The organism is Psychromonas sp. (genome assembly GCF_047632955.1).
Taxonomy (GTDB): Bacteria; Pseudomonadota; Gammaproteobacteria; order Enterobacterales; family Psychromonadaceae; genus Psychromonas.
On record NZ_JBLIED010000001.1, the window covers coordinates 346,028 to 403,698 of the forward strand.

Here is a 57,671-nt window from a genome sequence, read left to right on the forward strand (position 1 = left end):
GCATTTTCGAAATCAGACGATAAGCGGTAATTTCACGATGATTTTCGTTGCTAATATCAAGAGAGTCGTGGTAGAAAGCGGATAATGCACCAACCACACCACACATGATGGCCATTGGGTGAGAATCACGACGGAAACCTTGATACAGTTTTGCTAACTGTTCGTGAATCATTGTATGGTGCAGTACAACATGATGGAATTTTTCTGACTGTTCCTGATCAGGGAATTGACCATTTAACAGTAAATAACAAACTTCGAGATAGTCAGATTTTTCAGCTAATTCATCAATTGCATATCCGCGATGTAATAGGATTCCTTTGTCACCGTCTATGAAGGTTATTGCTGATTCACAAGAAGCAGTTGCCAGAAACCCCGGGTCATAGGTAAAATAACCCGCTTTGCCTAGGCTTCGAATATCAATGACATCATTACCCGCGGTCCCTTTAATTATCGGCAGTTCTATTGGTTTTTGTCCAGGTAATTGAAGTATTGCTTTTTGTTCAGACATCTATTATATCTCCATTTCTTTTAAGAATTACAAGAATCACAAGAATTTAACTCGCATATTTTTACAGGCTAAATTTATCCTTGTCAATTTTAACATTTCAACTTTGCGAGCTGTTCAGCTCAAAATGAACCGAATACTTTAATTTTAAATAATACTGGCCATTATCGATCTGAAAATGTATACAAAAAGTCACTGCAAAGCTGATGGCAGTGTGTTTTTAACTGTAATATTAGCAAAAATCTGTGAGCAAGGTTATAACCGCCTCTGCTTTAGGTGTCACCACTAGCCGGCTTTATTTGCTGGGTAAAAAGTCGAAGTACATGAAAATAATACAATAAAATACGTTCAAGGGGCAGAGTTATTTATCTGCTCTGTGCCTATTTTTGGGTGATTATACGCCGGATTAATCACCAGGTGTATTACAAATGACGATTAAAGTCAGATAAAAAAAAGCTGAAGGACTAATTCAGAATGATAGGGATTGTCAATATATTTACGGGCGATTGAGTTGATTGTAGCCAAAATAGTCTCAATAAACATGGATATTGAAGAATTAAGCCGGTATCGACTTCATGCAATTTGTGCGCATTTAACGTCTGTTAACAATGTAAATTGGAAAATCATTTATCCCGTTAAGCTTGAGCTAAATAAACAGAGTAAAAATTTTAAGCAAATATTTCTCAACATAACCTGCTGCAGATATCTAAGACTTAACAACAAGCCGTTATCAAATTAGTTTTTAGTTGTTATAACAAGTGGTTGCAATTCATACAATTGCTAGATTGAAATTGTGCTTGTATCACAAAAATTCATCATGTGACTGACAAATCGTTAACAATATGCTAACAATACACTTGTCAAAGACAACTTCTTTTCAGCTACTAAAAAAGAGACCAAATTGTGCGCAGAGAGAGACCTAAAAATTTAGACTTAACCACGGTTGAATTTCCGATAACTGCAACAGCATCAATATTGCACCGAATATCTGGGATCATCGTATTTATTGCATTAGCAATATTTCTAACGCTTTTAAATCAGTCTTTAACCTCAGAAACTGATTTTAATAAGGTAATGGGATATATAGATAATTTCTTTATTGGATTTATTATCTGGGCTGCGCTAACGGGTCTTGCTTATCATATTGTGTTCGGGGTGCGCCATATGATTCAAGATATGGGATATTGGGAAGAATTAGAAAGTGCAGCTTTTAGTGCGAAAGTTGGATTTATAATTACGGCAATCTTATCTGTATTAACGGGAGTATTAGTATGGTAAATGTTGCGGGAACCTTCGGTAGAACCGGAGTTCATGATTATATTTTAATACGTGCAAGTGCCATCGTTATTCTGGCATATGTTCTTTATCTTGTTGGTTTTGTGACTTTTGCAGATATTACTTATTTTGCGTGGGTTGATTTTTTCTCATTAACTCTGACCAAAATATTTACTTTGTTTGCGTTAATTGCAATGCTCGTGCATGCGTGGATTGGTCTTTGGCAGGTGCTTAGTGATTATGTTAAACATACTTTGTTACGCGCTGTATTACAGTTTGTATTAACGTCAACTGCATTTGTCTATGTTATTTCTGGTTTCGTAATTTTGTGGGGTATTTAAGGTGAGTTTACCGATTCGTGAATTTGATGCGATTGTGATTGGCGCAGGTGGCGCAGGTATGCGTGCAGCACTTTCTATTTCGCAAGAAGGCAAAAGTTGTGCCTTAATAAGTAAAGTTTTTCCAACACGTTCTCATACTGTTTCAGCTCAAGGTGGTATTACCGTCGCCTTGGGTAATGCCCATGAAGATGATTGGCAGTATCACATGTATGATACCGTTAAGGGCTCTGATTATATCGGTGACCAGGACGCGATCGAGTATATGTGTAAAATCGGTCCGGAAGTTGTCCGCGAGCTTGAGCATATGGGCTTGCCTTTTTCTCGTTTTGAAGACGGTACTATTTACCAGCGTCCCTTCGGCGGGCAGTCTAAAGCATATGGTCAAGGTCAAGCATCTCGAACTGCGGCTGCGGCTGACCGTACCGGTCATGCTTTATTACATACGCTTTATCAGCAGAATATTAAAAATAAAACCACCATTTTTTCCGAGTGGTATGCACTTGATTTAGTGAAAAATGATGATGGAGATATTGTCGGTTGTACCGCTATTGATATTGAGTCCGGTGAAGTGGTGATGTTTAAATCACAAGCTACCGTGCTTGCAACTGGCGGAGCAGGTCGTATTTATGCCTCTACGACCAATGCACATATTAACACCGGCGATGGTGTTGGTATGGCACTGCGAGCAGGTGTCCCGGTGCAGGATATGGAAATGTGGCAGTTCCATCCAACGGGTATTGCAGGTGCGGGTACACTAGTGACAGAAGGTTGTCGCGGTGAAGGTGGTTATCTGCTTAATAAAGATGGCGAACGTTTTATGGAACGTTATGCACCAAACGCCAAAGATTTAGCCGGACGTGATGTTGTTGCCCGTGCAATGATGATTGAAATCCGTGAAGGCCGGGGGTGCGAGGGTCCATGGGGTATACACCTTAAATTAAAACTGGATCACCTGGGCAAAGATGTTCTGGAATCGCGTCTACCTGGTGTTATGGAATTATCACGTACTTTTGCACACGTTGATCCCGTTAAAGAGCCCATTCCAGTTATTCCAACCTGTCATTATCAAATGGGTGGCGTACCCACCACAGTTAATGGCCAGGTGCTTAAACTGGATGAAAACGGCAAAGATGTAGAGGTTAAAGGTCTCTTTGCTGTCGGTGAAATAGCCAGCGTCTCAGTACATGGCGCTAACCGTTTAGGTGGTAATTCACTGTTAGACTTAGTGGTATTTGGCCGCGCGGCAGGAAAACATTTGGGTGTGGTGCTTGCACAAGAGAATACGGCTAAGGAACCAACGCCGGAAAATATAGAGGCTGCATTACAACGCTTTAACCGTTGGGAAAAAGGTAACGGCACTGAATGTCCAAATCAAATCAGAAAAGATCTGCAGCAATGCATGCAAAACAATTTCTCTGTGTTTAGAGATGGTGATGCCATGGCCGAAGGTTTAGCTGAATTGAAAGCACTGCGTGAACGTTTGAAAAATGCAAAATTAGACGACAAAAGTACAGAATTTAACACTAACCGCATTGAATGTTTAGAGCTTGATAACTTGATGGAAACTGCATTTTCAACGGCAATGGCAGCTAACTTTAGAACCGAGAGTCGAGGCGCGCACAGCCGCTTTGATTACCCGGAACGGGACGATAAAAATTGGCTTTACCACAGTATTTTCAATCCTGAAACAGAAAGTATGTGTAAACGTAATGTTAATATGAAACCTCTATTGCGTGAAGCTTTCCCTCCTAAAGCACGTGTTTATTAAAAGGCTATTGTTATGAAAGTGATATTTTCTATTTATCGTTATAACCCTGATGTTGATAACGCGCCCTATATGCAAGATATGTCTTTAGATATCCCAGTGGGCTCTGATATGATGGTCCTTGATGCTTTGATTACTCTAAAAGAGCAGGATCCCAGCTTGTCTTTTCGCCGCTCATGTCGAGAGGGTGTCTGTGGTTCCGATGGTTTAAATATTAATGGCAAGAATGGATTGGCCTGCATCACTCCATTGTCAGATTTGTTGTCGAAAGGTAAAGTAATATTACGTCCATTACCGGGATTACCCGTAGTGCGAGATTTAGTCATAGACATGACCCAATTTTATACCCAGTATGAAAAAATCAAACCCTACCTTATTCCAAATGATCGTCAACCACCTGTTGGAGAATACAAACAAACTCCGGAAGAGAGAGAAAAACTCGATGGTTTATATGAATGTATTTTGTGTGCTTGTTGTTCAACGTCTTGTCCCTCTTTCTGGTGGAATCCGGATAAATTTATTGGTCCCGCTGGTTTATTAGCAGCTTACCGGTTCCTTATTGACAGTCGTGATAATGCAACCGAAGAGCGACTGGCAGACTTGGATGATGCTTTTAGTGTCTTCCGTTGTCATGGCATTATGAATTGTGTCAGTGTTTGTCCAAAAGGATTAAACCCGACCAAAGCAATTGGTAAAATCAAATCCATGTTATTACAACGCGCAATTTAATCTTTATGTAATTATAACTAATAAGTAAAAGAAGGAAGGAATCTCAATGCCAACTAATGTTATGCAGACATGGTTAGCTTCATCCCATTTTTCCGGGGGCAATGCAACTTATATTGAAGATATCTATGAGTCATATTTAGAAGATTCTTTATCTGTTGACGCCAACTGGCGAAAAATATTTGATGATTTACCACAAGTCAGTGATCAACCAGAGCAAGCGCATTCCCGTATTCGTGCGCAGATGAAACTGGCCGCCAAAGCCCCCAAGTGTATTATTTCGTCCGACGGTGTAGAGCATAATGATGCTAAACAGGTTCAAGTTTTGCAGCTAATAGGTGCCTACCGTAATCGTGGCCACGAAGTGGCTTCATTGGATCCGTTAGGACTTACTAAACTTGAAACAATCAAGGAACTCGATCCTTTCTATCATGAGCTGGAAGGTTCTGATCTGGATGCCAGTTTTAATGTAGGATCCTATTTCGCCTCGAATGAAACCATGATATTGCGTGATCTTATCGCATCACTTAAACGCACATATTGTGGTTCAGTGGGTGCGGAATATATGCATATCACTAATACCGAGGAAAAACGCTGGTTACAAAACCGCATCGAATCCTGTGAAAGTAAACCGTCGTTCAGCCAGGAGGCAAAAAATCGTTTTCTTGAAGAGCTTTCTGCAACCGAAGGTCTTGAACGTTATATCGGCTCTAAATTTCCCGGTGCAAAGCGTTTCTCCTTAGAAGGAGGAGACTCTTTTATTCCGATGTTAAAAGAGTTGATTCGACGTGCCGGTGAGCAGGGTGCACAGGAAGTCGTTTTAGGGATGGCTCACCGCGGGCGCCTTAATGTATTAGTGAATGTGTTTGGTAAAAAACCCGTAGATCTGTTTGATGAATTTGCGGGAAAACATAATACTGTTGATGGTTCAAGTGATGTTAAATATCATCAGGGTTTTAGCAGTGATTTCAAAACTCCCAAGGGTAATGTGCATTTAGCGCTGAGTTTTAACCCTTCGCATTTAGAGATTGTTAATCCGGTTGTATTAGGCTCTGTTCGCGCCCGCCAGGAACGTTTAAAAGCGCTCAGCGAAACAGTACTGCCTATTACAGTACATGGTGATGCTGCGATCGCTGGCCAAGGTGTTGTGCAAGAAACCTTTAATATGTCACAAGCACGTGCATTTAAAGTGGGCGGTACGGTGCGCATCGTTATCAATAATCAAATCGGCTTTACCACCTCTAACCGTGAAGATAGTCGTTCTACCCGTTTCTGTACCGATATTGCAAAAATGGTTCACGCCCCTATTTTTCATGTTAATGCGGATGATCCTGAAGCGGTTATTTTTGTCACACAAATAGCGCTTGATTTCCGTAATACCTTTAAACGCGATGTTGTTATCGACCTGGTTTGTTATCGCCGTCATGGCCATAATGAGGCCGATGAACCCAGTGCAACGCAGCCTTTGATGTATAAAAAAATCAAGCAACATTCAACACCACGTGAAATTTATGCAAAACAGCTGGTCACTGAAGGTGTTATTAAAGAGGAATATGCGAAACAATTGGTCACAGATTACCGTGATGCTTTAGACAGCGGCGAATGTGTTGTTAAAGAGTGGCAGGTTATGCAGCGCCCTACAGTCGATTGGTCTCCCTACCTGAAACATAATTGGGATTCTCCCTATCAAGCACAGTTTCCTAAACAACGTTTAATGGAATTGGGAGAATCGATTAGTCACTATCCTGATTCTCATAAACAACACTCACGCGTGACAAAAATCTATAATGATCGCCAATTAATGGCACGTGGTGAAAAATTATGTGATTGGGGATTTGCTGAAAATTTAGCCTATGCAACACTGCTTGACAGTCAGTTTAATATTCGTCTGGTCGGTCAAGATTCCGGCCGTGGTACCTTCTTTCATCGTCATGCTGTATTACATGAGCAAACTGAAGGAAAGCGTTACATTCCATTGCAAAATCTCACTGAACAACAGGGACATTTTGATGTTTATGATTCAGTACTGTCAGAAGAAGCCGTGTTAGCATTTGAATATGGTTACTCAACCGGCGCTCCCAAGGGATTGTGTATATGGGAAGCGCAGTTTGGCGATTTTGCCAACGGTGCACAGGTGGTATTTGATCAGTTTTTATCTTCCGGAGAGCAGAAGTGGGGGCGTATGTGCGGACTAACCGTTTTACTACCACACGGTTACGAAGGACAGGGACCTGAGCATTCATCTGCCAGACTGGAGCGTTATCTGCAACTTTGTGCAGAACATAATATGCAAGTCTGTGTGCCCTCTACCCCCGCGCAGGTTTATCATATGTTACGCCGCCAGGTGGTACGGTCAATGCGTCGCCCATTAATTGTAATGTCACCTAAGTCTCTGTTACGCCATCCGGAAGCTGTTTCCAGTTTAGATGAATTAGCAAATGGTACATTCCAAAATGCGATTGCTGAGATTGATCAGCATGATCCTGAAAAAGTAAATATTGTTATTATGTGTAGCGGTAAAGTGTATTACGATCTTTTAGGCAAACGCCGTGAAGCCGGATTGATTAACGTCGCAATTATACGTATTGAACAGCTATATCCTTTCCCCTCTAATGAGGTTAATGATATTTTAAGCGCTTATGCACACGTCACAGATTTTGTTTGGTGTCAGGAAGAACCACAGAATCAAGGCGCTTGGTATTGTAGCCAGCATCATTTCCGGAGTATCTTGCCAGCTGCCGCGCGATTACGTTATGCGGGCCGCGAGGCATCAGCTTCAACGGCTGTTGGTTATATGTCTTTACATCTCAAGCAGCAAAAAGCATTAGTTAATGACGCACTGGCTGTTGTTGAATAATATTCAAACAACCCCGCATTTTTTAGTTTAGAGATTTTACCGTAGGAAAAGTCAATTATGATTGAAATATTGGTTCCCGAGCTTCCAGAATCCGTTGCTGATGCAAGTGTTGCTGTCTGGCACAAACAACCTGGTGATTTTGTTGAGCGTGATGAAGTACTAGTTGAAATAGAAACTGACAAAGTAGTCTTAGAAGTACCAGCACCGGCATCCGGTGTATTGGAAAGTATCACCGAAAAAGAAGGTGCAACAGTTCTTTCAAAACAGTTGTTAGGTCAATTAAAAGAAGGTGCAGCAGCGCCGGTAAAAGAGCAAAAGACTGAAACTGCCACTGAAACCGAAGCGCCTGCTTCAGATACTACTGCAGATGCAAGCCCATCGGTACGCCGTTTGATTCTTGAAAAAGGATTAAACGCTGCAGAAATCAAGGCAACCGGTAAAAGTGGCGCTATTACCCGTGAAGATGTGGAAAAACATCGGGTTACAAAAAATCAGGAACAAACTGCACCAAGCGTTGATATTGTTGCAGCGGTTGCTGCCCGCACCGATAAGCGTGTGCCAATGACGCGTTTACGTAAGCGTGTTGCGGAGCGTTTATTAGAAGCTAAAAATTCTACGGCGATGTTAACCACTTTTAATGAAGTTAACATGAAACCGATTATGGATCTTCGTCGCCAGTATCAAGAGGTTTTTGAGAAGAAACACGGTGTGCGTTTAGGCTTTATGTCGTTTTATATCAAAGCAGTAACAGAAGCACTGAAGCGCTTCCCGGAAGTGAATGCAGCGATTGATGGTGATGAGATTGTTTATCATAATTTCTTTGATATCAGTATCGCCGTTTCAACTCCTCGCGGTTTGGTTACACCGGTTTTACGTGATGTAGATGCTCTAAATTTTGCTGAAATCGAAAAAGGTATAAAAGTACTTGCGATTAAAGGCCGTGATGGCAAATTAACCGTTGATGAAATGATTGGTGGTAACTTCACTATTACTAACGGTGGAGTATTTGGTTCTTTATTATCAACACCTATTATCAATCCTCCGCAAGCGGCCATCTTAGGCATGCATAAAATTCAAGATCGTCCCGTGGCAATTGACGGTAAAGTGGAAATTTTACCGATGATGTACCTGGCACTTTCTTATGATCACCGTTTAATTGACGGCAAAGAATCAGTTAGCTTCTTAGTCTCAATCAAAGAATTGCTTGAAGATCCAACACGCTTGTTATTGGATGTTTAAGGGGTAGTCCAACGCTGTTTATATTTTCGCAACTGCGTCAATATAAACAGTGCTGACGTAAGTACTATTGCTTCGAGTCATGACCTGGATAATCTGGTCATTAAGTTAAACCAAATAAATGGATAAGAATCATGAATTTGCATGAATATCAGGCAAAACAGTTGTTCACAGAATATGGATTACCTGTACCACATGGTGTCGCATGTGATACCGCTGAGGAAGCAGTCGCTGCCGCATCTCAAATTGGTGGAGACAAATGGGTTATTAAGTGTCAGGTACATGCAGGTGGCCGCGGTAAAGCAGGTGGTGTTGAGCTAGTTAACACTAAAGATGGTTTACGCGATTTTGCACATAAATGGTTAGGTAAGAACTTAGTCACTTACCAAACCGATGCAAAGGGTCAACCGGTTAATAAATTATTAGTAGAGAGCTGCAGTGATATCGCTAACGAGCTTTACTTAGGCGCGGTCATTGACCGTGCTTCACAACGTGTTACTTTCATGGCATCGACTGAAGGTGGTGTGGAAATTGAAAAAGTAGCAGAAGAGACACCTGAGCTTATTCATACGGCAATGATTGACCCGTTAGTTGGCGCACAAGCGTACCAAGGTCGTGAACTTGCCTTTAAATTGGGTCTTTCCGGTAAACAGGTTGGTCAATTTACAAAAATCTTCCTGGGTCTTGCGACTATTTTTGAAGAGAAAGATTTAGCGTTATTAGAAATTAATCCTTTGGTTGTTACGGCGCAAGATGATCTTATCTGTTTAGACGGTAAAATTTCTATCGATTCTAATGCCATGTACCGTCAAAAAGAGTTGTATGCAGTCAATGATACAACCCAGGATGACAAACGTGAAATGCATGCGGCACAATGGGAACTTAACTACGTTGCGCTTGATGGTAATATCGGCTGTATGGTAAACGGTGCCGGCCTTGCAATGGGCACCATGGATATCGTGCATTTACACGGCGGTAATCCGGCTAACTTCCTGGATGTTGGCGGCGGTGCAACCAAAGAGCGTGTTACTGAAGCTTTTAAAATCATCCTTTCCGACGACAAAGTTGAAGCTGTTTTAGTGAACATCTTCGGTGGTATCGTACGTTGTGATTTAATTGCTGAAGGTGTTATTGGCGCAGTTGCTGAAGTTGGTGTAACGGTACCCGTTATCGTTCGTTTAGAAGGCAACAATGCTGAGTTAGGCCGTAAGATTCTTGCGGAATCCGGTCTTAATATTATCGCAGCAACATCATTAACAGATGCTGCTGAGCAAGCGGTTAAAGCGGTAGGTGGCAAATAATGAGCATTTTAATTAATAAAGACACTAAAGTAATTTGTCAGGGTTTCACTGGTGGACAGGGTACTTTCCACTCTGAGCAAGCAATTGAATACGGCACACAAATGGTCGGTGGCGTTTCGCCGGGTAAAGGCGGTCAAACGCATTTAGGTCTTCCTGTGTTTAATACGGTACGTGAAGCAGTTGAAAAAACCGGAGCCACAGCATCGGTTATCTATGTACCAGCTCCATTTTGTAAAGATGCCATATTAGAAGCGATTGATGCGGGCATTAAGCTGATTGTTACCATCACTGAAGGTATTCCAACACTGGATTTAGTGAGCGTTAAAGTCAAACTAGATCAAGCAGGGGTGGTTATGATCGGGCCTAACTGTCCGGGTATTATCACCCCTGATGAATGTAAGATTGGCATCATGCCCGGTCACATTCATAAAAAAGGTAAAGTAGGCATTGTTTCTCGCTCCGGTACATTAACTTACGAAGCGGTTAAGCAGACAACCGATGAAGGTTTTGGTCAGTCTACTTGTGTGGGTATCGGCGGCGATCCAATTCCGGGTTCAAGCTTTATTGATATTCTGGCACTTTTCCAGGCAGATCCTGAAACCGAAGCCATCGTTATGATTGGTGAAATTGGCGGCACAGCGGAAGAAGAAGCTGCTGCTTTTATCAAAGCAAATGTGACTAAACCTGTCGTATCTTATATTGCCGGTGTTACTGCACCTGCAGGTAAGCGTATGGGTCATGCCGGTGCAATCATTGCCGGCGGTAAAGGGACTGCCGAAGATAAGTTTAAAGCACTTGAAGATGCCGGTGTAAAAACCACTAAATCACTTGCTGATATTGGTAAAGCATTACGTGAAGTCACGGGTTGGTAATAACCCGCTGATCTGATTAAACATTAAAAAGACCTCGTTATTAACGGGGTCTTTTTGTTTGCAAAACAGGTTCTTTAAATCACCATTTGGTGAATTTTCATGGCAATTACTTTAGCTGTTCAAGGGGAAATAATGATGAAATTAGTGATTGGAAATAAAAATTATTCAACTTGGTCCCTACGTCCCTGGCTGCTGCTTGATGCTTTTCAAATTGTATTTGATGAAATTGCAGTTTCCCTATTACAGGATCAAATCAAAGAACGTTTAGGGAAATATTCAGCTACCAATAAAGTGCCGGTATTAATCGATGATGACCTTGTTGTTTGGGATTCTTTAGCTATTTGTGAATATATCTCTGAGCAATATCTGCACGGTAAAGGTTGGCCTGATGGCATAAAAGAGCGGGCGAATGCCAGATCCCTTTGTGCTGAAATGCATTCTGGATTTATGGCCCTGCGTGCCGAGATGCCGATGAACTGCCGGGCACATCGAAGCATTATTTTATCTTCTGAAAGCAAGCTGGATATTCAACGCATAGATGATATCTGGTCATGCCATGCAAAATTAGACGCTGACGGGCAACTGAGACTGTTTGGGAAATTTTCGATAGCTGACTGTTTTTTTGCTCCCGTGGTATTAAGGTTTGCCACTTATGGAGTATCTTTATCCGCTCAGGCGCAGGCCTATAGTGACAGTATTTTATCTGACCGTTCATTGCAGCGTTGGATTGCTATGGCGGGAAAAGAAACTGAGATAGTACCGGAAGATGAAGCTGGTCTGTCAATGTAATTTGATCTTTTAAAGCATTACATTAATGATTTAAGAGGTAATTTCATCCAAATAAAAAAATATAATTTGCAACATATTATTAGACATTTAGACTGTTATAAGTAACTTAAATTATTTTTAAATACGTCAACAAATGAGAGGTTAACATGGACACACAAAATCATTCTTTATCAACTTTGTTTGATCAATTAGGCTTGGATAGTTCTGAGACCGGCATTAATGCTTTTATAAAAAAATATGCCCCTTTGAAAGGGGAGTTGCATGAAGCTGATTGTTGGAATAGCGCACAGTCCGCTTTTTTAAAGCAAGCTAAAGATGAAGACGCAGATTGGACTGAAATAGTCGATCAGCTGGATGTTATGTTACGTTCATAAAATGAAAATAACATAGTCGGTAATGTAGCCCAGTTCTTTTTATATAATGTTAACGTTCAATTTAGTCTGTTCCAATTGACCTTGAATGTTTTTATATTTCAATAATAACTTGAACGGATAAGACCGTCAGCTGAACAACATGAAATATGCGCTGAGAGTTTGATACTTTTGTCTAAATAAAATCCAAACCATTGTTAATGATTAGTATTAACGGCTAAGGACTGTACTATACACTGCAGTTCTTAGCAGAAAAGTCACCGGATTAAATATTCATATGAAAATTGCAGCAACTTCAAACCAAGCACAACAAGCAATGCACATGCTCTCAAAGTTACAAAGTGACTTTATGACAAGACTGCAGTCGATAAGTGAGCAGTTTGACAGCTGCGCACAATTTAAGAGCATTGAGTGGCTTAGAGACGCCGGCCTGCATGGTGGCGGAGTGAGGTTTGAAGCCGTAGAAGGCAGTATTTTTAATAGAGCATCAATTAATATTTCGCAAGTACAATATGATGATCTGCCCGATAAGTCCTTTTCGTCGGCGACCGCACTATCGACTATCATTCACCCGCTCCATCCGTTAGCGCCCTCTATCCATATCCATATCAGTTGGACTGAATTGAAAAATGGTCAAGGCTATTGGCGATTAATGGCGGACTTAAATCCTTCTATCCCGGATCACAAAGACAAAGCGCAATTTGATCTCTGTTTAAAAGAGGTAACCGGCAAATATCATCAGCAGGGAGAGCGTGCCGGTGATACGTATTTTTATATCCCCGCTTTGCAAACTTCTCGCGGAGTTAGCCATTTTTATCTTGAAGGGTTTAATCCTGATAGCATGACTAGCGGTGATTTTGCAAAAGACTTTGGGGAATCTGTTATCCAATGTTATTGCTCGATATTAGCTCAAAAATTACGTAACGCAGAGCCGCCAACAGCCGCTCAAAAAGCCGCTCAGATAAATTACCATACTCTCTATTTTTATCAGGTTTTAACCTTGGACAAGGGCACTACTGCTGGTTTGTTAATCCATAATCAAAATGATACCGGGACTCTGGGATCTTTACCTGCGCGAATCAATCGGGTGTTATTGGCCAGTTGGGTTGATATTACACCTGCGCCTCAGGATGAATTAATTAAACGTTTTTTAAAGCTGCTTCCCGAGCAAGATATTTGCCTGATTACTACGCCGCTGAAAACACAAATAGCAGAGCAGATTCGAGCACACTATAAAGTCTTTCCTATTAATAACCGCAATCAGGTGAAGTAATACCAAGCAGCGGCTTTGCTATTATATGTTTTTAAACATAACTTCTAAACGCAGAGTAAATGAGACATCTTTGCTTTTTTCCTGAAGGCTGTTTTTTGGCCAGTTGATTTCCGGGGATAGCTCGTAAAAGAACCAGCTGCGGATAATATTTTGTCGGTAGGTTAGGCCTAAATGTGTATTATCAATATAATGGTAGGGTTTATTTTTGGCGCTGATACTGGCTCTATAATTTAGTGCCTGCGTGGGTGATATATAGTGGTACAGGGTAAAACCCGTTCCCATTTGAAGACCTTCAACATCGGTATCTAATTTGGCGAAGTTTGACCAGCGCAACAGAAATTTTTGGTTAAATGAATGGTCAATATCAAAACCAGTGATTTCACCTGTGACCATTTTTTGCTGATAAATTTTTTGTGTAAATCGCCACAGGGTTTGCTGCGTAAAAGGGTAGATATAACGGTAGCTGACTTCTAAACCGGGGCGAAAGGTTGCTTTTATATTAATAGTGCTGCGCGTCTTTACTGATACATCATAGCTAAGCCCCAATGCGTTCTTGGGTTGCTCGGACTCGTCGTCCGGAAACAGTTCTTTGATTGTATCTGTGGTATCAGACTCGAAAACAATTTTAAATTTTTTACTGGTTTTTGGCAGGTAGAGTCGTGCACTGATGTTGGGCACATATGAAAAACCTTCACCTTCAAGCCACACAAAATCATTATACCAACGCACCATAGTACCGGCACGCGCATCTTTTGTGATTCTTTGATCGGCAAAAAAACTATCAAACCACAGGGCCGGCTGACAAAATTTTGTATTAAGGTAGTGGTAGCTATCATCGACTAAGCTATGTTGCTCGCTTTTACTAAAGCAGAGATCCTCGGCTTTCTCTTCTGCAGCGAGGAAATGCGAGTAAAATGATAAAATAAAGGTGTAAATAATGAGTTTATACAAGGGAGTTATCACCTATTAATAAATATTATTAAAGCGCGCCTGCTTAATGCAAATGAATTTATAATTTAGAAGGTAGGCAGCAGGTTGTACTTTAGTATAACCTGCTGTGTAGCATTCGACCGTTAGATGATGAAGTTTATTATATTGTGAATTACGCTTCTTCGTCTTCTTGTTGATCCTGTGCTTCCATGGCTGCAATACGTTTAGCTTCATATGCTGCGGCAGCTGCAATTTTGTCAGCTTCTGCTTTGGCGGCTAATTCATTACGCACAATACGTCTATCTGCTTTACGTATAGTCGCTGCCTGTAAATTTTGTACAAACTGCACGAGTTCTTCTTTTGCCCATGCTTCTGCTAAGGCTTCGTTTTCAAAACCATTTTGACGTTTTGATACACTTGTTCTGCGGGCTGAAACGCGACGCGTGATTTCCGCATTCCATTTTTCGCCTTCTTGAGTAATACGGTAATCGAACTTATTTTGTTGTGCCATTGGTATTTTTTTCCTAGTGCTTAATTGATTGTTTCTGTTGTTTATCTGGAGAATTAATTTAATAAAAATAAACAGTACGGTGAGACTTTAACATGAAAGCGCTATTATCATCAGCATTAATTATCTGTCTATTTATCTTTCAAAGACGGCCAGGCGAAGGAGTCAGATTTTTCGGGAAGTTGTGCTGATGCCTCCCGCTGACGGGTAATATTTTTTCTGATCAATAAGGTGGTGGCGGGGTGTTTACTAAAAAAAGTTTTTAAATAAAGAACCTCTATTTTAGCTCGAGCCCATGGTGTCTTTCTCATGAATCTTAAACTGGATTTGAGGCTCGGTTTATCAAGAAAACAGCGAATATTAAGTAATTCCCCCATTTTTCGCCAGCCTAATTTAGCTTGAAGTTCACTCAATATCTGTTCGAGTTTAACGCCCTCTAGAGGATCATTCTGATTCATTTTTATATCCGAAATACAAAACCATTGTAAAATAAGACTAAATATACTTTCTTGTTCGATTAAGTTAATTCGTATATGAAAGTATCTAGTTACTCAAGCATGAGGTTTAAGGTGAAATTTGGATCCTTAACCATTATGCTCATATCAGTTTAACATTTTTCCGCTTATCCTGAACCCTTTAAAGATCAAAAAATAAATTTTCCCCGGGAGTGTATTATTCCTGCCTTATTTTAGGTCGCAAAGTTTCTTTATTTTAGAAGTACGTCGACAGTGTCTGTGCCATTTATGCTTAATCTTCTGTTAAACCTAAACTTGTTAAGGCTGGAATATGGCTATTTCGATTATTTTACAAGCAGTTAAACGTTTTTATTAATTAAACCGGGTTAAAAACTTGTGCTCGATAAAAAGTCCTATAGAATACGCCACACTTACTTAGAAGCATTTAAGTAATCGCCCGGATGGTGGAATCGGTAGACACAAGGGATTTAAAATCCCTCGCCTTATGGGTGTGCGAGTTCAAGTCTCGCTCCGGGCACCAAATTATTAAAAAAAGCAGCTTTTAGCTGCTTTTTTTATGCCTGAAAGAAAATTTAAAGCGCCGACAAGACTCACCGTACGGCCCATTTTAAAACGATCATTAGTGCTTAATCTCCGTAAACACCCTGTTTTGATTGATTTGTAAGCAGTTGAGCGGTTTTGTTAAGTTAAACGTGCTTAACCACTTGTACTCGACAAAAAGTGCTATAGAATACGCCGCACTTACTTAGAAGCATTAAGTAACTGCCCGGATGGTGGAATCGGTAGACACAAGGGATTTAAAATCCCTCGCCTTATGGGTGTGCGAGTTCAAGTCTCGCTCCGGGCACCAAATTATTAAAAAAAGCAGCTTTATCGCTGCTTTTTTTATGCCTGAAATAAAGACATCGGTAGTCAAATTTCTATCGACAGTCTATCTGGTAAAATAATAATCAATATTTTCCCAATAATGTTTGCTAATCTTTTATACTGTCCCCTATTATTTTTTTCCTGGAAAAATCATGAGTACCTACCTGATACTTTTTGCCGTTATTGCAGTTATCTACTTTGTTCTAGTCCGCAATAGGCCCGCTCCAAAAACCGATTGGGAGAATCTGCCGACCTTAAATGAATATAAAAAACTTGAAAAATCCGTCAATGCAGATGACCAACTTTGCTGTCGTTTTTGTGGTAGTAGCGACATCAATAAACGATTATTACAGTCCAAGAAAGAAAATCCCGATGATACAAAATACTATCATGCTTGCGCCGCATGCCGAAGAGTGCTGTGGCGAAGTGTTGTTATGCTGACTGACAAAAAAGAGGATCAGTAATCGGGTTATAATTGATCATTTTAGAGCTGTTACATTTGCCCAATAACGTCATTTTTACTTTGTTTATGGTTGAATGTTAACAGCAAATCATCGATAGCCATTACCTTAACGCGGTGCTTGAGAACAAGGCGCTTGAGGTAATGGCTATCGATTAATACAGGATAATATTGTGGATAAAAATAGCGAAATACGGCTTAATAAATTTATCAGTGATTCAGGCTTTTGTTCACGCCGTGAAGCAGATAAGTTGATTGAGAAAAATCGTGTGAAAATAAATGGAGTAATACCCGAGTTAGGTACAAAAGTGCAACCCGGTGACCTGGTACTTGTCGACGGAAACCGAATTAATGCTAGTGCTAAGGATAAATTGGATCGTATCTATATCGCCTATAATAAACCGATTGGCATTACCTGCACCACGGAGCGCCATATTCATGGCAATATCATTGATGCCATTGGCCATAAAAAACGTATTTTTCCAATAGGACGATTAGATAAACCCTCTGAAGGTTTAATCTTTTTAACCAGTGATGGTGATATAGTCAATAAAATATTACGCGCTGAAAATGCCCATGATAAAGAATATCTGGTCACCGTTGATAAACCCTTAAGTGAACGGTTTGTTGAACGTATGCAGCGCGGTGTCCCTATCCTTGATACCATTACCAAACCCTGCATAGTAAAAGTAGACAGTCGCTTTGTGTTTCGCATTATCCTGACGCAGGGCTTAAATCGCCAGATTCGGCGGATGTGTGAATACTTAGGTTATGAAGTGCTTAAATTAAAACGCACGCGTATTATGAAAGTAGGCTTAGATCATTTAAAACCCGGTCAATGGCGTAATTTAACCTCAACAGAACTGGCTGAAATAAACCAGGCGGTTTCTCATTCGTCAAAGACAGCAGTTGGCACTGAACCTGCAAAAGCAGAGCGCAAACCCGCGCAATCGGAGGTCAGAAAAAAATCAACTTTTGCCAAGAACAGTCATCAACCGGCAAAAAAAATATTTATCAATAAAAACAGTAAAAATACCACTACACCAACTGCCAATGTAAAAACCACTTTGAAGTTAAAACGTAAATGAATCTCAGTGAATTTGATTTGATAGAAAGCTATTTCAAACGCGACACAACTGTTCAAAATAGTGGTGTTGCTCTAGGGATAGGTGATGATTGTGCTCTTTTAGACATTCCGGAGGGTTACCAGCTGGCTGTCAGCACCGACAGTTTAGTCTGTGGTGTGCATTTTTTTGAAGATGTTGAGCCGTACAGATTAGGTTATAAGGCCTTAGCCGTGAACCTCAGCGACTTGGCGGCCATGGGCGCTTTGCCTAAATGGGTTTCTCTGGCGATTACTTTACCTAATGGCGCGATGGTGAATAACAACCAAAACTGGTTAGCTGAATTTACCCGTGGCTTTTTTGCATTAGCCGATAAATTCGGCGTATTGCTGGTCGGTGGAGATACCACCAAAGGTCCTTTATCGATCACTCTTTCTGTGAAAGGCATTGTACCGCGAGGGTTAGCGCTGCAGCGTAATAAAGCAAACGAGGGTGATATGATTTGTGTTTCAAATCATATAGGTAATGGCGCTTTAGGCCTGGCTGTTAAATCAAAAGCAGTAACGGTAACTCATCCTCAGTATTTTGTAGATGCCTTAGAGCTTACCGAACCGCGTGTTGATTTGGGTATTTTACTGCGCGGTTTGGCATCAAGCTGTATCGATATCTCCGATGGTTTAACTCAGGATCTTACCCATATTTTAAAAGCGTCCAATTGTTGCGCAAAAATTACCATAGAATCTCTACCCTTCTCAGAAATGATGCAGGACGAAATTAAGTCAGCAAAGCTCGACAATGATGCAGCAGTGCAATACGCGTTAACCGGCGGGGATGATTATGAATTATTATTCACGGTCAGTGAAAGTAACTTAATAGTATTAGAGCAGATATTGGCACAACAAACAGAGCTCATGCCAAGTATTTCTGTGATCGGGTCTATTACCTCAGCACAACCTGAATTAATCTCGTTTTTTAAAGATAAGCAAGCCGTTACTTATGCGACGGGTGGATGGGATCATTTTAAACAGGAATAAAGTAGTAAAATTAGCATGCTCAAAGTGAAGATCTTCGAGTTAAAGCGCGCCGCTGGAATGACGCGCCTTAACCTGCAATAATAATCACTTTGTTATTTATTTGAGATGACTGTAATAACCCACAATCTGCTTTTCTATGCCGGCACTGTCAAGCTCAAGCAATGCATATATTTCCTGCTGCGTGCCCTGTTCAATAAAGCGGTCGGGTATGCCAAGATTTAAAACGCTGGTGTTGATTTTCTGAGTCATAAAATATTCATTGACTGCTGAGCCTGCGCCACCGGCAATACTGTTTTCTTCAATGGTGACAAAGTATTTGTGGGTGCTGGCGAGCTCATCAAGCAGCTGCTTATCAAGTGGTTTAACAAAACGCATATCAACCAGAGTGGCATTGAATTTTTGTGCGACGGAACGGGCTTCATTTAAAAAGGTACCAAAACATAAAATGGCAAGATCTTTCCCTTCTTTTACGACCTTAGCTTTACCCACAGTTAATCTGTTCATCTGTTTGTTTATTTCGACACCGGTGCCTGTACCGCGCGGATATCTAACCGCCGCAGGCTGATTGAGCAGGTGGCCGGTATAAAGCATATCCCGACACTCCTGTTCGTCGGAGGGGGTCATCACAATCATATTAGGAATGCAGCGTAAAAAACTTAAATCAAATGAGCCTTGATGCGTTGGACCGTCTGCACCGACAATGCCAGCTCGGTCTATGGCAAATAACACCCCTAGATTTTGGATGGCAATATCATGGATAAGTTGGTCGTAGGCACGTTGTAAAAAAGTTGAGTAGATAGCAACAACCGGATTTAATCCGGCAATCGCCATGCCGGCCGACAGTGTGACAGCATGCTGCTCGGCGATAGCCACATCGTAATACTTGTCAGGATGGCGTTTTGAAAAGCTCACCATACCCGAGCCTTCACGCATCGCTGGAGTAATGGCGGTCAGTTTATCATCCTGATCAGCCATATCATTTAACCACTCTCCAAAGACCTGTGAAAAAGTGGCTGAGCTGGGGGGGGATTTGGGAAGATCCTGATCCGGTGTGAATTTGGGTACCGCATGATATTTAATAGGATCAAGTTCGGCCTGTTTATAGCCTTTGCCTTTTTTAGTCATTACATGTAAAAACTGCGGCCCGCTATGGGCGCGCATATTACGCAGGGTATCTACCAAATCAATGACATTATGGCCGTCCACCGGGCCTATATAATTAAAGCCAAACTCTTCGAATATGGTGGCAGGTGAGATCATTCCTTTAAGGTGCTCTTCCGTCCTTTTAGCCAGTTCTTTAACCGGAGGGATGTTAGAAAGTATTTTTTTACTGCCTTCTCGAAGCTGAGTATAAATATCGCCGGAGAGTATTTTTGCTAAATGGTTATTTAAAGCGCCGACATTTTCAGAAATAGACATTTCGTTATCATTTAACACCACCAACATATCATTGTGCAATGAACCGGCGTGATTTAAGGCTTCAAATGCCATCCCTGCGGTAATCGCACCGTCACCAATAACAGCGACGACTTTACGCCCTTGCTGCTCTTTTTCAGCTGCAATTGACATGCCTAATGCAGCACCTATTGACGTCGAGGAGTGACCAACGCTTAACACATCATATTCACTTTCTTCACGCCATGGAAAGGGGTGTAAGCCTTTTAAGGTACGAATGCTGCCCATTTTATCGCGTCGACCCGTTAAAATTTTATGCGGGTACGCCTGATGACCAACATCAAAAATAAGGTTATCAAAAGGAGTGCGATAAACATAATGCAGGGCAACGGTTAATTCAACAACTCCCAAACCGGACGCTAAATGACCGCTGGTTTGACTGACGGTATTGAGAAGAAATAAACGTAATTCATCGCAAAAAGCCGGTAATTGCTGTTTTTTTAATAACCGCAAATCCTCTGGATAATTAATGTTCGTCAGCAACGGGTAGTTTTTTAAATCCAATGGCATAAGCTTCAGTCGTGTCTAGAGAAAATAATAAGAAATTACTGAATGTTTTTCTCAGTAATTTGATGAATTCAGAAGTTGCTCATCTATCGCGTGCGATGATGTATTTTGCAAATTCGGATAACAATTCTGTATTGTAAGGTAATTGAGATAAAGCCAATTGTGCCTCGTGGTAAAGTGCCTGTGCTTTATTTTGTGCTTCTTCTAAACCTAATAATGCAGGGTAGGTTGATTTATGCAGTGCAAGGTCAGAGCCCTGCGGTTTCCCCAGGGTTTGTGTATTACCTATGATGTCTAAAATATCATCCTGAACCTGAAATGCCAAACCGATGGCGTCCGCAAAAGTATTTAATAACTGAAAATGATCTGCGCGTAAATCGCTTTTGGTGATCGCTGCCAATTGGATCGCAACTTTTATCAAAGACCCGGTTTTTGCCTGGTGTATTTTTTCTAGGTTTGCTAAATTAACAGATTGATTTTCAGCAACTAAGTCTAACGCTTGTCCGGCACACATACCATGATCACCTGCTGCTTTTGCTAACAAATTCACCATTTTTAATTGTGCTTGTGCTGTTATTGCTTGATTTGGCATTGATATAATATCAAAGGCTAAGGTTTGTAATGCATCACCAGCAAGAATAGCCGTTGCTTCATCAAATTTTTTATGGCAAGTCATCTGCCCGCGGCGAAGGTCATCATCATCCATGGCCGGAAGATCGTCATGAATCAATGAATAAGCATGGATACATTCAACCGCAGCCGCCATTGGATCTAAGGATTGCAATGAGTTACCAAGCATTTCACCGACGGCGTAAACCAGGAATGGCCGGACGCGTTTGCCGCCTAATAAAGCCCCGTATGCCATGGCTTCATTCAATAAAGGAGAGATAGGGTGGCTGATATTTATATATTTATTTAATTGTTTATCAACACGTTGTTGATATTGATTCAAAGTCTCTGCAAGTTGTCTCATAGGGTTTTATAGTTGTGTAAATTGAGCGTTAATGGGATAAAAACAGAGCAAAGTGCGTTATTACAAAATAATGCACTTTTAATCAACATGATTTACTCATCGTTAAATTCTTGAAGTGGTGCCTGAGCATCCTGTTGCATTAGTATGCTCACTTGTTGCTGTGCTTTTTGAAGTTTTTGGTTGTTGCTGCGCGTTAATGCAATACCCCGTTCAAATTGTTTTAAAGCATCTTCTAAAGGTAAATCACCCGCTTCTAAATGGTTGACAATATTTTCCAGCTCATCGATAGCTTCTTCATAATGCATGTTTTCGGGTTTTTTTAAGGCCATTTAACTCTCAATAGTGACGTTTTTTTTCAAGGTTACCGTGACGCGGCGAGAAGTCAAATACAAGTGTTAATTAATTTTAAAACAGTGAAGGTATCGGGGATTTAAACTGCAGGGTATTGTTATCAATGTTACACTTATCCGATAATAAACAGAGCTTAATCAAAAAATCTGCTACTGGCGAAATGCTTGTATCAGATTTTTTAGTTAATATGCAAGAGAACAAGTATAATCACCGATAATTTATCGCGTTTGTGTTGAACTGTTACCTGACTGTAAATATCTTAACAAGCGCTTAAAAATAAAAATTTAATATGATTAACCTCGAAGAGTTTTAAGTTTTGTCTGCAAAAGAAGGCTTAGATCGACAAATAATAAAAGAAGCAGGCATTAAAGCAGAATCCTGTGATAAAACTGCTCGTCAGAGTAAGAGGGGGAAACGGGTAGACTGTGCAAATCCGGTCGAATGATAAAAAATAAACATAAGCAAGCAGCGAAATGTCAAAAGGCTAAAAAATATTATTAATAGTCTGTCAATAATAACCATGACAATTCGTGTAATAGAGAGGTCTGCGCTTTGAACTGGACGTTAGTTTTCAATACGCCACAAACAGGCACGGTAAAAGCCTGACCTTCAACAATCGAACAGCAATCAAGCTAAATGCTATAATACTGCAAATCAATTCTTAACAAGAAGAGAATGTAAAAAAAAATATGAAAACACCTAAAAGAATACAACCTCTTGTTGACGATGGTTTAGTTGATAAGGTATTACGCCAATTAATGAGTGGTAAAGAAGCAACTGTTTTTGTAGTGCAATGTGGAGAGCATGTACGTTGTGCAAAAGTTTACAAGGAAGCCAGTAAACGTAGTTTTAAACAAGCCGTTTTATACAACGAAGGACGTAAAGTCCGTAACGGGCGCCGCGCCCGTGCGATGGAAAAAGGCTCGAAGTTTGGACGCGGGGAACAGGAAAAAGTCTGGCAGAATGCTGAAGTAGAAGCTTTATACAAATTAGCCGATGCGGGTGTACGCGTGCCGCAACCCTACGGCTGTTTTGAAGGCGTTTTATTAATGGAATTAATAACCGATGAAGAAGGGTTTGCCGCTCCGCGTCTTAATGATGTCAGCATGCCCGAAGAGCAGGCATTAGAGGACCATTTAGAAATTATGAATCATGTCGTGCGGATGTTGAACATTGGCATCATTCACGGAGACTTATCGGAATTTAACGTATTAGTTGATGAGTGGGGCCCGGTGATCATCGATTTACCGCAAGCCATCGATGCAGCCGGTAATAACAATGCCAAACGAATGTTATTTCGCGATGTTAATAATATGACCGCTTATTACGCTCAATTTGCTCCTACACTTAAAAAAACCAGGTATGCTGAAGAAATCTGGGCCTTATACGAAGCGGGTGAGTTAAAAAATGAAGTTGTGTTAACCGGGAAATTTGCTGAAAGTGAGCAAATAACCGATGTCGATAATATATTAGATGAAATCAATGCAGCCCGTGAAGAGGAGGAAGATCGTAAAGCGCGTATGACTGAGGTTGAAGTATAACGCTTAATTTCTGTTTTAATGCTTATAGTTTGTTAATAAAAAAGGAGCCTTAGGCTCCTTTTTTATGCTCATTCATGACGATATTAATTGTCTTTATAATCACTGAGTACCAGGTTTGCAGCCGCATAAGCCGCATCTTCTCTTACTTTTGCAGGTAAATCTTCATTGGCAGCAATTTTGTCCAGAGTGTTAATCGCACAGGTAATGGCTGTTGGAACGTAAGCGGCATCGCCGCTGCCGATAAGATTAATTAATCGTTTGGTCTTTTCACTGTAGTTATACATATTATCGTTACCTTGTTATAAAATTATCCGCATTATAACCAATTTTAGGAAGTGGGTCTTATTGTTTACAGTAAACAAAGCAGTTTGTTTTATTTGCTCGGCAATAACCCTGCAATTCACCCTGCAGGGTTTTATCAATTTCACTTAACCAAGTTATCACCGTCGAATAGTTGTTGCTTTGCAGGGTGCTTTTAAGCAAGGTCAGCGAATCTTTTACCTTGTTAGCATCAAGGGTAAGAATTCGACTTTTATGAATGCCTGACTGTTGCAAAAAAGTGAAATTAGGCTTGCCGGGCGGAGCGATAAATAATATCCAACGCTGATCATGATCATTATTCATATGGGTTAACAATTGATGGTAGTTGTCTAAGTTATAACTGACATTGAGGTAGTTTTTGTTGTTTAATTGGGTTAATTCATTGTTTGTCGAGTTGCTTCTATTTTTGGCTTGCATGTAGTTAAATAACATATAAACACCTGTATGAATAAACACTGTATAAAACAACAGTAATGGTAATTGTGTTAGTTTTCAAGTTTTTTCTAGTAGAATTGTGTTTTTTTTAAGCGAAGTGTCTATTTTGTGAGGAAACTGGCATAAAAAAAGGTAACCGAAGTTACCTTTTTTACTGAAAATAAAAATACTAAAGAAAAAATTCTAGCCGTGTTATTTAATAAATAATATTCACTTTATTCGAAACAGTCTTGGCATTATCAACGGCTTGTTCAATGGTTTCACCACGTGCAATGGCGACCCCTAAACGTCGAGAACCATTGATATCCGGTTTGCCAAATAGGCGAATTTGCGCACCGGCAACGCTGCCCAGTGCTTTATCCAGATTGGCAAACTTAATATCATCGGATACACCATTACCCAAAATAACGCTGGATGCGCTGGGTCCATATTGGGCTATCCGGCCAATAGGAAAACCCAAAATAGCACGAACGTGCAACGCAAATTCCGAAGCATCCTGGGAAACCAAGGTAACTAATCCGGTATCATGGGGGCGAGGAGAGACTTCGCTGAAATAAACCTGGTCGCCTTTAACAAAAAACTCCATGCCGAATAAACCATATCCGCCCAGCTCAGTGACTATTTTTTTAGCGATATCCTGGGCATTTTGCAGTGCCAGCTGGGACATGGCTTGTGGTTGCCAGGATTCGCGGTAATCACCGTCTTCCTGACGGTGACCAATAGGGGCGCAGTAATGAATACCGTCAACGGCATTCACTGTGAGTAGCGTGATTTCATAATCAAAGGGCACAAAGCCTTCGATAATGATACGACCTGCACCGCTGCGGCCTCCAACTTGAGAATAGTTCCACGCATGATCTAAATCGGCAGCGCTTTTTACAACACTTTGGCCCTTACCTGAACTGCTCATGACTGGTTTAATCACACAAGGTGTACCTATTTGATTTACAGCAGATAAATATTCTTCTTTGCTGTCTGCAAATATATAGGGTGAGGTTTTTACACCTAAGGTTTCGGCCGCAAGACGGCGAATACCTTCTCTGTCCATGGTCAGTTTTGTTGCGCGGGCGGTGGGTACCACATTAAAACCTTCAGCTTCTAAGGCAAGCAATGTATCCGTAGCGATTGCTTCTACTTCCGGAATGATAAAGTCCGGCTTTTCTGTGCGGATAATTTCTGCTAATTTGTCGCCGTCGAGCATACTGACAACATGCGAGGAATGTGCGATTTGCATTGCCGGTGCATTTTCGTAACTGTCTGCCGCAATGACTTCAATACCAAAGCGTTGCAGTTCAATCGCAACTTCTTTACCGAGTTCGCCGGATCCTAAAAGAAGGGCTTTTGTTGCACTGTTCGTTTTTGCACTACCAAAAATTGAAACACTCATATCATTCGACTCTTTGAAAAGTTTAGGGGATTGTGTGGCCGAAGATATTAACAGAATTTTTTGATGTTTTGAGCATTAAGAATAAAAAACCTTCGACATTTTGCAGGTAAAATATCAAAGGTTTTTAATTTTGAGGGCAGGTAAACCGTCTATTCAGTGGTAACTGAGTAGTGAATTGGTAACTGAGTAGTGAATTGTAACTGGCTCTTTTACTATTAAAGGCTTTGCTCGCCACCAAAAGCGTCAATCACAGCCGGAACCAGCTGCTTAATTTCTCCGGTCATCAGCGCAAAATCAGCGTCAAAGCGCGCCGCAAAATCATCTTTATCGATGTCTTCATTTTGCTCCTGTATGACATCGGCAAACTTAATGCGTTTCAGTGCAAATTCTTCGCCGATAATAAAGGAGATGCTGTCTGCCCAGCACAGGGCTAATTTAGTCACAAACTTATCGGCGGATAAATGGTTTTTTATTTCATCGGATAATAAGTCCTGCTGTTTACAGCGAATAATACCACCGCCCTCTAACGCTGAACATAATTCTGCTTCATCTTCGAGTGCAAAGTTAGCGGGAATATTACCCTCGTTTAACCAATCGGTCATGATCACATCGGCTTGGTTTTTAAGTTGAATCGGTACCACGGGCAAACTGCCTAAGGTTTTACGCAGCAATGAAATAAGCTCTTCGGCCTTGCGGGTGCTGGACGCATCCACGTATAACATATCTGTTTCAGGATCAATCCAGGCAAAGGTTTGTGAAGTACGGCTAAATGCCCGTGGTAACAACTGCATCACAATCTCTTCTTTTAAACTGTCTTTCTCTTTTTTCTTCAGTCCCCGGCCCTGTTCAAGTTCAATCGCCTCGACGCGTTCATTAAGCTGATCTTTTATTACCCCGGCAGGTAACATCTTTTCCTCTTTTTTTAGGCAAATCAGGATTTGTTTTGTGGCAAGGTGAGTATACATTGAGCCCGATTTACCCATCGGGAAGACCCAGCCTAGTTTAGAAATATCCTGACTTCCACAGGGTTTGAATTTAAATTCTTCAAGGTTTCTTTCTAACGTGTCAGTATCTTGTTCAAGAGGACGGGTAAAACGATAAACTTGTAGGTTTTTGAAAAACATGTAATGCACCTTAATGATGGAGAAATAAAATAAGTATACCCAAATGACTTGAATCTGCATCTTCCGGTATTTTGGTTACAAGTGTAAATGATTTTAAGGGAATGAGTAAGTGTTGCGTTTTTTGTCATGGTAATGTTTTTATTGCACATTTGTGACTGATAATGAAGGCTTGTAATATAACTGTCATAATATAAAGCAATAATGCATTAATCAAAGTGGTTTTAACTAACCATTATTCACCAGCGATAGGTAATATCCAATGGCAAGCCGTATATTAGTTGTAGAAGATGAGGTCGCAATCCGCGACATGTTATGTTTTGTATTAGATCAGCATGGTTATGAGTGTATTGAAGCCGATACCTATCAAAGTGCGTTAAATCAATTACACGAACCTTATCCTGACTTAATTATACTGGATTGGATGTTTCCCGGCGGCAGCGGTATAAAATTACTTAACCATCTTAAACAGGATAATATTTTACGCTGCATACCGGTGGTTATGTTGACCGCGCGCGGTGAAGAGCAAGATAAAGTCAGGGGGCTTGAAAATGGCGCCGATGATTATGTCACCAAACCTTTTTCACCTAAAGAATTGATGGCGCGCTTAAAAACGGTGCTGCGACGTGTCAATCCAACGTCGCTCGATGATGTGTTAAGCTTTAATGAACTTAAACTTGATCCGGTTTCTCACCGAGTTTCACTGGCCGATGAAGGTTTGAATATGGGGCCCACGGAGTTTAAATTATTACATTTTTTTATGACCCACCCCGAACGCGTTTACAGTCGCGAGCAACTGCTTAATAATGTATGGGGAACCAATGTCTATGTTGAAGACCGTACCGTGGACGTGCATATCAGGCGATTGCGTAAAGCATTGGCGGATCATGATCATTTGATTCAAACCGTGCGCGGTGCCGGTTATCGTTTCTCAATCCGCAGTTAAGCTCAATTATTTTCTGAAGTTAACAGGCTGATTTAAAATAGCTGAGGCGGCCACTTTAATATCTGCAAGTAGGGCTGCTTTTGCTTTGAAGCATTTGCTTAATACTTTAAAATTATTCAATTAGCTTTATGGCGCGCATATCAGCTCTAATCCCTCACCCTGAGTTATTCATGCTGTGCATTAAGCAAAAGGCACGGCACTCAGTTTTTTTTAATTATCCCAACCCGTTATTCTATAGAAAAATAAATCCCGCCGTCGACCCCAAACAATGCAGAATGAACAATCAGCAATGTTATACTTTTTAAAAATAAAAATTTAATCGACTGGAGCTTAATATGAATAATAAAAAACTTGCCAATAAATTAGACCAATTTTTAGAAATCCATCAGTTTAAAGATTATTGCCCTAATGGTTTGCAAGTTGAAGGTAAACCGGAAATCAAGAAAATAATTACCGGGGTTACCGCCTGTCAGGCATTAATCGATGTTGCCGTTTTAGAGAATGCCGATGCCATTTTAGTTCACCACGGTTTTTTTTGGAAAGGCGAAGCGCAAGAGATAGTCGGCATGAAATACAAACGGATCAAAGCCCTGATTGAGAAAGGAATTAATCTTTATGCCTATCATTTGCCGCTTGATGTGCACCCTGAATTGGGTAATAACGCGCAACTGGCAAAATTGTTAGGCATTACTGACCGTCGCCCGTTAGAGCCCTGGGACAAACGCAGTGTCGGTCGGGTCGGTAAATTTGAAGAGGTTATCAGCCCCGAGCAATTATCCGCACGTATTGAATCAGTGTTAGCGCGTAAACCTCTGCATATTGATGGCGGGAAAAAAGAAATAAAAAGTATTGCCTGGTGCACTGGCGGCGGTCAAGATTATATAACCATAGCTGCTGAGCAGGGCATTGATGCGTTTATAAGCGGAGAAGTTTCAGAGCGCACCGTGCATATTGCCAGAGAAATGGGCATTCATTATTATGCTGCAGGCCATCATGCCACAGAGCGTTATGGTGTGCAGGCGCTTGGCGAATGGCTAGCAGCCGAATATGATTTTGATGTTAAGTTTATCGATATTAATAATCCGGTTTAATGGCTGTTCTCATTGATAATAAAAAGGAAAAATATGCAGCCGCTTTTGACCAACATTGTTGATGCCGTCGGGCAAGTATTATTAGGCAAAGAGCAACAGGTTAAGTTAGCCGTTGCCTGCCTGATTGCCAAGGGACATTTACTGCTTGAGGATCTGCCCGGAATGGGAAAAACCACCCTGGCTCACTGCTTAGCCAAAGCGCTGGGATTGGAGTACGAGCGTGTGCAGTTTACCAGCGACCTTTTACCGGCAGATATATTAGGGGTAGCGGTCTTTGATAAAACCAAAGTACAGTTTCAATTTCATCCCGGCCCGGTGTTTACTCAGGTGCTGCTTGCTGATGAGATCAACCGTACTACACCGAAAACCCAAAGTGCGTTGCTTGAAGCGATGGAAGAGGGGCAAGTGACTATTGAAGGTGAAACTCGACCTTTACCGTCTCCCTTTTTTGTGATCGCCACACAAAATCCGTTATCCCAAGCGGGAACCTTTATGTTGCCCGAGTCTCAGCTGGATCGTTTTTTGATGCGTCTGAGTTTAGGTTATCCGGATCATCAGTCTGAGCGTTTGTTGCTGCAGGGCGTTGATCCGCGTCAGCGTATTGCAAACATGCGGGCGGTGGTAACGCCTGCGCAATTGGCCGATTTACAAACCCAAGTAACACAAATCCGCTGCAGTGATGCTCTGCTTGATTACGTCCAAAAGCTGGTGGCATTTACCCGTGTAGACGGACGTTTTACCTATGGCTTATCGCCGCGTGGCGCCTTGGCCTGGTTGGCTGGCGCTAAAGCCTGGGCACTGTTAGCCGGCCGGGATTATGTTATACCGGAAGATATTCAGGCTGTCGCGAACGCTGTTATCGGTCATAGGATACGCGGCGGTGAGGTGGAAGCCGGGCATGAGCATGACAATCTTGTGCAGTATCTGCTGAAATCGGTCGCGGTAGTTGCCTAGATGCACTTCTCCGGTTTTTTATCTAAAAAAGCGAAGCCATCTGCCGCAGTTAAAAGGACAGTTACCGAACATCACAGGGAGCTTCACCGGAACCGCCAGCCTAGTCCCTGGCAGGTGCGTTTTTTCCGTTGGACAGATAAGCGTGTACCGCTGGCGACGGACGTGCTTTTAACGCGTAAAAATGTATATACCTTACCAACATTAAGCGGTTTTAGTTTTTTAGGCTTGGGTTTTGTTTTGTGGTTGCTCGGGACAAGTTATCAGAACAATTTAATCCTGGCGTTAAGTTATCTGTTGATAAGCCTGATTGTGGTTGCCATTTTTCATAGTTATGCCAATTTGGCCGGATTGCAGATAAAAGTACTGGGTGCAAAACCGGCTTTTGTTGGTGAAAATGTTAACTTTATGTTGGAGATACAGGGTGCGCGAGCACAAGGATATGAAAACCTGACCATCCGCTGGTGGAATGGGGAGAATGCCAGCTTTGATTTCGAAGACCAAAAAAGTACGCAAATCCGGGTTGCTGTTTACGCAGGCAAGCGCGGCACCCTGCAGCCCGGTAAATTGCTAATCGAAAGTTGTTTCCCGCTGGGGATTATTCGCTGCTGGACCTGGTTAAATTTAGATGCCCATGCAGTTATCTTTCCTAAACCTTTGCAGGTGACATTTCCTAAACAGCCGATGGGGGATAGTGATAGCGAGCATGGCGAGCAGATCCGTGGCGGAGATGACTTTACCGGTTTAAAGGAATATCGCGCCGGCGATCCGATCAAGCACATTGCCTGGAAACACTATGCCCGTGAACAAGGTTTATATTCAAAAGAGTATGGTCGCGCAGCGCGCCGTGATAGTTATTTGCAATGGAATGCGTTTTCGCATCTTCCCGCCGAAGAGCGTCTTAGCGCGCTCTGCTATTGGGCTTTAGAATTTGATCGTAGCGGCACCCCTTATGGTTTGCACTTGCCGGGTAAAGAATTTATTCCTGCATGCACTGATGACCATCGTTTAAATGTGCTTTCGGCTCTGGCGCTGTTTGATATTAATTTGGGTGGTCATTAAATATGGATCCATCGACCGAAGCTTTTCAGCGACTCAAATTGGTTCGCCATGAGAATTTAATATGGTTGATTGTCGCGCAAGGCGTGGTCATTTTACCTTTGCTGCTGCAGTTACCCGTCTGGCTTTGGCTGGTGTGGCTGGGCGCCTTGTCGTGGCGCTTAAGCATTTATGCCGGTAAGCTCAATTATCCTTCCTCGGTGGTTAAATTTTTACTCAGTTGTGTCTCTATTGGCGGGTTAATAAGCACTTATCAAGGCGCCTTGGGGATCGAGGCGATGGTCGGTTTTTTAGTGTGCGTGTTTGTGCTTAAATTATTAGAGCTGCGCACTCGCAATGATGCATTACTGCTGCTGTTTATCGGTTTTATCGGCGTTGCGGTGCAATTTCTTTTTGCCCAATCCCTTTGGGCTGCGCTTTATGCATGTCTCTCCTGCGTTGTTCTTATCAGCGCCTGGCAGACTATCTACCTGACTCGGCAGTTAGCATTGCGCGACAAGCTTAAAAGAGCGGCGGTTATACTGCTGCAAGCCATGCCGCTAATGCTGGTTATGTTTGTTGTCATGCCGCGAATAGGGCCTTTGTGGCAAACACCTTTGTTACAAGGCGCAGGACAAACAGGTTTTAGTGATTCTTTAGCGCCGGGGGATATCAGTCATTTAGTGCGCTCTAAGGGGACTGCTTTTCGGGTTAACTTTGACGGGTCACAAACGCCCGACGTAAGTGAAATGTATTGGCGCGGATTAGTATTAGATAGCTTTGACGGTAGAGCCTGGGGATTAAATCAAGAGTGGGATCGAAAGTGGGATCGTGCGCGTCGTTATCAAGTGGATAAGTTACAGTCAAAAGATCTGCTCAATTATGAAATTATTGTTGAGCCGCATCATTACCGGTGGCTGTTTGCCTTAGCTGAGCCGGTTAACGTTATCTCTACCAGCGAAGCGGCGAGTATCACCAAAGATGGACTTATCGCCGTGCAGGATCCGCTCCGTTCTGCTTTGCAATATAACGTTACCAGTACGCTACCGTCATCCATTGAATGGCCTGAATTATCTTCGCAGCAACGGCTACATTTTATTGATTTGCCTGAGGGTTATAATCCGCAGACTATTGAGCTGGCTCAAGCTTGGGTAAAAGAGGGTAATTCGCCCGTCGCTTTAATCGACAAAGCGTTGGCTTTGTATCAACAATCTTTTATTTACACCCTAGCGCCGCCACTGCTGGGAAAAAATAGCGTTGATGATTTTTTATTTATTTCTAAACGCGGGTTTTGTGAGCATTTCGCCAGTAGTTTTGCGGTGTTAATGAGAGCCGCTGGAGTGCCGGCCCGTGTTGTGGTCGGCTATCAGGGCGGCACTTACAACAAGCTAGAGGATTATTGGATGGTTACTCAAGCAGACGCTCACGCTTGGGTTGATGTCTGGTTAGAGGGGATCGGCTGGCAGCGTATTGATCCAACCAGTGCGGTGGCGCCGCAGCGTATAGAGCAGGGGATTAACAATGCCCTGGCAGATAGCGAGCGCAATATGCTGGCAGCCGGGCAGTTTGACGCGCCTTTATGGTTAAGCGGTTTGCGCCAGCGTCTGGATGCGGCTAATTATCTCTGGAGCCGTTGGGTGCTCAGCTATAATGCAGACAAACAGAGTCGCCTGCTAGAACAGTTGCTTGGTGGCGCTCAGCCTTGGCGTGTTGGGGTGGCATTTAGCGCGCTGCTGATGTTTTTATTAGCCCTCTATATAGTGATTGTGATCCGCCCTAAATGGCGAACTCAGAGACCGTTGCTGCGTGCCGTTCATAAGTTTGACATGACCTGCAGGCAGTGGCAGATGCAGCGCAATCCACAGGAAACACTGGCTGTATTTGCGCTGCGTCTGGCAGAAAAACAGCCGCAGCTTAAACCTGCCTGTCACTTGCTGGCGGTAATATCACAACAAGTTTTGTATGCAGATGATGACAGCGCCGAACACAAATTAATCAAGGCATTAAGACAATTCCCCCAAAGCCGCCCTTAAAGAGACATCGGTAAGTTGTATAATTGCAGATAAATAAAAAAATTTGCGTAAAAAAGCCCTCCTAAGTTTGAAACTAGGGGGGCTTTTACTTATGATACTTGACAAAATAATACATTCATTATTTAGGGAAATAAAATGACAACATATAACATTGCATTACTGGCGGGTGACGGAATCGGTCCGGAAGTAATGAACGAAGCTGTTAAAGTATTAAAACTGGTTGAGCAGCGTAATGCCGACGTTAATTTTGAACTTAACGATGTTTTATTCGGTGCGGCTGCTTATTTTGCTACGGGTCATGCTTTTCCGGATGAAACCAAAGCAGCTTGTGATAAAGCGGATGCGATTCTAAAAGGAACAATCGGCTTAAATCACGAAGATTCTAAAAAAATCCCTATTGATGAACAACCTGAACGCGGTGCATTATTACCGCTGCGTCGCCGTTACAATACCTATGCAAACTTCCGTCCGGTATATTTACCAAAAGGCCTGGCACATTTCTCGCCACTAAAAGCCTCGGTTATCGGTGAAGGTATCGATATCATGATCATCCGCGAATTAGTGGGTGGTTTGTACTTCGGCGAAAAAGAGATGGGCGTTAATGCCGAGGGCAAACGTTTTGTACGTGAAGTCCTTGAATATGATGAAGATCAAATCCGTCAAATCGTCAAAGTCGGCTTTGAAGTCTCAATGAAACGTAAAAAAGTGATGCACAACATTCACAAATCAAATGTTTTAAAATCAAGCGTGCTGTGGAATGAAATTGTTGAAGAAGAAAGCAAAAATTACCCGGAAGTTGAAGTTAAAAACATTCTAGTTGATGCTGCCGCGACTTACCTTTGTCTAAAGCCAACCATGTTCGATGTAATGGTCATGGAAAATATGTTCGGTGATATTTTAAGCGACCAGGGCGGCGGTATTCTAGGCTCTTTAGGCTTAATGCCTTCAGCTTGTAAAGGTCCTGAAAAATCTTATTATGAACCATCACACGGCAGCGCGCCGGACATCGCTGGCAAAGGTATTGCAAACCCATATTCAATGATAGGCTCTGTAGCACTGATGCTGGAAATGAGTTTTGGAATGGAGAAAGAAGCGAAAAACCTTTGGTCTGCGATGCAGGCTGTTTTTGAAAATGGTTACTCAACCTCGGATCTTTCAAAAGAAGGCGAAGCCAATCTGGTTAGCACCGCTGAATTTGGTGATCTGGTCTGTGCAGAGCTGGCTAAAATGCCCGTCTAAGCGAAGTACTATAAACAAACAATAAAAAGCCACGTTTGAACGTGGCTTTTTTCTTTAAATTGGAAAAATAATGGCACTGAAACCGACCATCTTCAAAATGAATATCAATCTCTCGAATCTTAATAACGATCATTATGACACGCTTAATCTCACCGTTGCCCAGCATCCTTCAGAAACAGTGGAGCGAATGATGGCACGTGTGATGGCCTATTGTCTTAATGCGCAGGAGTTTTTAAGCTTTACCAAAGGGCTGTCGGTTGCCGATGATCCGGATATCTGGGTAAAAAGCTTAGATGACCAGCTTTTATTATGGATTGACATGGGCGAGCCTGCTTTTGACCGTATTAAAAAAGCGTCACGTTTAGCCAAACAAGTTAAGGTTTACAGTTTTAACAGTAAATCGGCGGTATGGTGGAAACAATCATCAGCTGATTTTGGAAAACTCAATATTGATGTTTATCAGTTTAACTTTGAGCAGGTACAGGCCCTCGCAAAACTACTCAAACGTACCATGGATTATTCTGTCACTATCGCCGGAGATACGCTTTATATAGCGGCTGAACTGGGCGAGTGTGAAATCAGTTGTAACGCTCTACAGGTTCAATAACAGAGTGTTTTAATCCGCTGCCAGCATAGAGCGGCAGTGGACAAGCATGATTTTGCCTTTCCCCTGATCAATATAAGTGAATATTGACAATATATTTGCTATAGTTCGCCACCTTATTTATCAGCACAGTGATCACACAATGAAATTTATCGTAAAACTTTTCCCCGAAATCATGATGAAAAGTCGTCCTGTTCGTAAACGTTTTAGCAAAATGTTACAGGGTAATATCCGTAATGTATTAACGCGTCATGATGAACAGGTTAAAGTGATTTTGGAGTGGGATAAGATCATTGTTCGCACTGAAAATGAAAGCGCTGAAAACAAAGCGAATCTGATTCTGTTATTAAGCAGTACGCCGGGTATTGCACACTTTTTAGAAGTAAAGGAATCTGCATTTACAGATTTGCATGACGTTTATGAGCAAACGCGGGTTATTGTCGGCGATTCGCTCGACGGAAAAACATTTTGTGTGCGTGTTAAACGCATCGGCCAACACGATTTCTCTTCAATAGACGCCGAGCGTTATGTCGGCGGCGGCTTAAATCAACATACCGATGCACTGGGTGTGCAGTTAAAAGGGCCGGATATTACTGTCCATTTAGAAATCAATAACGACAAACTTTTCTTTATTGATAAAAAACATCCTGGTTTAGGCGGTTTCCCATTAGGTACTCAAGAATCTGTTTTATCCTTAATTTCCGGTGGTTTTGATTCCGGCGTTTCAAGTTATCAGCTGCTTAAACGTGGCTCCCGCGTGCATTACTGTTTCTTTAATCTTGGCGGCGCGGCACATGAAATAGGCGTTAAACAGGTGGCTTATCAGTTATGGAATCGTTTTGGTGCCTCGCATCGGGTCAAATTTATTTCAGTTCCCTTTGAACCCGTTGTCGCAGAGATCTTAGAAAAAGTAGAAAACGGTCAAATGGGGGTTATTCTAAAGCGTATGATGATGCGTGCTGCCACCCAAGTTGCCGAACGTTTAGATGTCGAAGCGCTGGTTACCGGAGAAGCGCTGGGTCAAGTTTCCAGTCAAACGCTGCGTAATTTATCGGTGATAGATAAAGTCACCGATATGCTCATTCTGCGTCCGCTTGTGGCAACCGATAAGCAGGATATTATCGATTGCGCCCGCGTTATTGGAACCGCTGAAATTTCTGAAACTATTCCCGAATATTGCGGCGTTATTTCGCAGCGTCCAACCGTTAAAGCGGTAATGAGCAAAATCGAGAAAGAGGAAGCAAAGTTTGATCTTGCCCTTATCGACGAGGTTGTTAATGAGGCAGCCACAATAGATATTCGTGATATTGAAAAATCGCTACATGAAGAAATATTAGAAGTTGAGTCGGTCTCTGAATTTGCAGAAAATGAAGTGATTTTAGATATTCGATCAATGGATGAAGCCGAAGAATCCCCCCTTGATATTGAGGGTGTCAGCATTGAGCACTTGCCTTTCTTTAAATTATCCAGCCAATTTGAAGCACTGCCGCAGGAAAAAACCTATCTTTTATACTGCGCTCGTGGAGTAATGAGTAAACTGCAGGCGTTGTATTTAAAAGAAGCTGGTTATGACAATGTTAAGGTTTACCGCCCTTAAAAATATCAGCGAGTAAAACAGGGTGGATAATTCACCTTGTTTTAGCCGTATAAGCACAATGTTCACATTTTTAATTTATTTAATTTCTTTTTTTTATGAATATCTTTATGCTTATTTTTATAAAAAAACGGTTAGAAAAATACTGTTATTAAAAAGGAGATAAAGATGCCAATACAGAAATACAAATTAGTCACGGGTAAAGATGATGCTGATTTTTGTGAACGTATTACGCAATTATTAGCACAGGGTTATGAGCTGCACGGATCACCTGCGCTGTCTTTTAATGGTAAGCATATGGTGGTCGCACAGGCGGTTGTTAAGCAGAAGACACAATTGCTGTAATTTATGCTCAATCTCACTACTGAGTCAGGCTATTAAAAAAGATAAACAATGTTTATTTTTTTTATTTTAAAGTTGCGCTTTGAGCCAATTTTGTAATGTTCCGAGATATTCATGCCAGGCAACTTTTGTTTTATCAAGGTAATCAGATGAGGGAATATAATAATAATAAGGCGTTTCTCCCAGACGATTTTTGGCCAGATAATTCGCAGGTGCGGCTACGGGCGTTCTGTTATATTTATGAAAAAGTCGCATTGCGCGTGGCATATGAGTTGCAGAAGTCACTAAAACGGCTGACTGCCCTTTGATAATTTCCGACATCTGTCTGGCTTCGTCATCGGTATCTAGCGTATTATCCAGGCGGATAATTTTATCTTTAGGAATGTTCATGGAAATTGCCAATTCCTGCAGCAATAATGCATGAGATTTAAGATCCCCAAAATTTCCCCCGGAAACAACCAATATTGCATTTGGATTGGCGTGATACAAACGCAGCGCCTCCATCAAGCGACTTAATGCAACGGCGGATAATTGCCCCGTTACGGGTAGACTTGGATCGGCAATACCGCCCGAGCCTAACACTAAAATATAGTCAAAGTTCTGCGCCGCCTGCATAACCGGCGGATATTTAGACTCTAATGAGCGCACCAGCGGCTCAGACACGGGCATAAAACTAAATGAAAATAAAAGTATAAAACTTAACAGTAAATTAAATTTAGCGAGTTTTTGTTTGTGTGTGAAAAACAGTAAAATAAGGGCAAACAAAAAAAGCATTAACACAAAAGGGAGCGGCATCAGCAAAGCACCTATCCATTTTTTTAAAATAAATAACATTCTGATAACTCCATTTTTTAAAAAAGAAGGGCGTGAAAAAATCGTTAGGATCAAGAGCCCGAGATCTAAAGATCCCGAGCCATAGTGACTGTTATTTTACAAACAGATTGTTATTGTATTATTTTACGAATAAATTGTTATCGCGGATTAACTCCCGCGGTAAACTGTTTTTAATGCGGTTATCAAGTGATTTTCCTAATCCTATCACTCGCTTTCGGTAACTTAACAGAACTTCGCCCTTAAGCCCTTTAGCGTCAACATTCCTAATATCACGGCCCTGGTAGAATTCCTGTGCTTGTTCGGCGTTTAGTTCAACTTGTATGCTATCGGCATTGTCACCAAAACAACTGGCAAACTCATGGGTGGTTTTAAAGCCGCTTTTGCGTCCGTTACCAAATTCTTCGGCAATTTTGATCCCTAAGCGCGAGAATCGTAACTCCTTAATCAGGGGTTTGATCGGATCTGGAAATAACCAGAATTCCTGATCGCGCTTATACAACATACCTGCGATATTGGTAATGGAAAATTGGCTGCTAAAGTAGTCATAGAGCGCTTTCTCTTTCTGTCTGGTTGGCCTGATAAAAGGAAATTTGCCCAAACGTTTTACGGCGGGCTCTACGGTGCTGGCTTGGGTCTTTTTAATGGCCGCCACAAAGAAGCCTTCACTGTCATAAACCTGTGGCCAGATATGTAAGAAACCCTCCTCAGTGCGGGTTTTATGGGCATCCGTAAATAATGTTTCTAAATCTAAAAATTCAATATGCTCGGGAAATTTATTTTTTAAAAAATAACAAATATCCTGATTTTCTTCGTGGCTTAAGGTGCAGGTAGAATAAATTAAAATCCCATCTTCTTTTAGTGCGTGGAAAGCACTGAGGATCAATTCCTGCTGCATGGATGCTATCTCGTTAATAGAGGATTGACTCCAGTTGTTCATTGCATATTTATCCTTACGGACGGTGCCTTCGCCTGAGCAGGGCGCATCTAATAAAATTGCGTCAAAGGTGTCCGGCAACCATTTCCCAAATACTCGGGCATCAAAATGTGTTAAGGCGACGTTTTTAATGCCGCAGCGCTGAATATTGGCATGTAACATTTTAATCCTGCTGGAAGAAAATTCATTGCCGATAATCAATCCGCTATTACTCATCTTTGCTGCTATTTGTGTGGTTTTAGAGCCGGGTGCTGCCGCAGCATCAAGCACGATAGACTTTTCCGAAGGTGTGAAAAAATGAAACAGGGCGGCGACGGGTAACATTGAACTCGCTTCCTGGATATAGCATAAGCCGCCAAGGTGCTCTGCACTGTTGCCAAGGGGGGGCAGCTCATCTTCCACTTCGATCCAAAAACCTTCAGCGCACCAGGGGATTGCCGTTAATGACCAGCCCTGCTCTTTGGCACGTTGTTGAAATTGTTCAACTGATATTTTTAATGTATTGACTCTGATTGCGCGGCGCAGAGGACGCTGACAGATATCTATAAAATCTTCTATTTTCAGTTGGCTGGGTAAAATGTCGGTCATCTTTTCAATAAACGCCTGCGGGAGTCGGGTAGTACTGTGCATTATAATTCCTTTAAGCGCGCGAGGGATGCGCGCGGTATAACATATTGCCGGATTTCTTATTTCTATTTCTATTTATTATTTCAAAGTCAAAGTCAAAGTCAGAGCCTAAGGTTTAGGGATCGCCAGTGTCCAGTTTAACCATTCTTTGTTCATTTCATTTTTCAGCTTAAAACGCGAAAAGGCATCACTCGCAGGTTGTAAAGCTTGGTCATCGGGCGTGCTCATACTTATCCCGCCCTTAATTAAAGAGGTTAAAGAGGTCGCCTTTAAGGCGGCACCGGTGATACCGATATCTAAATTAAACCCTGAAGCTGGCCAAAAAATAGAATTTTGACGAATTAAATGGGAGTATTTAGGGTAGATATTAATGGTGATCTCGACCCCCGAAGCATTATAGGATAAGCGCTTTGAAATTACTTGCCCTATCTGGATTTGGCGGTGGTAGACAGGGCTGCTTATGTCGCTCGAGCCGGCATTATCTGCAAGCAAAATAATGGGTAATCCCGATTGATTTTGTGCAAGCAGCGGTTCAGCGTCTTCACCGGTGAAATATTTTTCAGTGATCCCTTTACCAAGGGAGACGTTAATATAAGCGCCGGACACCAAAGTAGATAAATTTTTAACCCCGGATAAGGATGCCTCAGTTTTGACCATCCAAAAACGGCTGCCTTTGCGTGCCACTTGTTCGGCAAATTTGGGTTTAAGATTGACCGTCGCCCGTACTTTCTGTTGCGATGTCAGTGTTAAATCAATAACTTCACCAACTACTAAGCCTTTCAGGCGTAACTGACTGCCTGTTTGTAAATCGTTGGCCTGATTAAAGGTCACACTGATTAAGGTTGCGGGGATGGTTGCAAGCTTCTGGCTGTTAAAAAGTTTGTATTTACCATTACTGTATTTATTGTCAATTTGTTTATTTCCGGGACCCACGGCAATTCCCCCCGCCGCAATAGACAGTAAGGATTCAGCTTGTATTTTCAAACCGCCAAGACCCGCATCCGCGCTAAAACCACTGATGTTCCAGAATACACTGTGCGCATTAATAAGATGTTTATATTGCCCTTTAATACTCAGGGTGGTTTGCATTAAACCCGAATTATCAACAGAAAAATTACTCACTTCGCCAATAGGTAGTTTTCTGTAATAAACCGGAGAACCCTCGGTAACGGAAGGTAATTCTCTGCTTAAAACTTCAATTTTCTTGGGCTGACTGAAAACATTAAGCCCGACTTTTACCAGCGCCTTTGAGGGGTATAATCTAAAAAATTGATCTTTATTTAAAACCGCGGCTGTTTGAGATTTATTGACCGGTCTTTTGTTATACAAGCCTATACCGCCGGAAATTAAATTTTGAAGAGGGGTCGATTGAACCTCTATTCCCGTTAAAGAAGCTTTAAAATTTACTCCACTTAGCAGATAAAATTGGCTGTTTTTATTGATCAGATATTGATACTGCTGCTCAATATCAATATAAACCGCAATAAATCCTTCTTTTTCTGAAAAATCTAAAGCCGTTATTTCCCCTATTTTGAGTCCTTGATAGGTAATAGGGGCTTGTGGGCTTAGTCCGGTCGCGTCTTCGGTTAATACCACCAGAGAAAGAACCGAAGCTTGCGGCGGTGCTGCTCGCTGAATGACAAAACGAGTGGACTTTGTACTGCTGCTTAATTGGTTGCCTGAAACGGGTTGAAAAGCAATATAATCGCCTTTAATAACATTGCCAATATTTTTTATTTTTGCAAAGGTGAGTGATGTCTCTTCAATCCAAAACTGTGATCCTTCGGTGATCAAATCACTGAATTGTGGGTTAATCAGTGCCGAGACAACAAACTGCTCATCTGTTATTGAGTATTCAATATCGGTTATTCTGCCAATACCCAATCCTTTAAATAAAATGCCGGCACCCTTAGGTAAGTTATTAATGTGATTGGTAATGAGTTCTATAGAAAGGCCCATTTTGCTGTCGTCAATATTGTTAAATAACTTAAAATGCGCATCACTTGTAAGTTCTTCACCTTCCTCTGGTGAGGAAAAGGTAATGCCTCCCGCAATTAAGGAGGTCAGGCTATTAAGCGATATATCGATACCTGTTGGTGAAATATTGGCGTTTAATCCGCTAATATTCCAAAATTTACTGTTATTTTTCACCAAATGGTTATATTCGCCATTAACAAAGGCGCTGATATCGACCGATTGTCCGGACTGGTCTAAACGGATGTCGGCAACCTCACCCACTTGAATGTTTTTGTAGAATAATGGCGTGCCGACGTTGATCGATCCCGCATTATCACTTTGCAGATTAATCAGTCGTGCATTTTCAGGTATGCTAATCGGCTGCTCGGTTTGCGCGATAAAATCAGTCGTATACTCGCCATCACCCGGTTGCAGATTAATATAACTACCGGAAAAAAGGGTGTCTAAACCGGTGATGGAAGTCAGAGAAGCTTTGGGTGATACTAACCAAAATTTTGTACCCTTACGGAGCATTAATTTGGCGTGAGAATCAATATTTGCAATAATATTGACACCACCATCGGGATCCAATTCCACTTTTTTGACAGTACCAATGATCACACCTTTATAATGCAGTTTAGTTTTATCCACTATGATGCTTTCTGCATGTTCAAAATGTATTTTAATGGTGGCATTGGCATTGGTGATATTTTGAAATAAAAACCACGCGCCCAAAAGAGCAGCAACCAGCGGCAGGAACCAGATGGGTGATATTGTTTGCGACTTGACAATGCTTGCCTCGGTCTTTGGATCTTGTTCATTCATTATTTTTTAGCATCCCAAATTAAACGCGTATCGAAACTGTTTGCAGCAAACAGAGTGGTTAAAACGACTATGGTAAATGAGGAAGCCGCTATTCCCGGATAAACAGAAAGTAACTGTCCTTTATCAAATACCGCCACCATGATTGAAATAACAAAAAGATCTAATATTGACCACTTTCCTATCCAATCCACTATATTAAATATCCAAAGCTGTTTTTTACGGCTAAAGCGCCAGCGGTATTGTATGGCCAGCAGGATAAAAGTTAATGCCATTATTTTGAAAATCGGGACCACTATTGAAGCTATAAAAACAATGATTGCAATAGTGAGCATATCACTATCCATTAGGCTTAATATTCCGGAAAAAATAGTATCGGGGTAACGTATGTTATTTTTTAATAAATAAGTGATCGGGTATAAATTGGCGGGGAAAATAAAGATCATCGCGGTTATCAAAAACGCCCAGGTTTTTTGCAAACTGTTTTTGGTGCGCACGGAAATAGGGTTTAAACAGGTAGGGCAGTGGTTAGGCGCTGTTTTAGAGATTGAGTGATTGCCGCAAACTTTACAAAGTTGCAGTCCTTGTTCAACCCCCGTTTTCCCTGCTACTGCACTATTTTCCATTGATATAACGCTCCCAATAAGCATGATTACTGTAATTACTGATAATGGTCATATCCAGCAGCAACAGGGTAATAAAAAAATAGAAACCCGAGCCGAAATAGAGATCTGAATAACTCATCAATTTAAAGACTGCGACCATTAAACTCACCATATAAACTTCCAACATTGACCAATGCATCAGAGAATGGGTGAGCTGTAACACTTTTGGTATAGATGCCGGAAAGTAATTATAAGTTAAACATAAACTGCTAAAGGCAATGCATGAAATCAATAGCGTTGGTGCTATGACGGCGCAAAAGAAAACCACCACGGAGACAACGGGGGTGCTATCAAGCATCATTAACGCACCCTGCAATAAATTTGTGTCCTCGGTAATGCCCAGTAAATTAACTGAAATTAACGGGAAATAAAAAGCCGGAATCATCACCAGTAATGCGGTTAAAGACAACGCAAGCAATACAGATGGCCTGCACTTAGTATTTTTATATAATGCCCCCCCGCAACGGCAGCATTTGGCCACATAGTTTATGGGCAGGTGTGGTATATTTGAAACCATATCACAATGTCGGCAGATTATTGTTTTCATTGAATAAAATCATATTATTATTGAGTTAATGAGAAAGATAGCAAACAAACAACTATTTAACAAAAATTTGCAATCTTAGTGCGAGTTTAGTACTGTATAAAAACACATGAATAAAATCTAATTTATTATTACATTTTAAAGAGGCCACCGTGGCAATAATCATAAAATATATTGTAGAAAGAAAAGGTGTTGAAAAAATGACCTTTACCAGTAAAAAAGAAGCTGATGCCTACGACAAAATGTTAGACAGTGCAGACCAACTTGCAGAATTTATTGGCGCCAGCACAGTAACGCTTGATGATCAGCAACTGGAGGAGTTGGGATTATACCTTGCCAGCAACAAAGAAGTTATAATGAGTTTATTTAAAGGTAATAGTTTTAATACCGATAAGAAAGTAAAAAAAGAAAAATAATCGATAGCGCTGCTAATTAAGTGGCCATCGGCACTCGATTTATCCACATTTTAACCTTTAACACTGCCCTTATTAAACGCTGCTTTTTGAACCTTGAAAATTGGCGCTTTTCATAAGCATTATATTCCTTTAAAATGCGCATCCTATTTATCAATTATACAAATGCTTTTTGGTTGGAAGCATCACTGTGAGGAAATTCAGCATGCCCATTATTACTCTTCCCGACGGTAATCAACGTCAATTCGATAACACTACCTCAATTATGGAAATCGCGGCCGATATCGGTCCCGGTCTTGCCAAGGCATGTATTGCCGGGCGAGTTGACGGTCAGTTAGTTGATGCATGTGATCCTATTGAAAAAGACGCTAACATTGCCATTATTACTGCAAAAGATGATGCAGGCTTAGAAATACTGCGTCACTCATGTGCGCATCTTTTAGGGCATGCTATCAAGCAGCTTTACCCTAAAGCTAAGATGGCAATTGGTCCGACGATTGAAAATGGCTTTTATTACGATATTGACATTGATATTAATATCAATGATGAAGAGTTGGCTAAAATATCAAAACGTATGAATGAATTAGTGAAAACTAATTATACCGTGGTTAAAGAAAAAGTTTCGGTAGAACAAGCAAAAGCGGTTTTCACCGAGCGTGACGAGACCTATAAATTAGAAATCATCGAAGGTATTCATCCTGACGATCGTCCCGGCTTATACCATCATCAAGAATATATTGATATGTGTCGTGGTCCACACGTACCAATGATGAAATTCTGTCAATATTTTAAACTGATGAAGGTCGCCGGCGCATATTGGCGCGGCAATTCCGACAATAAAATGCTGCAACGAATCTATGGCACCGCCTGGGCTGACAAAAAACAACTTAATGCCTATTTAAAACGTCTTGAAGAAGCGGCTAAACGTGATCACCGTAAAATCGGTAAACAGTTAGATCTGTATCATATGCAGGAAGAAGCGCCGGGTATGGTTTTCTGGCACAGTAACGGATGGACAATTTATCGTGAACTTGAAAAATATGTGCGTGAGCAAACTGAAGCTTATAACTATCAGGAAGTAAAAGCGCCACAAATCCTGGATCGTTCTCTTTGGGAGAAATCGGGACATTGGGGTAAATACAAAGATAATATGTTCACGACCAGTTCTGAAAATCGTGATTATGCGATTAAACCGATGAACTGCCCCGGACATTTACAAATATTCAATCAGGGACTGAAATCGTATCGTGATTTGCCGCTGCGTATGGCGGAATTTGGTTCCTGTCACCGTAACGAGCCGTCTGGCTCATTACACGGTTTAATGCGTGTACGTGGCTTTACTCAGGATGACGCGCATATTTTCTGTACGGAAGAGCAAATTCTTGCAGAAGTATCTTCTTGCATTCAGATGGTATTTGAATGTTACAAAACCTTTGGTTTTGAAGATGTTGTGGTCAAACTGTCAACCCGCCCGGATCAACGTGTGGGAGATGATGCGACTTGGGATAAAGCAGAAGCTGCTTTGGCTAACGCATTGACCACCAATAATATCACTTATGACCTCTTGCCCGGTGAAGGGGCTTTTTATGGGCCAAAAATAGAATTTACTTTATATGATTGTTTAGGTCGAGCTTGGCAATGTGGTACAATCCAACTTGATTTTTCAATGCCGGGTCGTTTAGACGCTTCTTTTGTTGGTGAAGATAACGAAAGACATACACCGGTTATGATTCATCGCGCAATTTTAGGTTCTTTAGAGCGTTTTATTGGTATTCTGACTGAAGAATACGCCGGCGTTTATCCTACATGGTTATCACCAAAACAGGTGGTGGTAATGAATATTACCGATAAACAGTCTACTTTTGTCGATGAAGTTGTAAATAAATTAAAAAAATCAGGTATTAGAGCCATTTCGGACTTGAGAAATGAGAAGATAGGCTTTAAAATCCGTGAGCATACATTAAAACGTGTTCCGTATTTACTTGTTATCGGTGATCAAGAAGTCGAAGCTGGTGAAGTTGCTGTAAGAACACGTAAAGGTGATGATTTAGGTAAATTCAATGTAGATGACTTTATCGCTTATGTTAAAGAAGAAATCATTACACGCCGTTAAATTTATTAGGAGAATTTGTTATAAAAGGTGCAAAAAAAGCCCCACAACAGGGCAATAAACATCGTTTGAATGATGAGATTACAGGGACTGAAGTACGTCTCTCAGACTCAGAAGGCAAACCAGTTGGCGTCGTTTCACTGGAAGAAGCAATAAATATGGCTGTTGATGCCGATCTGGACTTAGTTGAGATCAGTCCAAACGCTGAGCCACCAGTTTGTCGCATCATGAATTATGGCAAATTTTTGTATGAAAAGACTAAATCCGTTAAAGAACAACGGAAAAATCAGAAACAGGTTCAGTTAAAGGAAATAAAATTCCGTCCTGGAACTGATGAAGGCGATTATCAGGTAAAACTACGCAACCTGACTCGCTTTTTAGAAGAGGGTAATAAAGCTAAAGTAACACTGCGTTATCGTGGTCGTGAAATGGCACACCAATCCTTAGGGATAAATCTGTTAAACCGTATTAAAGCGGATTTAGCGGAAATATCCGTTGTCGAGTCTTTCCCGAAAATGGAAGGCCGTCAAATGGTGATGGTGTTAGGCCCTAAACGTGCTAGCTAAGGCATAAAGTAGTGTTATATACCGTATGCATTATTACGCAGCGGTATAAACATTCGCCTTACTGGTTTAATTTAAATTAGAACAATGCGGAGTTCGCAATGCCTAAAATGAAAACGAACAAAGGTGCTGCAAAGCGCTTTAAAAAGACTGCTTCTGGCGGTTTTAAGCGTAAGCAATCACACTTACGTCACATCCTTACTAAGAAGTCTACTAAGCGTAAGCGCCATTTGCGTGCACAAAGCATGGTAAATAAAGTAGACGTACCACAAATCCGCAGAATGTTGCCATTTGCTTAAGTAAGGAATAAAAAATGCCAAGAATTAAACGTGGTGTACAGGCTCGCGCCCGTCACAAGAAAGTATTAAAACAAGCTAAAGGTTATTACGGAGCACGTTCACGTGTTTATCGTGTAGCTGTTCAAGCAGTTACTAAAGCGGGTCAATACGCTTACCGTGACCGTCGTCAACGTAAACGTGTATTCCGTCAATTATGGATCGCTCGTATTAACGCGGCATCTCGTATTAGCGGTCTATCTTACAGCCGTTTCATCAATGGTCTTAAAAAGGCTTCTGTTGAAATCGATCGTAAGATACTTGCTGATATCGCAGTATTTGATAAAGCAACATTTGCTCATTTAGTTGAAGTCGCTAAAAAAGCACTTGCTTAATCCTATTGCTGGTAAGTAATTAGATTTTTAAAGGAGACATTATGTCTCCTTTTTTTTTATCTTAAATATTATAAATCAGATAATAATACCAATTTTACTAATTAGATGATTTATTTAGACACCGGAAGAATGCATGAAAGCGAGGCATTGATTAAGCAAAGATCTTGTCCAAGTTTGTATTTTTACAAACAATAGAAGTGCTTTCTAATACAGAAATGACACCGAATGAATTTACTCTGTGATTAATTAATACCGAGCCTATTCCTAAACGTGCAAGTACATGCAGCTATTGCCCAGTGCAATATAGGTTTGTGCTTTTATCCAGTAACCGTTGAAGTCTGTTTCATCTGCATTAGTCAGCAGTGGTTCAAGTTGCAGTTGAATAATGGGGCGTTCGAGATTAAAGAGATCAATCAGGGTATAACCTAGTCGGTCTTTGACCGCATCGATAACAGATCTGAGATCACTACTTCTGTACACAAATTAATGTATTTACGCGCTTAATCGCTCATCAAAGTTGTACGTACTCGAGTAGAATCTGAATCTTCAAATATTCTGAGATGTTATTGTGTCTAGAGATACTGCGAAATATCCAGTTCGTCAATCTGATCTTCAAGAAGATACTTTTGAGCATACTGCAAATAGACACCTGAGCTTAAAAATAGTTTAAATAATGCAGGATCAATATGATTATCTTTAACCATAAAAGCCATTATTTCGATTGACTGGCTAAGGGTTTTTCGTTCTTTATAGGGGCGGTCCGATGCCGTGAGTGCTTCAAATATATCGGCTACCACCATCATACGTGCGGTCATGGGTAACTCCTGTGCCGCTATTGCACGCGGATAACCTGATCCATCCATTTTTTCATGGTGCCCGCCTGCAATGATAGGCACATTTTTCAGGTGATCTGGAAAGGGTAATTTAGATAACATCACAATAGTATGTACCATATGACCGTTAATAATAAATCTTTCTTCATCGGTTAATGTGCCGCGTTTAATGGCAAGATTGTACAATTCTCCCTTATTGAAACGGTATTCAGGTGTTTGCATCGTAAATCCCCAAGCATTACCCGGTTCAGTTGGCTCTGCCTGTTCCCGCTTGATAAGATGGGCTTTTTTATTTGCTAATAAAAACTCCTGCACGGGTAAGGGGGATTGTTTTTCGCTATGCTGTTTTCTCTCTTTCCTGCTGATACCTAATTGATCATCTATGGTGCGCAACCAAGTGCGTTCAGCTATTTTATGCAGATATGCAATTTTGTCATCGGACATATATTCACCGCCAATATTACATTCGGCGACAAAGGCAAACTCTTGATCCAGTGTCGTCAGCAACTGATCGCGTTGTCTTGCCAGAGACTCGATATCTCCCCCCTCGGCGGCTCCCTGCCAATAGCAACTATGAGCATGTTCTTTGAGCAGCTCAAAACGCATTCTTAATTCATGGATACGATCATAAACAGTTTCTAATTTGGTGGCTTTATCGACGACATATTCAGGGGTGATGATTTTCCCGCAATCATGCAGCCAGGCGGCTATATGTAACTCTTCCCATTGATCCTGATCGAGGTTGAACTCTTTAAAATCTTGTTGCTGGTCACAAGCTGCCTGGCATAACATTTTAGTTAATTCGGGAACGCGCTTACAATGACTTCCGGTATAGGGGGACTTGCTGTCAATCGCTCCGGCAATAAGCTCAATAAAGCTGTCGAGTAAGTTTTTTTGCTCGGCAAGTAATATCTGTCCTTCTAATGCTAATGCGGAAAAGCGTGCAATTGCCTGAATAAAACTTTTTTTTCCTTGTAAATTTGATTTCTGAATATTGTTGATCACAGCTAATACACCCAGTAATTTACCGGATCGGTTAAACAACGGCAGTAATTGCCAAGTCAGTTGTTCATTTTTAAGGATGTTTTCTTTGATAATCCGTTCAAACCGTTCAGGTAAACCAAGTGTGGTTGCTTTTCTATTCTGCGCGGCAATTAGCTTAAGGGTATCGGCTTCGTTAAGTGAGAGTGATTTTAGTTTTGTATTTAGATTTTTATTTTGTAGCTCAGTAAGTGACTGAAACTGCGTAAGAGCAATATTTAACCGCTTGGATTTATCCGTTAAAAAAATCATCGAGCCAAGCGAATGACTTAATTTATTTGTTTCCAGAGTTATTTTTTGTAGCAGTTCCTGAAAGCTTTGTTTTCCTACCAGCGACGAAGATAAATCCTGAAAGTGGTTAATCGTTTCTTTCATACCACCGGTCACCACAATCAATTCATTGATTTCTTTAATAACAGAACGGTTGTTGAGCGGCCTGGAAAAATTAAATTCTCTGATGTGCTGCAGCTCTACCGTTAGCTTACTGATGGGTGAGGTTAATAGTTTTGAGCATAACCAAGCGATAGGCAGTGTTAATAAAACAATTAACAGGGTAATTAAGGTCGATTCACTGCGTAACCGATAGGCATTAACGAGTAATTCATCAACAGGAACCAGCTGCACTAAAGTGAGTGCATTATTTTTCTGTAGCGTTGATAGTTTTCCTAACCATTGCTGGCCGGCATAACTGAATTGAATATCCCCTTTTGTATTTTTGTAATGGTCGAACATATACTGCAAAACAGGATGCTGCATTTCTGAAATTGATTTTAAACGGTCAAATTTACCCTGCTTAGAAAGCAATGCCAGGGGATCCTGATAGGCGATGACTCGTCCCCGTTGATCAATAATAATACGCTCTGAATTTGGGGATGAGTCGAAGGAGTGTAATAGTTCAGATAAATCGTTTAATATGTAGTCAGTGCCGATAATAACATTATTCTGCGCGTCAAACCTTGCCATGGTTGATCCCAACTCCTGACCTGAATAAAAGATATAAGGCTCAGTGATAATGATCTCTGATGAATTTTTGGCTTGCTCGTACCAGGGACGGGAGATGGTATTGAGCCGGTAATCAGGATCATCTTTTGTTAATATCAGCTGCAGTGCTTGATTATAAAAATAATGACTCACGTGTCCGTTATGACTTAGGGTCATAATATAATGACTTTGCACTGGCCCGTTAAAATTATTTAAGGATTGTCCCCCTCTGGTTTTACGAAAGAGTAAAAAGTCATTTTTTGGATAAGCAATAAACAGAGACGTTATATGATCAGTTGCATCAAAACTTGCTTTTAACATGGGTAAAACTGATGCTATCTCTTTTGTATTAATCCCTTTTGTTAGTGGGGTAGAGGCCATAATATTGAGAATTGTTATTATTTGTTCATTCTCATACAATATTTTTTTTTCAACCTGAAGGCTGGTCTGTGTAAAAATACGTTTGCCTGAATGTAGTATTGATTTAGTTAATTGGGTGTGGCTATACCAGCCAATTAATAAACCACAAAGTAGAATTAATATCGAAAAAAGGGTTGTGATATAAAAGTGTAAAGAAAAGCGATGTTTTATTTGCTTTGCAGGCATGTATTTAATTTCCTTTTAAACACGCAGATCATTCATTCTAAGGCTCAAAATATATTTATCTAATGACCTGTATAGCTATCCTCATTTACTGCGAGGTACAAAGTCAGTAAGCCAATTTGGATCGTATACAATTAATTTTGTTGAACTATATACTAATTCCACTTAAAAATAAGGGTGAAAACTTCGAAAGTTGCTCAATGAAGTTCAAATTCGGGCTAAGAAGAAGATAATGTCGTTTTATATGCAATTCTTTTCTTTATCTATGACTTCTATGAAACGATGATGATCTGCGTCATCAAGTACTAACTGAGCCATTTTACTCGCGTGGGAGGGGTTGATTTTTCTGTCGCAATATTGCTCTTTTCATTATTTCCTTTGCTAAAACCTAAATAAAAAGCACTGAACATTTTCATGTTTAGTGCTTTTTTTGCATCAAGATAGAAGCTTTTATGATTAAAAAGAAGGAGCTCTTAAAGCGTGGTGATCACATCAAACGCTGCTAATCGTGCTTTTGGCAAACCATAGTTATAATCTTCAGTCTCTGAATGGTAACCCATAGCCAAAGCAAATTGACACACGTAACCGTTGAGCTCCTCTTTGAAGATCTTACCAATCATTTCACCATCAACGCCTTCCATTGGTGTAGAACCAATCCCTAAACGAGCAAGTACATGGAGCGTATTGCCCAGTGCGATATAGGTTTGTGCTTTTGTCCAGTGACCGTTGAAGCCAGTTTCATCTGTATTCGCTTCAGCAAAAGTATAACCACCGTTTAACATTTTCTCGTACATCTCTGCCGGTAGGTGACCCGATGATACTTCAACATCCACTACTTTTTTATACTGTTCTTTGGTGAAGCGAGGGTTGCTGGCGAACAGTACTATATGTGATGCTTCTTTAGCATGATGCTGATTGAACTGAAAGTTATTCTCAAAAGTATCATGGAAACGTTGTTTTGCCTGATCGCTCTCAATGACAATGAATTTCCAAGGTTGTGAGTTGATAGAAGAAGCCGACAGACGAATTGCTTCTTTGATCACTTGCATGTCTTCTGCTGAGATGCGTTTAGCTGAATCGTACTGCTTTACTGTATAACGATTATTAAGGTCTTTAATGATTGGATGAGACATCTGATTTTCCATCTGTTTATTAATTGTTTGTTTAACCACACAATTTTAGTTCTTTTGGTATTTTCTATAAAATATGTGTGGCTAATATGATGAGCTTATTATTCCACAGTCCTTAGAAAAACTCGATGGTCAAAACCCCCAAACATTATGGACAAAAAGAACGTTAATGATCCTGGCTTTGACAGATTACTGAAATAAAAATGCATATATTTTCGATAAAACAACGCGGCTCATCCATTTCAGTGCGCAACAGCAGTACAGCTGCTTAATTAGTTTAATAGGATAGATTAACCATTGTGGAGTTTTAACACCATTATAATTGGAAAGATCGACTATTTCTCTGTGCTCACAAAACCTTCATTATATCGCCATCAATGTGATCGGATCAAAAGCCGCATCCAATGAGTTTCAAACTCAAAATTCAAGTAGATATTTTACATGATGATATATAGGAAATAACCATGATCAATAAAATCGTAAAATTTAATGTAAAACCTGAACACATTCAAACCTTTAAAAGTGCACTGGTTGAACATAAACAAAACACCCAAAAAGAGACTCATTTTGTTGCAATGCGAATCTATGTTGATAATCATAACAGTCATCTGTTTTTTATTTATGAGCGTTTTGAAGACCAGCAAGCAGTAGATTTTCATATCACACAACCCTATACAGTTAAGTTTGGTGAATTACTCGACGCAGCATTGGCAAAGCCTGCAGAGGTATTTAATCTCGGCGAGACTAATCCAGCGCCTATTGCTTTAAAAGCGGCAAATCCCGAGGATGAATTATTTAATCTCTTTTTTATTTTCAAAATAAAGAACGGTAACCGCGTGCGCTTGTTAAAACAGTTTGAAGATCATGTGCGCTGTACCCGTCAAGAAGAACAGGGCAACCTGCTGTTTGATCTGTACACGGTAGAAGGGGATGCTAATACGCTGGCTGTTTATGAACACTGGAGAAAAGAATCTGACGTATGGGATATCCACTTTAATCAGCCCTATGCAAAAGTAACGGGTGCGCTGATGGAAGAGGCCGTAGTAGGTGACATGCAGCAGTACATGAGCTTTGTGACTGAAATTTAAATAACTTAATAAGGAAGTAAAAATGACGGTTTATTTTATTGTTAGCTATGATATTGCCGATCCTGAGCAATACGCAAAATACAATCCCGGCTCTAATCATATAACCGCGGCTACGGTGCTTAAACACGGCGGCAAAATTATCGTTGCAACTGAAGATGCCCTTCTTTTGAGCGGTGATGACGCGGCAATGAGAGTGATTATCCAATTCCCAAGCCGTGATGCGGCGCTGGCATGGCATGATGATTCTGAATATGCCGCGGCGAAAGCAATTCGTTTAAGTGCAACAAAGAATGTCACTGCCTATATTGTCGATAAATTTTTATTTGTATAGGCATGTGCAGCGGCATAAAACCGGGAGCAGTTCCCAGACGGTCCAGGTTTTATTTGTATAAATTTTTGTAATCTGGAATATGTTTCTCCCAAAAGGGAGGTGTGCCAATATATTCCTGTACCGTCTTAATAAATTCAGTAACTAATAAGGTTTGTTTTCGATGCGGATATACCGCATAGATACCGGTATCCATTGTCGATAAAACATAATCGGTCAGCAGTGGCTCGAGTTGCAATTGATCAATCGGGCGTTCGAGATTAAAGAGATCAATCAGGGTATAACCTAGTCCATCTTTGACGGCATCGATCAGGGATCTGACATCACTTACCTTATAGTTACCCTTCATTTTATAATTTTTCAGCTGCTGCCCATGTGGCACTTCACTTAACCTGAATTGATCCAGGCTGACATCTCCATTGCTGTAAATAACTGCCGGTAAAGTGATCAGCTCCTGTGGTGTGACAGGTCTTCCATGCTGCTTAATAAATTCCTTAGAGGCAACAAGCGCAAAGCGGGTATTGGCTATTTTTTTGGCTATCAGATTGGACTCCGTTAATTTGCCAATTCGAAATGCCAAGTCAAAGTGATCGGATATTATATCTGTTTTTTTATCGTCTAAAGAGTGGGTTATTTTTACATTTGGATACTTTTTCATAAATCGTGAAATGACCGGCTGAAGATACTGCTGGCCAAAGAAAATCGAGGAGGTAATGCGTAACATTCCCTTTGCTTCGGACTGATAAGAATCTGCAATACTCTGAATTTGCTCAAGTGTATCAATCAGTATATGGGTTTGCTCGAGGATATTCTCGCCGGCTGGGGTCAGGGAGAAAGAACGCGTCGAGCGGTTAAGCAGTTGTACGCCCAGACTAGACTCTAACTTTTTGATCTGTTTAGAAAGCGATGAGTTGTCCATATCATGCAGTGCAGCAGCCTTAGTAAATGAACCTTGCTGAACAACATCCAGAAATAACGATAATTGATTGGTAAGAGGCATTGTTTTTCCTGGTAACGTTTTGATGGTTGATACTTATGAGTTGGGTTTGATTCGGAAAATCTCATACTCAACAGAGGTAAACCGCAAAGATAAGTAGGCACTAAGAGCAGATCTTTTTGTTTATTTTACAGCAAGCTACAAAATAGCGACAACTTTTTATTTTTTCACAATCACTACAGTCATATTTTGTCACTAAACTGATGATAGTTTGTACGTTTTAAATTTAACTAACCAATTCAAACTTTATGGAATTAAGAATGATTTTTTTAGACTAAAAAACACTAAAAAAGCGTGTATTTTTACTTTACTAAAAATAGGTTTAACTGCGATTATTAGCAATTGAGAGCGTCAAGCATTTAATTGCAATGCTGACCAATATTATAAAAATCAATTTATTTTGGAGAGTTATATGGGAAGTAAAAATTCTCAGCAATTTGATACTGATAGTGAAGGGCCTGACGATTGGGAAGATAATGATTGGGAAGGTGATGATGTTATCAGGGAAGAAGATGATGATGTTATCAGCGAAGATGATGTTGTCAGCGTTAGTGATTTAAAAGAACAACAAAAAAAAATTGATATCGAAAAAGCGAAAGTTCGCCGCAGCATTGAAGAGTTTAGGGAACAAAAAAGATTAAGGGAATTATTGGGCGATGACTTTGATGATTAAATCGCATTAACCGCGAGCATTCGCATAAATTAATATTCTATTTAAACGCTATTATGGTCTGCATGGTAGCTTTTTACCTAAAATTATTATCTCTAACTTATATTTTATGACATGTTTTTGTCATAAAACGCTGTTATAAATGTTAAGTCAATGCGTCACCTTCATCTACTAAACCATCAGGGCATTAGGAATCGCATTATTTATTTAATGGAAAATAGCTGAGGTAGTTAATATGAAAAAAAATATCATCAATAATGAATTACAAGGACCAACCTTCTCAGAAGAAAAAAGATGGGAGAACGCGGTCAATAAATCCAAGGAAAAATATAAATCAACTGCTCGTCGAAAAGATAAATTAGTCGGAAAAAAGAGAGAATACTTCAAGGATAACAAAGAGTATCAAGAAATTAAAGGCAGTGATTTTGACGACTATTATAGCTGAGAAAAATAGCTGAGAAAAATTATTTTCCTACCATACTCTATCACCTGTATAGCGCATTTTCTGAAAAAAGGTTATGTCGCTCTCCTAAGAATGATAAAATATCCCATTTAAAATCATCAACTATAATTTTCAGAGATAATAAATCAAGGAGAATAAGATGATAGAAGTACCACATGGTTTTGTTCAAGGTTCTGTGACAGATCGTATTGATTGGACGGAAAATGAGTTTAGCTTAATGATTAATGCGCCTATTGAACCCTATATTGCGGGTCAATTTACAAAATTAGGATTGCTAAATGATTCCGGTGAATGGGTACGGCGCGCCTATTCCTTGGTCAATTCTCCCCACCACAAAGCAGGTCATCAACAGATGGAGTTTCTTTTTATTACCGCCGATGAAGGGGAATTAAGCCCGCGTCTGCAGCTGCTAAAAAAAGGTGATCCCGTTTATGTTGCAAAAACTCCCAGCGGATTTATGACCTTAGCCGAAATACCAGACAACATGAGTGATTTATGGTTACTCTCAACGGGCAGTGCTATCGGACCGTTTCTCTCTATTTTAGATGAATTAGAAACAGCCTCTCGCTTTGAAGAGATAGTGTTGGTCCATGCGGTAAGAACAGAGGCGGAGTTAGTCTATCAATCTAAAATTGCGCAAATGATCGATCGCTACAAAGGCAAGCTTCGCTATATTCCAATTGTTTCAAGAGAACAATGTGACGGAATTTTACAGGGCAGAATTCCTGACTTATTGTTGTCAGGGGTATTAACCGAAACCGCTCAGGTGGCATTAAAAGAGGAGAACAGTTTTTTTTATATATGCGGTAATCCTGACATGGTCAAAGACACCAGCAATGCTTTAAATAAGCTTGGTTACTCCAAGAACTTAAGGCGCAAAGCGGGCAATTTCAGTTCAGAAAATTATTGGTAATTTTCTCCAATAGGCTTTGTATTCTTTGTGTTTTTGCTTTAGGAGAAGCCCTAGAAGCTTCCAATCAACGCTTGGCGCTTCTTTAAACAGCCTGGTATAACTAGCGCGCCGCCACAGGAAAGGCTTCCAGCCACTCAATCATTTCCTGAGTAATGACAGTGACAGCCTGGTTTAGTGCAACTACCGCGCCGCCGGCATTGATCGGCGCTGCGACCGGCACGGTTGCAACAAAATCGCGACTGGCGATAACCCTGTTGGTATTGTTATCGATAAGGGTAAAGCGCATCCTTATAACCCCGTCGGAAGTCCTGTCATCGTTGATCTGATGACTGAAATCTAACAGTGTACTCTCCAGCAGAAAATCTGATCTCGACTGCGATGAATAAGGGACGACTGCAGCATAATACCCGCTTTTTTCAAGTGCTTCCTGAAATATAAGCAGTAACATGGCCGCCGGTGAATCACTCCAACGGCTATAAGCATAGCTGCTCTGTCTGTATCCTGTATCGCGATAGATTATCTCTCTACTATTAAACAGCTGCGAGCTTTGAATCCGCTCCAACATAAGAATACCGGCAGGTTTTATTTGTTGAGTATTAACTGCTTGAAAGGTATTCAGTTCAGGGGAAAGGGTATAGGTAGAAGCGGCGGGCAGTTTTTCGCCGGCACATCCTGTTACCCCTATTAATAACACTGCCAGCAAAAGCCAATTTTTATTTATCATAATAACTTTCATCATAGCCCTCCTCACCGGGTCCCGGTGTTGGCTGTGTACGTTTGAAGAGCAGATCCGCCGGACTGTCTTTAATACCTTGCAGGGTTGCCTGCAGACTGCCCGTAAGAATATCCAGATCACCTAGAAGCTGGTTCAATGCACTAAAATTGGTGCGCATTCCCCGGGTCATTTCTTGACTGAGGCCGGTGCTGTTGTTGTCAAGATTGTCAGCCATACGTTTGATACTGGTTGAGGCTGCACTGATTTTTTCAGCGGTTGCGGCGACCTGGTTCTCCATTGCAACACCATTATCAACCAGTCTGTGAATACCTTCTAATTGGACGCGCAGATCTTTAAGCAGTTCTTTGCTTTCAGAGAGCAGTAGTTCAACATTTTTTATGTTTTTATGACCGAGTAAGAGGTTAATGTTTTCCAGTGTTTCAATCGATTTCTCCGCTAATTGACTCAACGATTGATCAATTCTTTTTAAGGTTGACGGTCTTGACGGGATAACGGGTATGGTATTATTTTCCCTCTTTAACAACGCAGCATTCTGGTCGATGCCTTTTAGCTCGATATAGGCAAGCCCGGTAATACCGTAGAAATTTAGTGCCGCCGTGGTATCGGTCTTGATGGGTATGTCCTGCAGTATTTTGAGCAGTAATACCACCACTTCAGGGTTATCCGCTTTTAGTCCAATTTTTACTACCGAACCTACGTCGACGCCTCGATATTTAACCGCGGCATCTATGTTCAAACCGGCAACGGATTCCGTTAAATGTACAAAGTAACTATCATAGGTTTGTTGCCCGTATTGCCTTGTTAACCAGAAAGTAGCGCTTAACAAGGCCGCAGTCAGGATAACCACGAAGAGACCGACAATGGTGTAATTTATTTTACTTTCCATGAGCACTCCTTAAACGCCCGCGATCTCCTCGAAAGAACTGCTGGATGACTGGATCAGACAACTGTATGACCTCATTCAGCGTACCTTGGGCAATCACTATTTTATTTGCCAGTACGGCAAAACGATCGACAATGGTCCAGATCGAGTCAAGATCATGAGTGACCATAATCACCGTCAGATCCAGCATATCGCGTAATTCAACAATTAAATGGTCAAATTCTTCAGCGCCAATAGGGTCCAGTCCGGAAGTCGGCTCATCTAAAAATAATAATTGCGGATCCATCG

Annotated in this window: 57 protein-coding genes and 2 tRNA genes (2 of these 59 running past the window's edge); 36 read left to right on the plus strand and 23 right to left on the minus strand. The window is 41.0% G+C overall.

All coding sequences use genetic code 11. From position 1 onward, the window contains the following. Window positions 1–508: the 5' end (the start) of a citrate synthase gene (locus ACJAZP_RS01420; protein WP_415228943.1), read on the minus strand. It extends 785 nt beyond the left edge of the window; 508 of the gene's 1,293 nt are visible here — the first part of the coding sequence; the start codon lies at window positions 506–508; the stop codon falls past the left edge of the window. Between the two features lie 900 nt (window positions 509–1,408). On the opposite strand from ACJAZP_RS01420, the gene sdhC reads away from it, so the two are divergent. The 11 genes from sdhC (at window position 1,409) to ACJAZP_RS01475 (ending at window position 13,311) form a co-directional block, all read left to right on the plus strand. Next, window positions 1,409–1,783, plus strand: a complete 375-nt coding sequence (gene sdhC, locus ACJAZP_RS01425; protein ID WP_415228944.1) for a succinate dehydrogenase, cytochrome b556 subunit — start codon at window positions 1,409–1,411, stop codon at window positions 1,781–1,783. Next, window positions 1,777–2,121, plus strand: coding sequence for a succinate dehydrogenase, hydrophobic membrane anchor protein (gene sdhD / locus ACJAZP_RS01430; RefSeq protein ID WP_415228945.1), 345 nt, complete (start codon window positions 1,777–1,779; stop codon window positions 2,119–2,121). The genes sdhC and sdhD overlap by 7 nt, the downstream gene beginning before the upstream one ends. A gap of 1 nt (window position 2,122) precedes the next feature. Next, the gene (gene sdhA / locus ACJAZP_RS01435; RefSeq protein WP_415228946.1) at window positions 2,123–3,889 is read left to right on the plus strand and encodes a succinate dehydrogenase flavoprotein subunit; all 1,767 of its coding nucleotides are present in this window, start codon (window positions 2,123–2,125) and stop codon (window positions 3,887–3,889) included. Between the two features lie 12 nt (window positions 3,890–3,901). Continuing rightward, a complete protein-coding gene (locus ACJAZP_RS01440) occupies window positions 3,902–4,615 on the plus strand; it encodes a succinate dehydrogenase iron-sulfur subunit (protein ID WP_415228947.1) in 714 nt (237 codons plus the stop codon). 46 nt (window positions 4,616–4,661) lie between these two features. Beyond that, window positions 4,662–7,469, plus strand: a complete 2,808-nt coding sequence (locus ACJAZP_RS01445) for a 2-oxoglutarate dehydrogenase E1 component (protein ID WP_415228948.1) — start codon at window positions 4,662–4,664, stop codon at window positions 7,467–7,469. A 57-nt stretch (window positions 7,470–7,526) separates the two neighbouring features. After that, window positions 7,527–8,708, plus strand: a complete 1,182-nt coding sequence (gene odhB / locus ACJAZP_RS01450) for a 2-oxoglutarate dehydrogenase complex dihydrolipoyllysine-residue succinyltransferase (protein WP_415228949.1) — start codon at window positions 7,527–7,529, stop codon at window positions 8,706–8,708. A 131-nt stretch (window positions 8,709–8,839) separates the two neighbouring features. After that, window positions 8,840–10,006 (plus strand): ADP-forming succinate--CoA ligase subunit beta, encoded by a 1,167-nt coding sequence (gene sucC / locus ACJAZP_RS01455; protein WP_415228950.1) that lies wholly within the window; start codon window positions 8,840–8,842, stop codon window positions 10,004–10,006. Further along, window positions 10,006–10,878 (plus strand): succinate--CoA ligase subunit alpha, encoded by an 873-nt coding sequence (gene sucD, locus ACJAZP_RS01460; RefSeq protein WP_415228951.1) that lies wholly within the window; start codon window positions 10,006–10,008, stop codon window positions 10,876–10,878. The genes sucC and sucD overlap by 1 nt, the downstream gene beginning before the upstream one ends. 99 nt (window positions 10,879–10,977) lie before the next feature. Continuing rightward, window positions 10,978–11,667: a glutathione S-transferase family protein gene (locus tag ACJAZP_RS01465; protein ID WP_415228952.1), complete on the plus strand. Its 690-nt coding sequence runs from the start codon at window positions 10,978–10,980 to the stop codon at window positions 11,665–11,667. Window positions 11,668–11,813: 146 nt separating this feature from the next. Then, on the plus strand, window positions 11,814–12,041 hold the full coding sequence (locus tag ACJAZP_RS01470; RefSeq protein ID WP_415228953.1) for a DUF2789 domain-containing protein: 228 nt from the start codon (window positions 11,814–11,816) through the stop codon (window positions 12,039–12,041). A gap of 274 nt (window positions 12,042–12,315) precedes the next feature. Continuing rightward, window positions 12,316–13,311, plus strand: a complete 996-nt coding sequence (locus ACJAZP_RS01475) for a coproporphyrinogen III oxidase (protein ID WP_415228954.1) — start codon at window positions 12,316–12,318, stop codon at window positions 13,309–13,311. A 21-nt stretch (window positions 13,312–13,332) separates the two neighbouring features. Here ACJAZP_RS01475 and ACJAZP_RS01480 read toward each other — a convergent pair whose 3' ends face one another. From ACJAZP_RS01480 to ACJAZP_RS01490, 3 genes are all read right to left on the minus strand, one after another. Continuing rightward, complete coding sequence (locus tag ACJAZP_RS01480) at window positions 13,333–14,262, minus strand: hypothetical protein (protein WP_415228955.1); 930 nt, start codon at window positions 14,260–14,262, stop codon at window positions 13,333–13,335. A 151-nt stretch (window positions 14,263–14,413) separates the two neighbouring features. Beyond that, the gene (locus ACJAZP_RS01485; RefSeq protein ID WP_415228956.1) at window positions 14,414–14,752 is read right to left on the minus strand and encodes a DUF3622 domain-containing protein; all 339 of its coding nucleotides are present in this window, start codon (window positions 14,750–14,752) and stop codon (window positions 14,414–14,416) included. 128 nt (window positions 14,753–14,880) lie between these two features. After that, window positions 14,881–15,207, minus strand: coding sequence for a VF530 family DNA-binding protein (locus tag ACJAZP_RS01490; RefSeq protein ID WP_415228957.1), 327 nt, complete (start codon window positions 15,205–15,207; stop codon window positions 14,881–14,883). 452 nt (window positions 15,208–15,659) lie between these two features. Here ACJAZP_RS01490 and ACJAZP_RS01495 point away from each other — a divergent pair. The 5 genes from ACJAZP_RS01495 (at window position 15,660) to thiL (ending at window position 18,650) form a co-directional block, all read left to right on the plus strand. After that, window positions 15,660–15,745 (plus strand) — tRNA-Leu (locus ACJAZP_RS01495). Between the two features lie 244 nt (window positions 15,746–15,989). After that, window positions 15,990–16,075 (plus strand) — tRNA-Leu (locus ACJAZP_RS01500). Between the two features lie 169 nt (window positions 16,076–16,244). Further along, window positions 16,245–16,556: a hypothetical protein gene (locus ACJAZP_RS01505; RefSeq protein ID WP_415228958.1), complete on the plus strand. Its 312-nt coding sequence runs from the start codon at window positions 16,245–16,247 to the stop codon at window positions 16,554–16,556. 169 nt (window positions 16,557–16,725) lie between these two features. Beyond that, on the plus strand, window positions 16,726–17,640 hold the full coding sequence (gene rluF, locus ACJAZP_RS01510; RefSeq protein WP_415228959.1) for a 23S rRNA pseudouridine(2604) synthase RluF: 915 nt from the start codon (window positions 16,726–16,728) through the stop codon (window positions 17,638–17,640). Next, window positions 17,637–18,650, plus strand: coding sequence for a thiamine-phosphate kinase (thiL, locus tag ACJAZP_RS01515; RefSeq protein WP_415228960.1), 1,014 nt, complete (start codon window positions 17,637–17,639; stop codon window positions 18,648–18,650). Before rluF ends, thiL begins: the two co-directional genes overlap by 4 nt. Window positions 18,651–18,746: 96 nt before the next feature. On the opposite strand, the gene dxs is transcribed toward thiL, so the two are convergent. The 3 genes from dxs to xseB all read right to left on the minus strand — a co-directional run bounded on the left by dxs (window position 18,747) and on the right by xseB (window position 21,914). Then, window positions 18,747–20,615 carry a 1-deoxy-D-xylulose-5-phosphate synthase gene (gene dxs / locus ACJAZP_RS01520; protein WP_415228961.1) on the minus strand — a complete coding sequence of 623 codons (1,869 nt, stop codon included), beginning with the start codon at window positions 20,613–20,615 and terminating at the stop codon, window positions 18,747–18,749. A gap of 79 nt (window positions 20,616–20,694) precedes the next feature. Next, window positions 20,695–21,585 (minus strand): (2E,6E)-farnesyl diphosphate synthase, encoded by an 891-nt coding sequence (gene ispA / locus ACJAZP_RS01525; RefSeq protein ID WP_415228962.1) that lies wholly within the window; start codon window positions 21,583–21,585, stop codon window positions 20,695–20,697. A 92-nt stretch (window positions 21,586–21,677) separates the two neighbouring features. Then, window positions 21,678–21,914 carry an exodeoxyribonuclease VII small subunit gene (xseB, locus tag ACJAZP_RS01530; protein WP_415228963.1) on the minus strand — a complete coding sequence of 79 codons (237 nt, stop codon included), beginning with the start codon at window positions 21,912–21,914 and terminating at the stop codon, window positions 21,678–21,680. Window positions 21,915–22,625: 711 nt separating this feature from the next. Between xseB and ACJAZP_RS01535 the strand changes: the two genes are divergently transcribed. Continuing rightward, window positions 22,626–23,477, plus strand: a complete 852-nt coding sequence (locus tag ACJAZP_RS01535) for a PA4780 family RIO1-like protein kinase (RefSeq protein ID WP_415228964.1) — start codon at window positions 22,626–22,628, stop codon at window positions 23,475–23,477. 83 nt (window positions 23,478–23,560) lie between these two features. Here the strand turns inward: ACJAZP_RS01535 and ACJAZP_RS01540 are convergent, their stop codons facing one another. The 4 genes from ACJAZP_RS01540 to rdgC all read right to left on the minus strand — a co-directional run bounded on the left by ACJAZP_RS01540 (window position 23,561) and on the right by rdgC (window position 26,744). Further along, window positions 23,561–23,761, minus strand: coding sequence for a YaeP family protein (locus tag ACJAZP_RS01540; protein WP_415228965.1), 201 nt, complete (start codon window positions 23,759–23,761; stop codon window positions 23,561–23,563). Window positions 23,762–23,819: 58 nt separating this feature from the next. Continuing rightward, complete coding sequence (locus ACJAZP_RS01545; RefSeq protein ID WP_415228966.1) at window positions 23,820–24,230, minus strand: SulA-like leucine-rich domain-containing protein; 411 nt, start codon at window positions 24,228–24,230, stop codon at window positions 23,820–23,822. A gap of 199 nt (window positions 24,231–24,429) precedes the next feature. Continuing rightward, on the minus strand, window positions 24,430–25,620 hold the full coding sequence (gene purT / locus ACJAZP_RS01550; RefSeq protein WP_415228967.1) for a formate-dependent phosphoribosylglycinamide formyltransferase: 1,191 nt from the start codon (window positions 25,618–25,620) through the stop codon (window positions 24,430–24,432). A gap of 215 nt (window positions 25,621–25,835) precedes the next feature. Continuing rightward, window positions 25,836–26,744 (minus strand): recombination-associated protein RdgC, encoded by a 909-nt coding sequence (gene rdgC / locus ACJAZP_RS01555; RefSeq protein WP_415228968.1) that lies wholly within the window; start codon window positions 26,742–26,744, stop codon window positions 25,836–25,838. 259 nt (window positions 26,745–27,003) lie between these two features. Here rdgC and phoB point away from each other — a divergent pair, with 259 nt between their 5' ends. The 9 genes from phoB (at window position 27,004) to ACJAZP_RS01600 (ending at window position 36,582) form a co-directional block, all read left to right on the plus strand. After that, complete coding sequence (phoB, locus tag ACJAZP_RS01560) at window positions 27,004–27,687, plus strand: phosphate regulon transcriptional regulator PhoB (protein WP_415228969.1); 684 nt, start codon at window positions 27,004–27,006, stop codon at window positions 27,685–27,687. 335 nt (window positions 27,688–28,022) lie between these two features. Further along, a complete protein-coding gene (locus tag ACJAZP_RS01565) occupies window positions 28,023–28,778 on the plus strand; it encodes a Nif3-like dinuclear metal center hexameric protein (RefSeq protein WP_415228970.1) in 756 nt (251 codons plus the stop codon). A gap of 33 nt (window positions 28,779–28,811) precedes the next feature. Further along, the gene (locus tag ACJAZP_RS01570) at window positions 28,812–29,732 is read left to right on the plus strand and encodes an AAA family ATPase (protein ID WP_415228971.1); all 921 of its coding nucleotides are present in this window, start codon (window positions 28,812–28,814) and stop codon (window positions 29,730–29,732) included. Beyond that, complete coding sequence (locus ACJAZP_RS01575) at window positions 29,733–30,791, plus strand: DUF58 domain-containing protein (protein ID WP_415228972.1); 1,059 nt, start codon at window positions 29,733–29,735, stop codon at window positions 30,789–30,791. Window positions 30,792–30,793: 2 nt separating this feature from the next. Beyond that, window positions 30,794–32,800, plus strand: a complete 2,007-nt coding sequence (locus ACJAZP_RS01580) for a transglutaminaseTgpA domain-containing protein (protein ID WP_415228973.1) — start codon at window positions 30,794–30,796, stop codon at window positions 32,798–32,800. 135 nt (window positions 32,801–32,935) lie between these two features. Continuing rightward, entirely contained in the window at window positions 32,936–34,039 is a 1,104-nt protein-coding gene (gene leuB, locus ACJAZP_RS01585; protein WP_415228974.1) for a 3-isopropylmalate dehydrogenase, read from the plus strand. Window positions 34,040–34,109: 70 nt separating this feature from the next. Continuing rightward, the gene (locus tag ACJAZP_RS01590; protein WP_415228975.1) at window positions 34,110–34,646 is read left to right on the plus strand and encodes a YaeQ family protein; all 537 of its coding nucleotides are present in this window, start codon (window positions 34,110–34,112) and stop codon (window positions 34,644–34,646) included. Between the two features lie 139 nt (window positions 34,647–34,785). Then, entirely contained in the window at window positions 34,786–36,240 is a 1,455-nt protein-coding gene (gene thiI, locus ACJAZP_RS01595) for a tRNA uracil 4-sulfurtransferase ThiI (RefSeq protein ID WP_415228976.1), read from the plus strand. Window positions 36,241–36,405: 165 nt separating this feature from the next. Next, window positions 36,406–36,582 (plus strand): DUF1737 domain-containing protein, encoded by a 177-nt coding sequence (locus tag ACJAZP_RS01600; protein WP_415228977.1) that lies wholly within the window; start codon window positions 36,406–36,408, stop codon window positions 36,580–36,582. Between the two features lie 66 nt (window positions 36,583–36,648). Here ACJAZP_RS01600 and elyC read toward each other — a convergent pair whose 3' ends face one another. The 5 genes from elyC to ACJAZP_RS01625 all read right to left on the minus strand — a co-directional run bounded on the left by elyC (window position 36,649) and on the right by ACJAZP_RS01625 (window position 42,964). After that, entirely contained in the window at window positions 36,649–37,413 is a 765-nt protein-coding gene (gene elyC, locus ACJAZP_RS01605; RefSeq protein ID WP_415228978.1) for an envelope biogenesis factor ElyC, read from the minus strand. Window positions 37,414–37,531: 118 nt separating this feature from the next. After that, window positions 37,532–38,977, minus strand: coding sequence for a 16S rRNA (cytosine(1407)-C(5))-methyltransferase RsmF (gene rsmF, locus ACJAZP_RS01610; RefSeq protein ID WP_415228979.1), 1,446 nt, complete (start codon window positions 38,975–38,977; stop codon window positions 37,532–37,534). A 105-nt stretch (window positions 38,978–39,082) separates the two neighbouring features. Continuing rightward, complete coding sequence (locus ACJAZP_RS01615; protein ID WP_415228980.1) at window positions 39,083–41,755, minus strand: MlaD family protein; 2,673 nt, start codon at window positions 41,753–41,755, stop codon at window positions 39,083–39,085. After that, the gene (locus tag ACJAZP_RS01620) at window positions 41,755–42,378 is read right to left on the minus strand and encodes a paraquat-inducible protein A (RefSeq protein ID WP_415228981.1); all 624 of its coding nucleotides are present in this window, start codon (window positions 42,376–42,378) and stop codon (window positions 41,755–41,757) included. Before ACJAZP_RS01620 ends, ACJAZP_RS01615 begins: the two co-directional genes overlap by 1 nt. Further along, window positions 42,368–42,964, minus strand: a complete 597-nt coding sequence (locus ACJAZP_RS01625; RefSeq protein ID WP_415228982.1) for a paraquat-inducible protein A — start codon at window positions 42,962–42,964, stop codon at window positions 42,368–42,370. The genes ACJAZP_RS01620 and ACJAZP_RS01625 overlap by 11 nt, the downstream gene beginning before the upstream one ends. Before the next feature lie 149 nt (window positions 42,965–43,113). On the opposite strand from ACJAZP_RS01625, the gene ACJAZP_RS01630 reads away from it, so the two are divergent. The 5 genes from ACJAZP_RS01630 (at window position 43,114) to rplT (ending at window position 46,717) form a co-directional block, all read left to right on the plus strand. Next, window positions 43,114–43,377 (plus strand): YebG family protein, encoded by a 264-nt coding sequence (locus tag ACJAZP_RS01630; RefSeq protein WP_415228983.1) that lies wholly within the window; start codon window positions 43,114–43,116, stop codon window positions 43,375–43,377. A 202-nt stretch (window positions 43,378–43,579) separates the two neighbouring features. Next, window positions 43,580–45,487, plus strand: a complete 1,908-nt coding sequence (gene thrS / locus ACJAZP_RS01635) for a threonine--tRNA ligase (RefSeq protein WP_415228984.1) — start codon at window positions 43,580–43,582, stop codon at window positions 45,485–45,487. A gap of 20 nt (window positions 45,488–45,507) precedes the next feature. Next, complete coding sequence (gene infC / locus ACJAZP_RS01640) at window positions 45,508–46,050, plus strand: translation initiation factor IF-3 (protein ID WP_415229018.1); 543 nt, start codon at window positions 45,508–45,510, stop codon at window positions 46,048–46,050. A 98-nt stretch (window positions 46,051–46,148) separates the two neighbouring features. Next, complete coding sequence (gene rpmI, locus ACJAZP_RS01645; protein WP_415228985.1) at window positions 46,149–46,346, plus strand: 50S ribosomal protein L35; 198 nt, start codon at window positions 46,149–46,151, stop codon at window positions 46,344–46,346. 14 nt (window positions 46,347–46,360) lie between these two features. After that, the gene (rplT, locus tag ACJAZP_RS01650) at window positions 46,361–46,717 is read left to right on the plus strand and encodes a 50S ribosomal protein L20 (protein WP_415228986.1); all 357 of its coding nucleotides are present in this window, start codon (window positions 46,361–46,363) and stop codon (window positions 46,715–46,717) included. 264 nt (window positions 46,718–46,981) lie between these two features. On the opposite strand, the gene ACJAZP_RS01655 is transcribed toward rplT, so the two are convergent. From ACJAZP_RS01655 to ACJAZP_RS01665, 3 genes are all read right to left on the minus strand, one after another. Then, complete coding sequence (locus tag ACJAZP_RS01655; RefSeq protein ID WP_415228987.1) at window positions 46,982–47,197, minus strand: hypothetical protein; 216 nt, start codon at window positions 47,195–47,197, stop codon at window positions 46,982–46,984. A gap of 92 nt (window positions 47,198–47,289) precedes the next feature. Further along, the gene (locus ACJAZP_RS01660) at window positions 47,290–50,178 is read right to left on the minus strand and encodes an HD domain-containing phosphohydrolase (RefSeq protein ID WP_415228988.1); all 2,889 of its coding nucleotides are present in this window, start codon (window positions 50,176–50,178) and stop codon (window positions 47,290–47,292) included. A 470-nt stretch (window positions 50,179–50,648) separates the two neighbouring features. Next, a complete protein-coding gene (locus ACJAZP_RS01665; RefSeq protein ID WP_415228989.1) occupies window positions 50,649–51,308 on the minus strand; it encodes a nitroreductase family protein in 660 nt (219 codons plus the stop codon). Window positions 51,309–51,769: 461 nt separating this feature from the next. Between ACJAZP_RS01665 and ACJAZP_RS01670 the strand changes: the two genes are divergently transcribed. Further along, complete coding sequence (locus tag ACJAZP_RS01670) at window positions 51,770–52,393, plus strand: putative quinol monooxygenase (RefSeq protein ID WP_415228990.1); 624 nt, start codon at window positions 51,770–51,772, stop codon at window positions 52,391–52,393. Window positions 52,394–52,415: 22 nt separating this feature from the next. Next, window positions 52,416–52,724: a DUF1330 domain-containing protein gene (locus ACJAZP_RS01675; RefSeq protein ID WP_415228991.1), complete on the plus strand. Its 309-nt coding sequence runs from the start codon at window positions 52,416–52,418 to the stop codon at window positions 52,722–52,724. Between the two features lie 49 nt (window positions 52,725–52,773). On the opposite strand, the gene ACJAZP_RS01680 is transcribed toward ACJAZP_RS01675, so the two are convergent. Beyond that, on the minus strand, window positions 52,774–53,721 hold the full coding sequence (locus ACJAZP_RS01680; protein ID WP_415228992.1) for a LysR family transcriptional regulator: 948 nt from the start codon (window positions 53,719–53,721) through the stop codon (window positions 52,774–52,776). Window positions 53,722–54,130: 409 nt separating this feature from the next. Here ACJAZP_RS01680 and ACJAZP_RS01685 point away from each other — a divergent pair, with 409 nt between their 5' ends. The 3 genes from ACJAZP_RS01685 to ACJAZP_RS01695 all read left to right on the plus strand — a co-directional run bounded on the left by ACJAZP_RS01685 (window position 54,131) and on the right by ACJAZP_RS01695 (window position 55,764). Further along, window positions 54,131–54,391, plus strand: coding sequence for a PA3496 family putative envelope integrity protein (locus tag ACJAZP_RS01685; RefSeq protein WP_415228993.1), 261 nt, complete (start codon window positions 54,131–54,133; stop codon window positions 54,389–54,391). A 232-nt stretch (window positions 54,392–54,623) separates the two neighbouring features. Next, entirely contained in the window at window positions 54,624–54,833 is a 210-nt protein-coding gene (locus tag ACJAZP_RS01690) for a hypothetical protein (protein WP_415228994.1), read from the plus strand. 157 nt (window positions 54,834–54,990) lie between these two features. Further along, window positions 54,991–55,764: a ferredoxin--NADP reductase gene (locus ACJAZP_RS01695; protein ID WP_415228995.1), complete on the plus strand. Its 774-nt coding sequence runs from the start codon at window positions 54,991–54,993 to the stop codon at window positions 55,762–55,764. 100 nt (window positions 55,765–55,864) lie between these two features. Here the strand turns inward: ACJAZP_RS01695 and ACJAZP_RS01700 are convergent, their stop codons facing one another. The 3 genes in view from ACJAZP_RS01700 to ACJAZP_RS01710 are tightly spaced (each overlapping or abutting the next) and all read right to left on the minus strand, a layout consistent with a single transcriptional unit that may run on beyond the window. Continuing rightward, complete coding sequence (locus ACJAZP_RS01700; protein ID WP_415228996.1) at window positions 55,865–56,503, minus strand: ABC-type transport auxiliary lipoprotein family protein; 639 nt, start codon at window positions 56,501–56,503, stop codon at window positions 55,865–55,867. Further along, window positions 56,478–57,386: an MlaD family protein gene (locus ACJAZP_RS01705; protein WP_415228997.1), complete on the minus strand. Its 909-nt coding sequence runs from the start codon at window positions 57,384–57,386 to the stop codon at window positions 56,478–56,480. The genes ACJAZP_RS01700 and ACJAZP_RS01705 overlap by 26 nt, the downstream gene beginning before the upstream one ends. Then, window positions 57,376–57,671 carry the final stretch of an ABC transporter ATP-binding protein gene (locus ACJAZP_RS01710; RefSeq protein WP_415228998.1) on the minus strand. The gene runs 469 nt beyond the window's last position, so only the last 296 of its 765 coding nucleotides appear in the window; the start codon falls outside the window, past its right edge — the gene reads right to left on this strand; its stop codon occupies window positions 57,376–57,378. Before ACJAZP_RS01710 ends, ACJAZP_RS01705 begins: the two co-directional genes overlap by 11 nt.

Excerpts from the sequence above, each read along its gene's own strand:
- ACJAZP_RS01565 (WP_415228970.1), top strand. The coding sequence starts at position 28,023 with ATGAATAATAAAAAACTTGCCAATAAATTAGACCAATTTTTAGAAATC.
- thrS (WP_415228984.1), top strand. The coding sequence starts at position 43,580 with ATGCCCATTATTACTCTTCCCGACGGTAATCAACGTCAATTCGATAAC.
- ACJAZP_RS01625 (WP_415228982.1), bottom strand. The coding sequence starts at position 42,964 with ATGAAAACAATAATCTGCCGACATTGTGATATGGTTTCAAATATACCA.
- odhB (WP_415228949.1), top strand. The coding sequence starts at position 7,527 with ATGATTGAAATATTGGTTCCCGAGCTTCCAGAATCCGTTGCTGATGCA.
- ACJAZP_RS01575 (WP_415228972.1), top strand. The coding sequence starts at position 29,733 with ATGCACTTCTCCGGTTTTTTATCTAAAAAAGCGAAGCCATCTGCCGCA.
- ACJAZP_RS01470 (WP_415228953.1), top strand. The coding sequence starts at position 11,814 with ATGGACACACAAAATCATTCTTTATCAACTTTGTTTGATCAATTAGGC.
- ACJAZP_RS01620 (WP_415228981.1), bottom strand. The coding sequence starts at position 42,378 with ATGGAAAATAGTGCAGTAGCAGGGAAAACGGGGGTTGAACAAGGACTG.
- rdgC (WP_415228968.1), bottom strand. The coding sequence starts at position 26,744 with ATGTTTTTCAAAAACCTACAAGTTTATCGTTTTACCCGTCCTCTTGAA.
- ACJAZP_RS01680 (WP_415228992.1), bottom strand. The coding sequence starts at position 53,721 with ATGCCTCTTACCAATCAATTATCGTTATTTCTGGATGTTGTTCAGCAA.
- ACJAZP_RS01700 (WP_415228996.1), bottom strand. The coding sequence starts at position 56,503 with ATGATGAAAGTTATTATGATAAATAAAAATTGGCTTTTGCTGGCAGTG.
- ACJAZP_RS01690 (WP_415228994.1), top strand. The coding sequence starts at position 54,624 with ATGAAAAAAAATATCATCAATAATGAATTACAAGGACCAACCTTCTCA.
- ACJAZP_RS01600 (WP_415228977.1), top strand. The coding sequence starts at position 36,406 with ATGCCAATACAGAAATACAAATTAGTCACGGGTAAAGATGATGCTGAT.
- ACJAZP_RS01535 (WP_415228964.1), top strand. The coding sequence starts at position 22,626 with ATGAAAACACCTAAAAGAATACAACCTCTTGTTGACGATGGTTTAGTT.
- ACJAZP_RS01665 (WP_415228989.1), bottom strand. The coding sequence starts at position 51,308 with ATGTCTCATCCAATCATTAAAGACCTTAATAATCGTTATACAGTAAAG.
- ACJAZP_RS01465 (WP_415228952.1), top strand. The coding sequence starts at position 10,978 with ATGGCAATTACTTTAGCTGTTCAAGGGGAAATAATGATGAAATTAGTG.
- ACJAZP_RS01615 (WP_415228980.1), bottom strand. The coding sequence starts at position 41,755 with ATGAATGAACAAGATCCAAAGACCGAGGCAAGCATTGTCAAGTCGCAA.
- ACJAZP_RS01540 (WP_415228965.1), bottom strand. The coding sequence starts at position 23,761 with ATGTATAACTACAGTGAAAAGACCAAACGATTAATTAATCTTATCGGC.
- ACJAZP_RS01685 (WP_415228993.1), top strand. The coding sequence starts at position 54,131 with ATGGGAAGTAAAAATTCTCAGCAATTTGATACTGATAGTGAAGGGCCT.
- ACJAZP_RS01580 (WP_415228973.1), top strand. The coding sequence starts at position 30,794 with ATGGATCCATCGACCGAAGCTTTTCAGCGACTCAAATTGGTTCGCCAT.
- ACJAZP_RS01490 (WP_415228957.1), bottom strand. The coding sequence starts at position 15,207 with ATGAATCAGAATGATCCTCTAGAGGGCGTTAAACTCGAACAGATATTG.
- ACJAZP_RS01705 (WP_415228997.1), bottom strand. The coding sequence starts at position 57,386 with ATGGAAAGTAAAATAAATTACACCATTGTCGGTCTCTTCGTGGTTATC.
- rpmI (WP_415228985.1), top strand. The coding sequence starts at position 46,149 with ATGCCTAAAATGAAAACGAACAAAGGTGCTGCAAAGCGCTTTAAAAAG.
- ACJAZP_RS01570 (WP_415228971.1), top strand. The coding sequence starts at position 28,812 with ATGCAGCCGCTTTTGACCAACATTGTTGATGCCGTCGGGCAAGTATTA.
- sdhD (WP_415228945.1), top strand. The coding sequence starts at position 1,777 with ATGGTAAATGTTGCGGGAACCTTCGGTAGAACCGGAGTTCATGATTAT.
- ispA (WP_415228962.1), bottom strand. The coding sequence starts at position 21,585 with ATGAGACAACTTGCAGAGACTTTGAATCAATATCAACAACGTGTTGAT.
- elyC (WP_415228978.1), bottom strand. The coding sequence starts at position 37,413 with ATGTTATTTATTTTAAAAAAATGGATAGGTGCTTTGCTGATGCCGCTC.
- ACJAZP_RS01475 (WP_415228954.1), top strand. The coding sequence starts at position 12,316 with ATGAAAATTGCAGCAACTTCAAACCAAGCACAACAAGCAATGCACATG.
- ACJAZP_RS01660 (WP_415228988.1), bottom strand. The coding sequence starts at position 50,178 with ATGCCTGCAAAGCAAATAAAACATCGCTTTTCTTTACACTTTTATATC.
- ACJAZP_RS01440 (WP_415228947.1), top strand. The coding sequence starts at position 3,902 with ATGAAAGTGATATTTTCTATTTATCGTTATAACCCTGATGTTGATAAC.
- phoB (WP_415228969.1), top strand. The coding sequence starts at position 27,004 with ATGGCAAGCCGTATATTAGTTGTAGAAGATGAGGTCGCAATCCGCGAC.
- dxs (WP_415228961.1), bottom strand. The coding sequence starts at position 20,615 with ATGCCATTGGATTTAAAAAACTACCCGTTGCTGACGAACATTAATTAT.
- rsmF (WP_415228979.1), bottom strand. The coding sequence starts at position 38,977 with ATGCACAGTACTACCCGACTCCCGCAGGCGTTTATTGAAAAGATGACC.
- ACJAZP_RS01590 (WP_415228975.1), top strand. The coding sequence starts at position 34,110 with ATGGCACTGAAACCGACCATCTTCAAAATGAATATCAATCTCTCGAAT.
- leuB (WP_415228974.1), top strand. The coding sequence starts at position 32,936 with ATGACAACATATAACATTGCATTACTGGCGGGTGACGGAATCGGTCCG.
- purT (WP_415228967.1), bottom strand. The coding sequence starts at position 25,620 with ATGAGTGTTTCAATTTTTGGTAGTGCAAAAACGAACAGTGCAACAAAA.
- ACJAZP_RS01505 (WP_415228958.1), top strand. The coding sequence starts at position 16,245 with ATGAGTACCTACCTGATACTTTTTGCCGTTATTGCAGTTATCTACTTT.
- sucD (WP_415228951.1), top strand. The coding sequence starts at position 10,006 with ATGAGCATTTTAATTAATAAAGACACTAAAGTAATTTGTCAGGGTTTC.
- ACJAZP_RS01670 (WP_415228990.1), top strand. The coding sequence starts at position 51,770 with ATGATCAATAAAATCGTAAAATTTAATGTAAAACCTGAACACATTCAA.
- xseB (WP_415228963.1), bottom strand. The coding sequence starts at position 21,914 with ATGGCCTTAAAAAAACCCGAAAACATGCATTATGAAGAAGCTATCGAT.
- rplT (WP_415228986.1), top strand. The coding sequence starts at position 46,361 with ATGCCAAGAATTAAACGTGGTGTACAGGCTCGCGCCCGTCACAAGAAA.
- ACJAZP_RS01675 (WP_415228991.1), top strand. The coding sequence starts at position 52,416 with ATGACGGTTTATTTTATTGTTAGCTATGATATTGCCGATCCTGAGCAA.
- thiL (WP_415228960.1), top strand. The coding sequence starts at position 17,637 with ATGAATCTCAGTGAATTTGATTTGATAGAAAGCTATTTCAAACGCGAC.
- ACJAZP_RS01445 (WP_415228948.1), top strand. The coding sequence starts at position 4,662 with ATGCCAACTAATGTTATGCAGACATGGTTAGCTTCATCCCATTTTTCC.
- ACJAZP_RS01545 (WP_415228966.1), bottom strand. The coding sequence starts at position 24,230 with ATGTTATTTAACTACATGCAAGCCAAAAATAGAAGCAACTCGACAAAC.
- sucC (WP_415228950.1), top strand. The coding sequence starts at position 8,840 with ATGAATTTGCATGAATATCAGGCAAAACAGTTGTTCACAGAATATGGA.
- thiI (WP_415228976.1), top strand. The coding sequence starts at position 34,786 with ATGAAATTTATCGTAAAACTTTTCCCCGAAATCATGATGAAAAGTCGT.
- ACJAZP_RS01485 (WP_415228956.1), bottom strand. The coding sequence starts at position 14,752 with ATGGCACAACAAAATAAGTTCGATTACCGTATTACTCAAGAAGGCGAA.
- ACJAZP_RS01695 (WP_415228995.1), top strand. The coding sequence starts at position 54,991 with ATGATAGAAGTACCACATGGTTTTGTTCAAGGTTCTGTGACAGATCGT.